We start from the raw sequence: 52,670 nt of genomic DNA, 5'->3' as shown, positions 1-52,670 counted from the left end.
ATGGGCGTGCGCCGTTGTGGCGCGAAGAAGAAAGGAGTGTTCGAATGAACTGAGCTTACTGGCGTAGCTTATGCCTGACCGACTTACCGGTGCTGGTGATGAACCGGCTGAGATTCCGAAAGGGAAACGGGACCATAGCATGTCGGGGAATGGATCGAAGTCGGGTGCCGCAACCTGACGGTTGACCAACAGGCAAGGTGTGCATGGTGAAGACTGGATTGTCTGAATCCCAGATTCCAGCGGCTATCAGGTTGGCGATGGTGAACGCGGTTGTCACACCATTCCGAGCGGAGCGAGGAGCACGTCCCAGTGAATCGCTGCCAGTCCGCTCGGCGCAGCCCCGGTAAGGGGATTAAGGAAACGAACGGGGCACCTAAACACGCCGCGACTCCTCACTCGCGCAACTGCGGGATCGCCTAAACAGGACGGCTTGTTCGGACCTGCATGGCGACGGAGCCGTCATAGTAGTCAAATGCCCGGTGTAATGGCCGGGATAGCCGCCGCGAGGCGGACGGAGCAGCGGTATAAGCGGGAGTGATCCTTGTCGAAATCCGCAGCATCCGGGCGAAGGACGGCAGTTCTGTAACCTCGATGAATCAAGGGAAAGGGATTGCTGATGCAGACCGCTACTATCCTGAGACGGATCGAGACGCTTCCGGCCCTGTCGCGGGCGGGCAAGCGGATCAATGGTCTCCACCGCCTCATGCGGTCCCGCTGCTTATATGAGCGGGCCTATGACAGAGTATCCCGGAATCGGGGTGCCATGACGCCGGGAGTAGACGGCCAGACCTTCGACGGCATGACGCTGGCAAGGCTTGATCGTTTGGTCGAACGCGTGGCGGATGGCCGTTACCGCCCTCGTCCAGTGCGGCGGGTCTATATCCCCAAGGGCAATGGTAAAATGCGCCCATTGGGCATCCCTACGGCGGATGATCGCATCGTTCAGGAGGCGGCGAGAATGATCCTCGCGGCGATCTATGAGCCTGTGTTCTCGAAACATAGTCATGGGTTCCGCGCGGGTCGCTCCTGCCACACGGCTCTCGAAGAGATCCGCAAAACCTGGACGGGTGCGAAATGGCTGATCGAAGTGGATGTTCGCGGGTTCTTCGACAACATCGACCATGACATCCTGCTCGGCCTCTTGGCCCGGCGCATCGATGATCCTGTGTTCATCGATCTGATCGGAACAATGCTCAAGGCAGGGTGCATGGACGAATGGAAGTTCGAACGGACCTATAGCGGCACTCCACAGGGCGGGGTCATCTCGCCCTTGCTTGCCAACATCTATCTCCATGAGCTTGACTTGTTCATGGAGGAAATGCGGGCGGGCTTCGACAAGGGCGTCAAACGGCGGGCCAATCCTGCCTATGCTGCTCAGGGCCAGCAGATCGCCGCACTTCGTAAGAAGATCGACGCAATCCGTGCCGGTGGCGCGGACGAGGCAGAAGTCCGGGCCTGTCTGGCTCGGATCGAAACCATCAATCGGGATCGACGGAAAATATCATCCGTCGATCAAATGGACCCCAACTTCCGCCGCCTGCGCTATTGCCGCTATGCCGACGACTTCCTTGTCGGTGTGATCGGCAGCAAGGCGGACGCCGTCCGGATCATGGCCGATATACAGCACTTCCTCGCTGAGCGGCTCAATCTGGCGGTATCACCGGAGAAAACCGGGGTTCGCGATGCGTCGAAGGGATCGCCGTTCCTTGGCTTCCATGTATGCGCCTTCACGTTGCGCTCCGCCGGCACGATGGCGGGACGGCAGAAGGTCGGCGGTGGGATGCGTCGCGTCCTTCGTCGGCCAACGCGGGGGAATATCAAGCTGTGGGTGCCACGGGATCGGGTCTATGGGTTCTGCAGGCGGAAAAAGCTCGGCAACCTCGACAAGAGGAATGGCCGAGCACGTCCGCAGTTCCTCGACTCCAGTGTCGCGGAGATTATCGTTGCCTATAACTCGGAGTTTTGTGGCTTCGCCAACTATTATGCGATCGCCGATGGCGTAAAAGCGTCGCTCGACAAACTTGAGCTGGTCATGTTCAGGAGCTTGTTGGCGACGATATCCTGTCGACGGCGTACGAGTAGAAGGCAGGTCATGAAATCCCTGAAAATGGGGGCGGACTATGGTGTCACCACCATGGTCCGGGGCAAACCGCGCGTCCACAAGGTGTGGAAGCTGAAACATCTGATCGTGAAGACGTGGGGCAATCCCATCGTCGATACCATCACGGTCGGCTCGCGCATTGCGCAGAGTTCGAACGACCTCGTTACCCGCCTCACCGCTGAAGAATGCCAAGCATGCGGCGATACCGATGGACCGTTCGAGATGCATCATCCCAACCGCCTGAAAGACAAACGGGGCGACCAACTGACACTGTGGAAACAATCGGCGCGGCGGCGCAGGACCATCGTTCTGTGCCGCAAATGTCACGTCGCACACCATGGTGGTCGGATGCCCGACAGAATGGAGAGCCGTGTGCATTGAAAGGTGCAAGCACGGTTCGGGGGGAGGCGCTGGGGCGTCCTCGAAAGAGGCGTCTCGCGCCCACCCTACGGAAACCCGGTGACGGGGTTCCGCGACGCGGCGCGACTGCGGCGCGGAGTAGAGCGCGGGCCGAAGGCAGGCCCCGCCTATTTCTTGATCGTCCCTACACTGCATCCCTGCGGCACCTGTGCCCTGCGGACGGCAAGCTGACGCATCCGCTCATAGTCCACGCCCCAAAGACCTGCCCGCTGCGCGGCGGCCTTTTGCATCAAATCGACATAGGCTCCGCCCGAAAACACACGGTAATCGACGGCATATCCCTGCGCGACCATGGTTGCCCCGACACTGGCTTTATTCGCGGGAAATCGACAGGCCAGGTTAAGACGCCCGTAACTCTTGGGATCGGTCCGACACTGGTTCTCCCGGCGCAACGCATAGTCGAACATCGACATCGAACAGTCCATGCCACCATCGCGCAACGCGAGATTGCGCAACGCTTCGCTCGAAATGGCTTTGAGCTGTGGCAAGTCATCATCGGGCGCATCGATTCCGACGATCCGCACCCGCCCGCTTGGAAAATCGACCGTATCGCCATCGATGATTCTTGGCTGCGGCGATGTCAGCCGTGTTTGCGACGCTTCGACCAGCGCCTCCTTGTTCTGGCTGATCGAATAGACCGCGACGATGACGAACGTGATGCCCATCATCCATTTCTGATGCCGTGGGACTTTCGCAAAGAGGTTCATACCTGCCGGATCTCGCGCAGGAGGTCGTTCCAGTCGCCAGCATGGGGCGGCGGCTTGACGACGAGCTGGCGGCCATTGGCCGTCAGGTGCGGGGTGGCGCGCTCGATCGCGCGCGCCGCCTCGCTCCCATGCTGGCTGTAGATGACGACGGTGTGGACGCTCTCCGGGATGGCGACGGCCTGATAGCGCTCGATCCCCAGGACCGGCCATACGAACTGGCCGGCGCCGAGCAGGTTCATCACGCTCGCGGCGTCCTCGACGCCTTCGGCGAGGCGCAGGATGCCATCCATCGGGATGCCGCCCCAACGGACCGCGCCGACGCCGGGATTGCCGAGCATCCGCTTGGGCTCATCCATGTCGGCCTTCCAGCGGCCATCGGGGGTCAGGAAGGTCCGGTGGATCGCGACGACGCCGGCATCTTCCTCGATCGGCACGATCAGCGCCGGCGCGAACGCCTTGGCGGCGCCGGCCCCACATTGGCAGCGTGGATCGAAGCGGGCGTTGATCCCGTCGGGGATGATTGAGCGCCCTTCGCGCAGATAGCGATCGGCGAGCGTGCCGGCGAAGGGCTCGGCGTGACGCCAGACCGAAAGCGCGACCTTGTTGAGATCGGCCTTGCCCTCTTGGCGTTGGCCTGGGTCGTGATCGGGGGGCGCGAGGATCTTACCCGAGCGCAGCGCCGTCATGATCGCGTCGGCGGTGCAGCCCGCGAAGCAATGGAACAGCACGGCACGTTCGCCGACGCGGACCGACAGGCTCGCGGTGCTGTCGGCGTGCGCCGGGCAGCGGCACATCGCCGAACTGCCGTGCCATTTTCCTCCGAGCTGGCGGACGATGCGGTCCGCCTGATCCTCGATCGAGACTGGATCTCGTCGTGCCATCTCTGGACACCTCCGTTGCAGGACGCATACTTGGTATCGCGAGGGGGCGAACAGCGCCAGCGAAAACCAGTGAAATCGCTTTTACAGGGTCGGAATGGAATTAGAACTTATACTAGAGCGCGAGCTGACGACGCTGCGCCCGCCAGGGGGCAGCATCACCGATGTTCATGTCTGCCAGCATGACTCCGGCAAGTGGCACATCGACGTGCGACTAAGCTGGCGCGGCACGTCATTGTTCCATGTGGGTCTCTACGACAAGAAGCGTATCCGCTTGTATCGAAAGGTTGCTTCGGCAATTCGCCATGTAGTGCTCGGCTACGGCTATGATGGCGTAATACACGTCCATCCCATTCCGGGACTGCAAGACGAAGCGGCATTTTAGCGCGGCGGGACGAAAACTCCAAAATGAACCTTTGTCGCTTTCTGGGTAGGCAAAGGCCCTAGAGCGATTTAGCCTGTCTTCACCCGAGGAGTGAAAACATGGCAAATCGCTTGTTTACGTCTCTCGCTGCAACCGGCCTGATTGTCGGTTCGTTCGCTGCGGCGCCGGCTCGTGCTGAAAATACATGGGCGTGCGAAGTGCTGCTGTGCGCGAGCAATCCTGGCGGGTGGATGCAGTTCACAGAGTGCGTCCCGCCGATCCGCAAGCTCATCTCGCATCTCGCGCTGGGCGGGGGTTTCCCGACCTGTAGCGCGGGCGGGGTCAGCAAGGCTGACTATACCAAGCCGAAGCACGGCCGACCTGGCTATGTCGACATGACGATGCAGGACGGCAGCCGGACCCGCTATACGGTGCCGACCGAAGCGGAGGTTGCGCAGGCGGAAGCCACGGCGCAGCCGGGGCCGGTCCCCGGAGCAAGGACATTGGAGCGGTAATGCTCCCCGCCGCGGTCATCATGGGTCTCGCGGCGCAATGCGCTCCTAATGTGGCGCCCGCGACCATCGCGGCGATCGTGCAAACCGAAAGCCAGGGATTCGAGCTGGCGATCAACGTCAACGGCCTCGGCCGCAAGGTCGCACAGCCGAGCAGCGTCGCGCAGGCGGTCGAGGTCGCGCGCTTCTATGTCGGCAAGGGCTATTCGGTCGATCTTGGCCTTGGCCAGATCAATTCCCGGAACATGAAGGCTCTTGGGCTGACCTGGGACAATGTGTTCGATCCGTGCACGAACATCGCCGCTGCCGGCGCGGTTCTCTCCGGCAACTATCATAGCGTCCGCGCCGGGCTTCATCCCCAGCGGGCGCTTCGTATCGCCCTGTCCATGTATAACACCGGGTCGCAGTCGCGTGGCTTCTCCAACGGCTATGTCGGGAAGGTGGTCGGCAACGCCGGCATTGCCGACAATATTCAGCCCTTCGCCGTCCGCGTCAGCGCGTTCACCGGCGCACCCAATACCGGCGGAGGATCGAGCGCGGCAGCGCAGCTCGCCGCGCTGGTCGAGGAAAACACGTCCGATGCGGGGCAGCCCAAGGCTGCGCCACCCCCACCGCCGCCATCGTGGGACGTGTTTGCGAAGGCGGAATATGAGCGAGCGCGGCTCGCCGGAGAAGGAGAAAACCGATGAATCTCGTGTCATTCGGTGGGCCGGCGCGCGCCCTCCGAACCCGCGTATCCAGCTACGTCGACGCGATGACGCCGCGTCAGCGCAAGGTCTCGCGGCTATCCTCGATGCTCGGCCTGGTGGCGCTGACATCGCTATTCTCGGCCGAGCCGGCCTTCGCGCAGGCCAATTTGGAGAGCTTCGGCAACGCCGTCCTCGGCCTCCTGACGAACGGCCTGCTGCGCACGGTCGCGATCCTCGCGCTGATCGCTGCCGGCTTCGGGTGGCTCACGGGCCGGGTCAACACCGGGGCGCTCGTCACCGTCATCATCGGCATCGCGATCATCTTCTCGGCGCCGTGGATCGTCGATCAGCTCAACACGGGCGGCTGATCCTTATGCGGGCGGGGTGCGCATAACGCCCCGTCCGCACCTGTTTCGTGTGGAGTGCGTAGCGTGGATGAAGAACGGGAAGTGATGGCGCGTAATACGCTGTTCCTGGCGGTGACGCGGCCCGCGCTGTTCGCGGGCATCCCGATCGAGGCAGCGGTGGTGATCCTGCTCGCCTCCGTGATTACCCTGATCGGCACGACCAATCCGATCTATGGCGGCGTCGTTGCCGTGGTCATGTTCGGCATCTCGCGCCTTGTGGTGCGCCACGACGTCAATGCCTTCCGGCTGATCTTCCTGTGGGGCCGCACCAAGGCAGCTAACCGAAACCGCGTCTTTTGGGGCGGGTCGAGCTACACGCCGCTCCCCCTGAAGGGCATCAAGCGAAAGGGGTTCGGCCGCAATGGCTAGGGCCAATCGCCTGTCCGATCAGGTGCCGATGAAGGTCGCGCTCAAGGAAGTGATGCCGACCAAGTTCCTGCCCTATGCGCGGCATGTCACCGACGAAGTGGTGATGCTCGATTCCGGCGCGATCATGCTGACGTTCGAGCTGCAGGGCCGTGCATTCGAGACGGCCGACGTGCGCGACCTGAACGATTGGCACACCAAGCTCAACGGGATGCTGCGCAACCTGCACGACGATCGTCTGTCGATCTGGACGCATCTCGTCCGCGCGCGCGTCGAGCAATATCCTGGCGGCAACTTCCGCTCCCGCTTCGCGCGGGATCTCGACGCCGCCTACTTCGCGCGGATGAACAAGGAGCGGCTGTTCATCAACCGCTTCTTCGTGACGCTGGTGCTGCGCCCTTCGGTCCACGGCGCCGACAAGCTCGTCCAGCTCTTCCGGAACAAGGCCAAGGCGGAAGCGGAGGCCGATGCGGTCGACGCCGATCTGCTTGAGGCGCTGGAGGACAAGGCGCGCGATTTCGAGAAACTGATGGATCGCTGCTCGCCGCGCCGGTTGGCGATCTACGGGCACAATGGCCTCAAATTCTCCGAGACGATGGAGGTCGCGGAAATGGTGATGACGGGGCGGCATCGCCGTGTCCCGATCATCCGGGGGCACCTTGGCAGTGCCCTCTACCGCCAGCGCGTTGTCTTTGGCGGCGAGACCGTGGAGGTCCGCGACGCCGATCGGAGCGCCTTCGGCGGCATCTTCGGCATTAGGGAGTATCCGGCGACCACGACGCCGACGCAGTTCCAATCGCTGCTGGCGGTCGATTTCGCGTTCGTGCTGACGCAATCCTTCACCTTCCTCGGCCGCGCTGCAGCGTCGGAACGGTTCCGGCTGCGGCAAAAGCAGATGGAGAATGCCGACGATCGGGCTGTCAGCCAGATGCTCGATCTCGTCGACGCAGCGGACGATCTCATGTCCAACCGCTTCGTCCTGGGCGACCATCATTTCACGCTCGCGGTCTATTCGGACAGCCTCAAGGGGCTGCGCGACAATATGTCGATCGCGCGCGCCGCGCTTGCCGACACCGGCATGGTCGCGGCCCGGGAAGGGGCGGCGCTGGAAGCCGCCTATTGGAGCCAGCTCGTCGGCAATTTTGCGTGGCGCGCGAGGCCGGCGCCGATCACGTCGCTCAACTTCGCGGCCTTCTCGCCCTTCCACACCTATCCCGCCGGCCTCGCGACGGGCAATCATTGGGGCGACGCAATCGCGCTGATGAAGACCAGCGCGCGCAGCCCCTACTTCTTCAGCTTCCACAAGCGCGACCTGGGCCACACGCTCGTCATCGGCCCCTCGGGGGGCGGCAAGACGGTCATCGTCAATTTCCTCATGGCACAGGCCGAAAAGACGGGCGCGCGTCAGATTTTCATCGACAAGGATCGCGGCGCGCAGATCTTCGTGCTGGCCTCGGGCGGCACCTATCTGACGCTCGAGAACGGCAAGCCGACCGGCTTTGCGCCCTTGAAGGCGCTGGAGAATACGGCGGAGGACCGGGCCTGGCTGTCGCTGTGGGTGCGCCAGCTCGTCCGCGCCGAAAGCCGCCCGATCACGGTGCAGGAAGAGCGCATGATCGATGAGGGGATCGCCGCGGTGATGCGGCTCCCGCGCGAGCATCGCTCGCTCGACGCGCTGCGCTCGATGCTCGGCATGGCGGATGCGGGTGGCATCGGCGCCCGCCTCGAAAAATGGACGTCGCGCGGAGCGATGGGGTGGGTGTTCGACAACGCGGATGACGAAATGACGCTCGAAGCCCGGTTCATCGGGTTCGACATGACGGACTTCCTCGACAATGCCGAGGTCCGCACCCCGCTGATGCTCTACCTGTTTCACCGCATCGACAAGATGCTGACCGGCGAGCGGACGATCATTGCCGTCGACGAGTTCTGGAAGGCGCTGGGCGACGATGCGTTCCGGAGCTTCGCGCAGGATGGCTTGAAGACATACCGCAAGCGCAACGCGCTGATGGTGTTCGCTACGCAGTCGCCGGCGGACGCGCTCAAGAGCGACATCGCGCATTCGATCCTCGAACAGGTCGCGACCCAGGTGATGCTCCCCAATCCCAAGGGCGCGCGCCGCGACTATGTGGAGGGTTTCTCCCTCACGGACGCCGAATATCAGCTCATCCGCGAGGAATTGTCGCCGGAGTCGCGCAAGTTCCTCGTCAAGCAAAGCCATGACAGCGTGGTTGTCGAGCTGGACCTTACCGGCCTCGATGACGAGCTGGCAGTGCTGTCCGGTCGTGCCGAAACGACGTCGATCGCGGTCGAGGCCGCTGCCGAGTTCGGTCCCGACCCGGCCAACTGGCTCCCCGTCTTCCACCAACGTCGTCGTCCAAGCTGAAGGAGAAGGGACATGCGTAGAATAAGGTTGATCGCACTCGCGCTGTCAGGATCGGCGCTCATAGTGGCCGGCTCGGCGCACGCGCAGGGCATTCCGGTCCACGATGTCAGCTCGATCTTCCAACAAATCGAGCAGGTGCGGCAAGGCGTTCAGGTTATCCAGCAGGGCGCCGATCAGATCCGCGAAGCGCAGCGGCTATATCAAGACCTCAACAAGATGACCGATATCGGCAATGTCGCTCAGCAGCTCAAGAACGACGTGCTGCGGACCAGCAACGTGTCGTCCAGCGGCCTTGACGGCTACACCAGTGGCGATCTCAACGTCATCGGTGGCCTGCGCGGCAAGGCCAACGACGTTTATCAGGATCTCATCGGGCGCGGATCGCAAACGATGACGGCCGAACAACGTGCCGCCTATGAACAGGGTTCGCGCGAAGCGGCCGTGACGACGGGCCTCGCCGGCAATGTCGGCGACGCAGTGACGAGCCGGCGCCAGGGCCTCGAAGAGCTGCGCGGTCGGCTGAACAGTTCGACCTCGGCCGCTGAGCGAGCGGATATGTCGGCCCGGCTCCAGCTTGAGCAGGCGCAGATCATGAACGATCAGATGGCGCTGCAAGCGATCGAAATTCAGCGGCGCGCCAAGTCGGAAGCCGATTACCAACGGTCGCTCGCTTCCAACAGGTCGGAAATCGACAAGCTGCGGACTGAGGCAGGGGTCAATCCATGACCAAGGGCCTCTTGCTCCTCCCCTTCCTAGTGGCGCTGGCGGCATGTGGAACAAAGGAATCGGGCTCAGATCAGGGCGATCTCCGGTCCGACATGCCGCTGCGCACCGCGAAGTATTACATGGATAATAAGGACGATTTGGCCGCCACTGACGCGATTTGCAATAATTGGAAGGCTTCTCAGCGCCCGCCTCTGTCGTGGCCTGCTGTAGTCGTGAACAACTGCAACAACGTGGATACTGCCAAGACCCTGCTTCAGAACGAAGCTGAGAGGGAAAAGCTGCGCAAGGAAGCGGGTATCTGATTGAGTTAAGCCATCCAGGATCGTGCAATGGGCTTCAATATCTATACGGCAATGTTCAACCAACTCGACGCCGCCTTGGCGGGAGTGATCGCGGCTTATGCTGGCGTCGTTGGTTGGATTTCCGGCCCGCTCCGGGTGGGAGTGACGATCTACATCATCCTCCTCGGCTTCGCGATCTTGCGTGGTGCTGTTGAATACCCGTTCCGTGAGTTCGTCTATCGTGGAATGAAGCTTGCCGCTCTCGTGTTCGCGGTAACGACGCTTTACGGCGCGTCGGTTGGCCTGCTCGCCATGAACGGCTTGCCTAGAGAGGTCGCGAACGCCGTTGGCGCGCAGGACGTCAACGGACTTGGCGGGTTCTTCGACGGAATACTCAAAGGCGCCGTGCGGGCGATCGCCAACATCAAAGAGATTGTCCAAACTCACACCACGGAGGAAGGCACCAACCTTGTCGGTATCCCTAATAACTGGGATGAGATCATCGTCAGCGAAATCATCAATGTCGTGATAATGGTCGCGGCGCTTCTTGCTTCGGCGCTCGGGTTCGCAATCTGCGCATTTGCCCTGTTCGCCTTGTCGCTGTTGGCTGCGGTCGGGCCTCTCTTTGTCGCTGCGCTGCTCTTCGACTCTACCCGCCCGTTCTTCTTTCAGTGGCTTGGTAGCGTCGTCAATTACGTCATCCTCGTCGCTTTTGCGCTGCTTGTGACGGTGTTCATTGCCAATGCGGCCGATGCCTTCATCGACGCCATCACGCAGGATGACTCCCTGATCCTGGCTGCAGTCAAAGCGCTCGGGTTCTACGCCTTGGGTTTCTTTTTCTTCCTGCAGATACCGGGAATGGCTGCGGGCTTGGGCGGCGGCGGCGCTTCACTCGCGTCGCAATTTGCGAATGCCGCGACTGGCGGCATCGCGCCGATGATCGGCCGCGCATGGTCGAACGCGCCTCAACGGGCGGTGAATCGCTGGCAAGCAAATCGCGCGCGTCGCGCGGAGTCGCGAGCTGCTGGCGGCACCCTTTACAACAACAGCTAATCGGAGACCCGGCATGAAGCTCGGTTCGGCCCTGGCCATTCTCGCTCTCGCATCACTCACCCCCTCGGTCCCGGCGGTCGCTGCAAAGGACGAAAAGCTCCCACGCTGCAATGGAAGGCAGAAGCGCCCGGCGAACCCCTACGGGACCATCCTGCCGACAATACCGGCTCGTAATGCCCCTGCGGCCGCTGCTGCACCTCCTGGCGTAGGTGTGCCACGTGGCACACCTACGCCCCAATCGGCGCCAGCACCGACGACGAACCTCTTTCCGCCTGAGAGCGCGACGCCAGCGCCGGCAGGGCCGGATACGTCGCAAGCCGGCAAGGTGCCGGCGATCGGCGCCCTTAGCCCGAGCGCCGGGCCGACGGCGGCACTCCCAACCACATTTGCGAGCTGCTGACATGGCCATCGGCGTCAAGGACAAGGAAGAAGATCTGAAGGCGTATTTCGCGGAAGCGGAAAGCTGGGATCGCGATCGGTTCGTTGCTGAAAAGCGGTCCAAACGTATCGCATGGATAGTCGCGGGGGCAGCGCTTGCGTTCGCCGCGATCTGCGCGGCGGCCGTGCTGGCGCTCTCGCCGCTCAAGACGGTCGTTCCCTACGTCGTCACCGTCGATCGCTCGACGGGTGCCACCGAAGTCACGCAAGAGCTGCGCGGCGATAAGACGATCACCTATGACGAGGCGATCCGGAAGTATTTCCTCGCCGACTATGTGCGCGCTCGCGAAGGATGGATTCCTCAGGCGCGGGAGGAGTTTTTCCGCAAAGTCCTGGCGCTGTCGGCGCGTGAGGAACAGGCTCGCTGGACGGCCTTCTACAAGAAGGACAATCCGGACTCCCCGCAAAATCAGTTCACCGCCAACGACGCCGTGTTTGTAGCGATCCGCTCGGTCGCGTTCATCTCGCCCAACGTCGCGCAGGTCCGGTTCATCAAGCGATTGCAGCGCGATCAGCAGGTGATTGAGACGCCGGCGATCGCGACCATCACTTTCGACGTGCTGTCGAAGCCGGAGACGGAATCGGGCCGCTACGCCAATCCCCTCGGATTTCAGGTGAAGACATATCGAGCCGACGTGGAGGTTCCGACACGATGAAGACCATCCTGCTACTCGCTGCGGCGATCGGCGCCGTGTCGGCCGCGCCGGCGCTGGCGCAGACCCCCATGCAGCGCGGCCCTGACGCTCGCATCCGCGAGGTCAACTATACCGACGGCAACGTGATCCAAATCCGGAGCGCTTTCCGCACCGCAACGCAGATCGAGTTTGCCCCCGGCGAGGTCATCAAGTTCGTCGCAATGGGCGACACGGTGTCCTGGGAGGTCGCTCCGGCGGAGAATTCGTTGTTCGTCAAACCGCGTGAGCGTGCCGGCGCGACGAACCTGATCGTGGTGACGGATTTCCAGGGGACCAAGCGCAACTATACATTCGAATTGTCGACGGTTGCGGCAGCACGCGCGCCGGGCACCTTCTTCAAGGTGCGGCTCCGCTACCCTGAATATGAGGCTGCGCAGGCCCGTCTAGCGGAACAGCGCGCGCAGCTCGCCGCGGTCCTCGCGGCGCAGAACGGCGCGATCAAGGCGGCGCTCGACATCGGCGTTCTCGAAGGGACGCGCAATCTCAACTACAAGGTGCAGGGCTCGACGGAGCTGCAACCGTCGGAAGTCAGCGACAACGGGCAGTTCACCGTCATGCGCTTCCCGAACCAGCGCGAGATCCCTGCGGTGTTTACCGTCAATCCAGATGGCAGCGAGGCGACTGCTCCGTTCGACGTTCGTGACGAATTTGTCGTCCTCCACGGCGTCTACAAGGAAATTCGGCTCCGCCGGGGGAAGGTGGTGCTGTGCATCTATAACGAAAGCCCGAGCTTCTACGGTCGTGATCCGAAGACGGACACGGCGTCGGAAGCGGTCGAGCGCACGACGGAGAACTGACGTGTCCGATAAGAGATTCGACGTCGATGCGACGCCCGACGTGAACGAGATCGATCGGACCCCGGCGGCTGATCGCCCGAACCGCATTCCTTCGCTCAACGCCGTGCAGTGGGACAACAAAAAGATGGTGGTGGGCGCCGCCCTGGCCGGGGCCATCGTCTTCGGCGTGCTGTCGCTCGTCACAGGCTCAGGGAGCGGCGATAAGGCCCTGGAGGCCAGAAAGGCGCCTCCCCCGGCTGCAGAGGCGCCCTACGACCCTAATTCGGTCATTGCGCCCACGTTGGCGACCGCCCCGCGTGATCCGAACGCGCCGGTGCCGCTCGCCGGTGAACAGGTGCCGGCCATCGGCCCCGATGGTCAGCCGATCACGCCTTACGGGGCCGCTGGAGGGCAACAGAGCGGCCGAGTGAACGAAGCGGAGCAACGTGCCAAGGAAGCGCGCGACCTGCGGGATACGGCCCGGCGCTCCACGCTGATCGCCTATAATGGCAACCAGGGTGTCAGTCCGGCGCTGGGCGACGTTGCCAGCGCCGGCGCCGGCGCCGGCAATGCAGGGGGCGACGGGGATAGCAGTCCACCCCGGACAACGAACCTCGACACTCTCAAACAAACCTCAGCGATCGGGACCGCCACGGCGCGCATGATCGGCGACCGGAATTATCTCGTCACCGCGGGCGCTATCATCCCCTGCACGCTGCAGACGGCGATGGACAGCACCGTGCCGGGATATGCGACGTGCATGATTCCTCGGGATATCTATTCCGACAATGGCCGTGTTGTTCTGCTCGAGAAAGGCACGCGCGTCTTCGGCGAATATCAGGGCGGATTGCAGCGCGGCCAGAATCGGCTCTTTGCCATGTGGACCCGCGCCGTCACGCCTCGCGGCGTGGCAATCGACATAGGCTCGCCGGCATCTGATTCGCTCGGCCGCGCCGGCATCACCGGCAAGATCGATCGCTTTTTCTGGCAGCGGTTCGGCGCCGCAATGTTGTTTAGCGTCCTTGATACGGGCGGCCAGATCGCGGGCCAGGCGGTCAGCCCGCAAGGCTCCACGGTGTTCCGCACCCCCAGCGACACGACCTCGCAAGTGCTGCGGGACACGCAGCAAATTCGGCCGATCGTGCGGGTCAACCAAGGGACCGAGCTGGCCATCACCGTCGCCAAGGATTTCGACTTTTCGCAAGTCTATGGGCTGGGCCTCAAATGAACGCCCCCTTTCGCAACACTGCCATCCTCGATCATGCGGTGCGGCCATTGCGCCGGTATCTCGATGACGATGGCGTCACCGAAGTGGTCATCAACGAGCCGGCAATCATTGGTGTCGAGCGGCATGGCGGGTGGACCTGGGAACGCGAGGACGCTCTGACGCTCGATGCGTTGAACGAGCTGGCGCGCGCCTCGGCCGCCTTCACCTCGCAAGACGTCACGCGCGAAAATCCGATCTGCTCGACCATCTTTCCCACTGGCGAGCGTGTCCAGCTCGTGCTTCCGCCCGTGGTGCCCGACGGCACCGTGTCGATCACGGTCCGCAAGCCGTCGACCAAAACGATGACGATGGAGGATTTCAAGGCGAGCGGCCTGTTCGCGGAGACGAAGGTCGCGAGCAAGCGGGTTAGCACCGTCGAAGAAAGATTGCTCGGCCTCCTCCATGCTGGCCATCACGTCGAGTTTTTCGAGCTGGCGGTGCGCAGCCGGCTCAACATCCTCATCTCTGGCGCCACGGGCTCCGGGAAGACGACGTTCTCCAAGGGTCTTATCAAGCTCATCCCGGAAAACGAGCGGCTGCTGACGATCGAGGACACGCGCGAGCTGGTGGTGCCCCACAAGAACGTCGTCCACATGATCTACAGCAAGGACGGCACCGGCACCGCCAAGGTGACGGCCAAGGAGCTGCTGGAGAGCGCGCTTCGCATGAGGCCCGATCGCATCCTGCTCCAAGAGCTGCGCGACGGGACAGCCTTCTTCTATCTGCGCAACGTCAACAGCGGACATCCCGGCTCGATCACGACAATCCACGCGGACTCGGCCGAGCTGGCGTTCGAGCAACTGACCTTGCTCGTGAAAGAGAGCGAAGGCGGCGCGGACCTGGCCCGCGACGACATCCGCTCCCTGCTCAAGATCCTCGTCGATGTCGTCGTTCAGATGAAGAAGGTCGACGGCAAGTTCCGAATGACCGAGATCTACTATGATCCGGCAGGGCGCCATGCCGCCTAAAAGGCGCGCCATGCTCGCGATCGGCTTCCCGATCGCGATCGCCCTCGCCTTCATGATCGCGAGCGTCGTAGCGTGGATATATCTCGGCCTTCCGAGTTCGAAGTTCGATCCGCTCAAGATGCCGGAGTTCTTTTGGTATTACCGGCGCGACCCGGTGGTGCTGAAGGCATTGGGGGCCGGCATGGTCGTCGGCCTGGTTGTCACCGGCCTCATGGTGTGGTGGCTCGCGAGGCGGAAACCGCCGCTGCACGGCGCCGCTCGGTTCGCGAAAGAAGGCGAGATCCGCCGCGCCGGCTTTCGTGCCGAAAACGGCATCGTCCTGGGAAAGAAGGGCGGGAAGTTCCTGACATTCGGGGGCAGCGAGCATTGCATTGTCGAGGCCCCTACCCGCTCGGGCAAGGGCGTCGGCATTGTCATCCCGAACCTCCTGTCGTGGCAGGAATCGGTCGTCGTCCTCGACGTGAAGCGGGAGAATTGGGACGCTACGGCGGGGTTCCGTCTGACATACGGACAGGCGGTTTACCTGTTCAACCCGACCGATCCGGAAGGCCGAACCGCCCGCTACAACCCGCTCGGCTATATCGACCGCACCGATCCCGACCAGGTGGTGATCGAGCTGCAGAAGATAGCGACGATGCTATTCGTCCCGCCCGAACGGGGAGAGCCGTTCTGGACCGACTCGGCGCGGACCGCCTTCGTCGGCGTCGGGGCCTATCTTGCGATCGCCGATCAGCCGTTCACCGTAGGCGCGATCTACCGCCTAATGACGACGGGGGACACGCGCGGGTTCTTCCGGCGCGTCCTCGACGATCGCTCGCTCGATCTATCGCAGGGCTGTCGCAACGCGCTCGCTGATTTCACGTCGGGGGCGGACAACACGTTTGCTGGCATCGTCCAGACCGTCACCTCCAAGCTGAGCCTGTGGCTCAACCCGCGCGTCGACGCCGCGACGGAAGAGTGTGATTTTGACCTGCGCGAGCTGCGCACCAAGCCGATGTCGATCTACCTGGGTGTATCGCCCGACGAGCTGGATCGTGTGGCGCCGCTCTACAATCTGCTTTTCCAGCAGCTCGTCGACCTGAACGTGCGCGATCTGCCGGATGCGGAAACACCGCTCAAAGTCCTCGTCATCCTCGACGAGTTCGCGCGGATCGGGCGGGCACAGGTGATCGCCAGCGCCTTCTCCTACGTCGCCGGCTACGGCATCCGGCTCTTGCCGGTGATCCAGTCTCGTTCGCAGCTTCGCGCTGTCTATGGCGAGCATGTCGCCAACGAAATTGTCGCCAACTGCGGTGTCGAGGTTGCATTCACGCCCAAGGAGCTGCGGGTCGCCAACGAGCTGTCTGAGCGGATCGGCTATATCGGGCAGGAGTCCGTCACCAAGTCCCTGACGATCAATGGCATCCTCGCTAACCGCTCCAAATCGATGTCGGACCAGCGCCGCGCGCTCCTACTCCCTCAAGAGTTGATGCAATTCCCGGAAGATGAATTGCTCCTCTTGCGGGGTGGCATTCCCCCGATTCACGGGGACAAGATTCGCTATTATTCTGATGGGCTCTTTCGCGCCCGCGTTCATCCGGCTCCGGACGTTCCCCAGATCCCGCGCACGCTGCGCGATGACGAAGACCTGCCGGAATGCACGATGCCGACTTTCGACCAGCTCACGGACCCCGATCCGTTCTCGTTCGCGATGGATTGCGTCGTCACCCAGGATCATCCCGACATGCTCATCGACGTGTCTGCCGAGCAACGTGGAAACGAGGTCATAGGTGTAATCGAACAGGAGCGATGACATGGCTGAAATTGTCGAATCTGCCGGCGCCGGCAACGAAAGCGAAAGTCGCCGCAAGCGGCAGATGGAAGTGCCGCCCGATCTGGATTCCCGGTTCCTCCGGGTTGGCAACAAGCTCTATCGAAGCGCCCATGATCGGGAGCCAGTTGCGACCATCACGCCTGATCGCATCAAGGCAAAGGATCGGGACTCCCTTCCAGACCTGATCCGCCTCGCCAAGGAAAACGGGTGGACGTCGATCAAGGTGAGCGGGGACGCCGAATTTCAGCGTGCCGCCTACCTCGCGGCCTCGGCGCAAGGCATCAAGGTCGACGGCTATAGGCCGGACGAGAAGACTCGGGCTGCGGCCGAACGCGAGCAAGCGCGTCAGGCCGGCACCCCCAACAACCAGGCGCGATCAACGCGCACGGCAAACCAGGCTCGCGATACCAAGGAACAGCCGGAGCCTCGCACCGACCTGGCCGAGCGTTTTCGCCGGCAGTCGGACGTGCAGAACGCCAAAGACCCGGAGCTGCGCAAGGCGCAAAGCCATGTCGCCCTAGCGATGGCGGTCGCGGCTGAGCGCTTCCCTGACGATCACGCCAGACGGCGCGAGTTCGTTGCGGAACGCAAGGAAGAGGTTGCCGCCCGTATCGGCCGCGGCGAGGCCATCGCCGGAATCGAGGTCAAGGCACGGCAGGACCAGCGCGTGCGCGAGATGGCGCAGGATCAAATTTTGCAGAAGTCTCGGAGCCGGTGACGCACACGATACGGCTGCACTATTTTAGCATCGCATTCTTCCGGGCCGAAGCTACCATCGTGACATGGGGCTGACTTTTAATTCGCTATTGGACGACTACGGCATCGACCCGCGTGACGTGCGATTGCTGCGTCACCAAACGATCAAATATGCAGGGAAGACGCCTTATACCCTTTGGCGGGACAACCATGACGGTTTCCTCCTTTATCAGTCGATACAAAGCGTCCAAAATAGGCCAAAGCTGACGGGGCGATATTGGGCCAGCTTCGTCGTTACCCCGGCAGCATCGACTTTGTTCGTGGGGCTCTATGAGGTCGAAAGGATAGGGCCGTGCGACCCTACCATCATCGACCCCCTTCGCGGGGTGCCCGTGACCCAAGGAGGCGCCCGCGAACTCGATCTATACCGACAAACCGTCGTAGGCATCTCAATAGAGGACGCGGGCCGCGTCTATATTGGGGTGACTACACGAAAGTGACGCAACTGCACGGTAAGGGCGAACGGATAGCGAACGTCACGCGGCGAGCAAGGAGCTGACGGCGCGCAGCGGCCGCAAGGCATCCGGATCTGGGCGATCTTCGACATTCCAGCTATAGTCCCCTGTCAGCGAGATGTGCTCCCAGCCCAACGGTGCGATGTGGCGTGCGATCTCGTCGGGCGTACCGATGTCAGCCAACGCCATTTCGAGATAGCGGGTGTTCCACAGGATGATGGCGGCGACGAGCAGATTGAGGCCCGATGCCCGATAAGTCTGGTTCTCGAAGCGCCGATCACGCAGCTCGCCGAGTTGGTTGAAGAAGAGCGCGCGGGCGAGCGCATTGCGGGCTTCACCCTTATTGAGGCCCGCCTGGGTGCGCCGGCGCAGGTCAATGTCGCGCAGCCAGTCGAGCATGAAGATCGAGCGTTCGAGGCGGCCAAGCTCGCGCAACGCGAGGGCCAGTCCATTCTGTCGGGGATAGGCGGACAGCCGGCGGAGCATCGCCGAAGCGGTGACGGTGCCGGTGCGGATCGATGTGGCGAACCGCAGCAGTTCGTCCCAATGCGCGGCGACATGACCCAATGCGATCGGCTCGGCCGTCATGCCAGTGAGCAGCTGGCCAGATTCCTGGCCAGGCAGGAGGTGCAAGCGACGCTCCCTGATATCGCGGAGGCGCGGCGCGAAGCGGTAGCCGAAGAAGGGGTTCTCGTGACGGCGGTGCAAAAAGTGCCGCTAAGCAAGCTATTGAAACATAGCGATAAAAGCCGCGAGAAAATTGTAACCCATTGATATCATTGACCGGTGAGGTTTCTCGACCTTCAGCCGGCGGTGTGTAGGGTCTTTCCTGGGAGGGCCGAGTCGTGGATGCGCCGTTTCGACAATATCTTGGTTGCGAACGGTTTCCGGAGAATTTAACCGAACCCGAAGTCGCGCATTTCTTCTCGCTTTCCGAGGACGATCGGCGAACCGTCCGCCGCCGCCGGCGACCGTTAAACCGGTTGGGCGTGGCGCTGCAGGTTGGTTTTCTGCGCCTCACGGGAGCACCACTCAATTCCGTGGAGATGATTTCGCCGCAAGTGCTGGCTCATCTCGGTGCCGAGCTTGGGATTGCACCGCCCCGGCTTGCCTCAATCCGCGCGCTTTACCGCCGCCACCGCACGCTGTTCGAGCATCAGGACGCGGCGAAACAGGCACTGGGTTTGCGCGACCTCACCGAGCACGGGGAACGCGCGTTGAATGGCTTTCTGCGGCGCGAGGCCGGCGACAAATTCCTCGTGGACGAGTTGGAACAAGCCGCGCGCGCATGGCTCCGTGATCACCACTATGTCCAGTTGCCAACGCGACGGCTGAGGAGTTCTGCATCAGGCGCCCGGCGCCATTACGATGGCGGTCTGTTGGCCGGCGCGGTAGCCGCAGTGGGGATAGAACAGACGAAGGTCTGGCCGCTTGAGCTGTCGGAGACGATGCCAAATGGCAAGACGCGGTTGGAATGGCTTCGAGACAGTCCCGCGTCCCGTAAAACCAAAGGCCTCGCCGACCATATCGCGAAGATCGATTTTCTGAAGAAACTTGGGGCCGACAGGCTCCATCTTGGCTTGGCAGCCGGAATGCTGAACGCCCAGGCGAGATCAATGCTCTACCGCAAGCCTGCGACGCTCAAGCGGATGCGTGGTGAGCGCAAGACCATTGAAATAGCCTGCTTTCTGCGCTTGCAACTGCTGCGTCTCACGGATGGCGGTCTGGGGATGATCGACTACCGGATCGCCGATCTCTGGCGTCAGGCCCGAACCCGCGCCGAGGCGGCGGTCGAGGACGAACTGCGCCGACATCAAGCGTTGGTCTTGCAATTGGCAAGCCTTGTCGACGATGAGAATACCTCCGCTTCCGTCGCGCGCGACCAGATGCGCACCATGTTGGCGCCGTTCCTGCCGGCCAGCGCACACGGTCCATCCACGAAGGTTGGCCGGGTCCGGCGGGAACTGGCGACAGCAGGCAGAGGCGCGAGTGAGTTGTTGGGCGCGGCTTCGTCGATCAGCTTGGACCTGCCGTCGACGCACCCGCTTTCGCAGGCATTGACGACACTGGACCGGGTGGCGGGTTCGGAAATGGGACGATTGCCGGAAGGCACCGCCAATCCATTCGGTCGGACGTGGGCGTTCCTCATCGATCAACCGGACCGCGAGGCCGCCTTTGGCGGCTATAGGGCGGCGACGCTCATGCTGCTCAAACGCTCGCTGCGCAATGGGCAGGCCAGCGTCGACCACAGCCTGGAACACCGTGCTCCTGAGGACCGCCTGATCCCAAAGGCGCAATGGCAAAAGGAACGAGCACGGTTCGTGCGAAACCTCGCCGTGTCAGCCAAGCCGGAAGCGAACATCCGCTGGATCAAGGATGAACTCACGACGGCCCTGAAAGCCATCGATGCGGCGGTGTCGAGAGGCGATATCCGGATTGAAAACGACCGATTGGTCGTTCCAAAACTCAAGGCGGCTCCCGAAGACGAAAGGCTCAAGGCCATTCGCCGCGAACTGTTCGCCGGTGTCGGAAAGATCCAGTTGCCGGATCTGCTGATCGCCATCGATGCCGCCACGCGCTTTTCCTGGGCGCTGTTGGGCAGGTCACCCGCAAGCGAGCATGAACTCATAATCCTCTACGCGGCCCTGATCGCCTTGGGCTCAGATCTGACCGCCGCCGACATGGCGCGCATGACGCTCAATATTGAAGCCGACGCAGTCGGCGAGATGATGCGCCGCATCGAGGCGAATGGTCGATTGCCGGCGGCCAACCGCTTGGTGCTTGATCATTTCAGGACGCTTCCGGTCACCAGGCTGTGGGGAGGCGGAATTCAGGCATCGGCCGACATGATGAGCCTTGATGCAACCCGCCATCTCTGGACAGCCCGCCATGATCCGCGACGGCGCACGCCGGCTGTCGGAACCTACACCCATGTGCTCGACCAATGGGTGATCCTGCATGACCAGGCCGTCGTCCTGAACCGACGGCAAGCCGGGGCCGCTATCGAAGGGGCTCTTCGCCACGAAGCCGTCGATCTCCACCGTGTCGCGGTGGATACGCATGGCCACACACATTTCGGTATGGCGCTGGCCAATCTGGTGGGGTTTGATCTCGCGCCGAGGCTGGCCGGCATGAACAAGCGCAAGCTCTATCTCCCGCGTGGCCTCGATGTACCTGCCAGCCTGCGGCCAATTGTGAGCGAGACCGTCTCAACCAGCGCCATCACTCGGGGATGGGACCCGCTCCTCCGAATTGCGGCATCGACCAAGAGTGGTTGGTGTTCCGCGACCTACGTTTTGGACCGCTTTGGCAGCGCCGCGCGGGGCGATGAGGCGTTTCAGGCAGGGGATGCCTTCGGCAGGCTGTTACTGACCCGCTTCCTGGGCGCTTATCTCGGCGATCCGGCGTTCCGTGGGATGAATGACGCTTTGCTCAGCCAAGGCGAGTCGGTCCACACCCTGCAGCGCGCGATCTATTCCGGGCCGATCGGCGCACGGCATGGCCGCACGCCCGAACAAATGGCCGCGATATCATCAGGCCTGACACTGCTTACCAACGTTATCATGACGTGGAACGCGACCCGGATCGGTGAGGTTCGAGCGCGAATGCCGGACACCTTTCCGGATCATCACATCATGCACATCGCCCCCAATGCGCACGAGCATATCAACACCAAAGGCGTCATCACCATTGACGTCTCGCCACACCGGGATCGGCTCCTGGGCGGGAAACCGCCAGCGGCCGGGATCAGGAGCGTAACATGAAAAACCTCCAGAATGAGGGATATCAATCACTTACCGCGAGCGACGCGCTATTATATCAGCAATTTCAATGGGTTGCTTAGCGACACTTTTTGCACTGCCGTCACGAGAACCCCAAGAAAGGCATGAGGCCGAACACATGGTCCGATGCCCCGCCTGTATCGGTGTAGTGCTCCTCAATCGTCAGGCCGGTCTGATGATACAGCAAGCCATCCAGCACATAAGGCGCTTCGCCGGCAGTCGCCGCGATCACCCTGCTCGCGAAGGGATCATATCGATCCGAGACATGGGTGTAGAAGGCGACGCCCGGTTCGTTGCCGCTGCGTGCGTTGATGTCGCCGATCGCGGCCCCACGACCGCCAGCGTGAAATTGCTGTCCGTCGCTCGACGAAGTGGTGCCGTCTCCCCACAGCGCGGCGAGTGGCATGGCGCGATGGGCGTCGATCAGCCTTCCCAGCGCTTCGCCATAAGCGGCCTCGCTAATATGCCAGTCGTGAAGATGGGCGAGCTGACGCAGACTTGCGCCCCGGCAGGTTTCCGCCATCCGCGTGAGGCCGAGATTGATGCCGTCGGCGAGGATGACGGTAAGCAGGGCATTGCGATCGTCGGCTTCCCTACCCGAACGCCGGTGGATGAAGCATTCGCTGAACCCGGTCCAGGCATCGACCTCAAGCAGAAGATCGGTGATCTTCACGCGCGGCAGTCGATCATAGGCGGCGCGACGGGCAATCTCGGTGGCGGGCGGCGTTGCCGCCTTCAGCGGCGAGATGATGAGGCCGTTTTCGTCAAGCCTCACCTGGGGCAGCTCGCCCTGACGCGCGAGGATCGTCACCTGTTCGATCGCCGTGTCGAGCCTGGTGCGCCTTTCCTCGATATGGCGCTCGAAATCCGTTTCGATGGCTAGCGGCAAAGGCCCCTTCTCGTGAAGCGCCGCAAAGGTCGCCGGCGGGATGAGATAGCTGTCGAAATCGCGAAACTGCCGGCTTCCCGCGACCCAAATGTCTCCCGCTCGCAGCCGTTCACGTAGCTGCGACAGGGCGCATAGTTCATAGGCGGCACGATCGACGATGCCATCGCGCAGGACGAACGGCCGCCATGCGGACGGCACAAAGCGCAGCGGCACGCGATCAGGCAAGCGCCTTTTGCCGGTCTGGTAGAGCTCCGCGATGATGGCCAGCGCTGACAGGAGCCCCTGCACCGCACCGGCGCCGCGAAATTCAAAGGTGTTGAGAAAGGCACCGGCAAAGAGCTTCACAGTGCGATGCCGCTCGATCAATTCGGCCGTGCGATCGACGGTTTCCGGTCGCCCGAGCACTTCGGCCTGCTCGACGGCCACGGCGAAGCGCTGCCAGTCCAGCGCCTCGATCTGCGCCAGAAAATCCACGCCCTTGGTGCGCGCGTCGATGAGGAGCCGGCAAGATCCCGTGAGCGTCCGGAGATGGCCTTGCAGCTCGCGCACCGTCTTTAGGGCTTTGTCGCGAGTCCGGTTCTCGGCGCGGCGCGCCATGCTCCCCAACAGCTTGTCGAACATCGTCAGGGCCGCGTCGGTCAGGCTTTCCTCAAGGCGGATGCCGGTTGCCGCCAGTGTTGCATGTCTCCGTAGGGCATTGAGTTCGCCAAGGTGCTGGGGCGTGATGCGGCTGCCTTCGTCCGCCAGCCTGTCAAAAGTCAAAGCCGGGATCATGTCGGCACGGGCGCGATCGAGGCCCAGCGCGCGGACATAGGCGAGCCGTTCGATCAGGCGCAGGATGTTGCGCGCTGCCGGCGACTGTGGCGCATTGCGTAGCCAGGATAGCCATGTGGTGGCCTGCCCCGACCGTCGCGCCAGCAAATCGTCCAGGCCCTGTAGTGTGTCGGGCAGCAGGCCATTTGTGAGCACTTCATAGGTAAGCTGTTCAGCTTGCTGGCGAGCCCGTCGCAGTACCGCTTCGAGAATCGACGAAGAAGGCAGGAGGATCTGCCGACGGCGGAGTTCATCGACGATGACCCCTGCCATCTGGCCGGGATGGATGATGGTCTGCGCGATCGGGATCGAGAAGGCGACAACTTCACGGAAGGCGTCGCGGTCGAAGATCCTGAACCCGTGCGATCGTCGGATTTCAACGAGATGCTCGCGACGGGTCTGGTCCCGATGAGCATAGGCCGCAAAGGCTTCAGGCGCGATGTCGAGTTGCTGCGCTACATAGGCGAGCACAGGAGCGGGCGGGACTTCGCCCGCTTCCAGCGCACGGCCAGGCCATCTCATAGTGAGCAGGAGCATCGCGAAACCGAGCCGGGTGGCATCGCCGCGACGGCGGCCGACAATTTCCACGTCGTCGCTGGTCAGCGTATAGTGCCGCGCAATCTCGCGCTCATCGAGCGGCGCGCTATAATGCCCCGCCCAGATTTCCGGGCTCACCAGTCGCCGTCTCGCCACGCATCATCTCCTTCGCTTTGCGAGTCCGTCAGACGGTCCTCTGGCGGTCAGCATGAATATGTCCGTCAACTCTGGACCCGCGATGGCGATTCGGACAAGAATGCAAATTGATGGGAAAACGGACAGATTGGGACCGGTCGTGGCACTGATCGGCTATGCGCGGGTATCGACCGGCGATCAGAAGCTGGCGCTTCAGCATGACGCGCTGAATGTGGCCGGATGCGAGCGCATCTTCGACGACCATGCGTCCGGCGCCAAGACCGATCGGCCTGGCCTGGCCGAGGCGCTCGCCTATCTGCGTACCGGCGACACGCTGGTGGTCTGGAAACTCGATCGTCTTGGGCGCTCAATGAGCCATCTGATCGAGAAAGTCGGCGAGCTTGCGGCGCGCGGCATCGGATTCCGCTCGCTCACCGAAAACATCGACACTACCACTTCGGGCGGGATGCTGGTGTTCAACATCTTTGGCTCGCTTGCCCAATTCGAGCGAGATCTAATCCGGGAACGCACCCATGCTGGCCTCAAGGCCGCGCGCGATCGGGGTAACAAGGGTGGTCGCCGCCCTGTCGTCACCCCCGACAAGCTACGCAAGGCGCGGGCGCATATCGCAGCGGGCCTAACTGTTCGCGAAGCCGCCGCGCGCCTCAAGATCGGGAAGACAGCTCTCTACAAGGCACTGGAACAAAAAACGCCATGAACTTGGGAATTACCTGCATGCTGTCGGAACATCGAGCGTTGCTCCGCAAACTGCTATTGCCGCTACTCTGTGCCCTCAGCGGATGCGCCACGGTCCAAGAGGCCGCAGATGCGCTAGAATATGCATGTGGAGACCTTGCCGTTGTCGGACGCATAGTGACGATTAGCTCAAAGGCCAGTCCCGGCTCCGATGGTCTGCCAAATTGGCGGAGCCAGTATAACCTTCAAGTACGGATCAAACGAGTGATCCAAGGTAAGGAAAACAGGCATATAGTTCCCGCATCAGCAATCGCTCATGCGCAGATACGCGATGATCGGGACTTTCTGGCTGTTCTTCGTCCCGATGGGGAAGGTGGCTACACCCTCATGACAGCCAACCTGTGGGCATATCGTCCGAAAATAAGCGGACCGTGTTCGTAGCGGAAATCTGCCCGCCACATGTGTTCGCTATCCGTTCGCCCTTAGCGTGCAGTTACGTCACTTTCGTGTAGTCACCCCATATTGATGGGAGCATGAGAAAGTTGGGGGTCATGCCGCCTTCCGTTCGTCCCTCCACCTCTGAAAGTCATTGGCCAACGTGCCATCAAGGGTACGGACGCGGAGTTGCACAAGCAGATGCACCCCTCTGGGCGTCCACTGCATCTGTTGCTTCTTTGCGAAGCGCTTTGCGACGACCTGGTTGACGGTCGATTCCACGAAGGCGGTCGAGACTGCTTCGCCATATCGTCGTCGCTCGCCATAGTTCGGGATCATGCTGGCATTGGCGCTGATATAGCTTTCGAACTCCCGCAAATGCTTGAGGAGATTGCGAGCTTGCGGCGAGACCTGTGGGTGGCTCATCGGCTCGTCGGTGACATCCGGATCTGTCGCACCAAGCATTCTGGTCTCGACGTCGCCGATTAGGTCGAGAGCACGGCGCCAGTTGCCGTGCCAGAGGAAGTGCCGAACTCGCTCGAGAGTGGCGACGGCCACGTCTTTATCCGTCTCGGATGGGGGCGGCAATCCGCGCGCGATCTGCTGCATGACCGTCACCCGCATGGCGATGTGGAAATAGTCGAGGACATGCTCGGCGTTCGGCCGCATGTCCCATTGAAGATTGCGGACGTTCCTGCCACCATCGGACATGAAGGTGATCTCACGGTCCATCCCGACGCCTTGCTCCAGCAGCAATTCATGAAGGCGACGACGCGGCCTGTCGTCATGTCCGACCACGAAGCCGAACCGGCGCGTTGGCTCGCTAATTTCGCCATCCTCGCCCGGATCGACGACGGACTTACCCACGATCACCTCGAAATTGTTCGGCCGATCGTACCATGATCGTACATAGCCTCCATCGATCCCGACAGTGACAGGCGGTCCTGGCAGCGGACCATCGGTCCAGTCCGCCTCGCAGCCTTCGATGAAACAGCGTCGCTCGGTGCCAAGCTCGGCTTCCAAACGCTCCGCGACGCGTAGGGTGTCCTGCCGGATCGTCGTCGCGTTGATCGCGTCACCGATCGGAAGGACGTCGGCAAGGCGTTCCGCGGTGATGCCGTAGGACGCGAGCGAAGCCCAGCGCGCCTCTAGCTCGAGAAGGTCCGGCGTGACGCGTTCGGGCAGCGCCGCCACGATCGGCGCCGCGATACCCGCTGTGGGTTTACATGTACATCGCCGGAACCTGGTACTTGGCACGGCGATCTTTCCGAACGGCGTGCGCACCATGATCGAACGATGATCCTTGATTTGCCTTGCTGATCCGCAGCACGGACAAGCGCGCTGGCGGCGACACCAGTCGAGCGCCTGGGTCTGAACCACAGCGAGCTGCAGCGCGGCCAGCAGTCGCTTGCTCTCCGCGATCCTGAGACCGAGATCATCGATCGTAAGCGTGTCGTCGTCGCGTTCGATGACGGCGATGGATATGCCGCTGGTTGGCCTGTCGTCCGTTGCTGCGGTGAGGGTGATGGTGAAGCGCATGAGCTCATTCCTCCATGAAGAAGGGAACTCATTGGCCGGCACATCGGTGCCGCCGTCCGAAACCGACCGGTTACGGTCACCTACAGCTAACCCTGTCCATAAAATAGCCTTACCATCTTGCGGACACACCAATTTTACTGGACACCCCTTCCGGACAATCGAGGCCGGATCCATGTCACGCACCTTTGCCTATCTGCGCGTTTCGACCGTCGACCAGACGACCGACAACCAGTTGCACGAGATTGAGGCCGCTGGCTTTGCAGCGCAGCCGCGGCGGATCGTCGCCGAAACCATCTCCGGGTCGGTTGCGGCGAAAGAACGCAAGGGTTTTGCCCGGTTGCTTGACCGGCTAGAGGATGGCGACGTCCTCGTCGTCACCAAGCTCGACCGGCTCGGCCGCAACGCGATGGATGTGGCGAGCACCGTCGCCGATCTCGATCGCATGGGCGTTCGCGTCCACTGCCTGGCGCTGGGCGGCGTCGATCTCACCTCGTCGACAGGCAAGCTCACGATGGGCGTTATCAACGCGGTCGCCGAATTCGAGCGCGACCTGCTGATCGAACGCACCCAGGCCGGGCTACGCCGCGCGCGGGCGGAGGGCAAGGCCATCGGACGGCCTGCGAGCCTTACAACAGACGAGCGCGCCGAGGTCGAGCGCCGCCTTGAAAGCGGCGAAACCGTGTCCGCGCTCAGCAAGGCGTTCTCGACAAGCCGGCAGACGATCATGCGGGTACGCGATGACAGACGCGCTCAAGCCGAGCTTGCCTGAGCATCAGTCCACAGACATTGGCCGGTCCTTGCCGACAAACTCAGCCTTCAACGCGAGATTGATGGCGCGGCGATCGATGGAATCTGGATCGTAGCGCAGCAGCGGATCATCTGGACCGTCGAACCCGGCGCGGTCAGCTGGCGTCCACTCTTCGCCGTCATCTTCCTCGCCGTCGCTGGTATCGTTTTCATCCAGAAAGTCATCCAGGCCATTTCCCTGATCGAAGCGCAATTCATCGAGACGTTCGAGCAATCGCTCATATCCACCCGGTCCGCCGATATCCTCAGGCGGACCGGCGCGAGCACCATCGGTGCAGACCGGCCAGGGCTTGTCTGCGCTCGGTTGTTCACGCGCTTCGACGCGGATCTCGTGCTCCCAGAAATCGCCGAAGTCGTATTCGTACATCATGCGTTGCCGCACTCGCAGCGACAGGTCGGCAAGTGTCAGTTCCCTCAGAATTTTCCCGTCCTCGACAAGGTGGTGACGCTCACCCGTCCTTTGCGTGCCGAAACGGCGCCCATGCACCTTGAAAGCATGGAGATGATAATCTTCCCAACCAAACGCGATCTGGATTACCCGGTGCAGACCAAAAAGCGTCAGATCGCTGCGAACCAGCAAGCGTCGCCAAATCATCGGCGATATATCCCGGAGGCCGACCTTCAGACGGTAAGCGACAAGCGGAGCCGGTTTCGACATGCTCCTAAAGCTACCGGATCAGCACCGTCACCCCCAGCTTTTTTATGCCCCCCATATTGATTGGGGACCGGGAACGCGCGCATGGGTGCAGAAGGCGCGGGAGAAGCCGAAACCCATCTTGGAGGTCACGCGGGTCTTTCAGGAAGAGGAGTTTCCAGGCTACACCGCTTTCATCTCGAACCTCTCGGCAGTCGACACGCTTCCGTCGAACTGGCTCGCTGCACTGCGTGCCGCGCGCGGAATTTACCTGCTGACGTGCCCCCGAACCAAAGAGCAGTATGTAGGGTCTGCATATGGCGAGGATGGGTTCCTCGGGCGCTGGACTGGTTATGCGCGCGACGGCCACGGCGGGAACATCGGGCTAAAAAGCCGCGAGCTATCGGACTATCAAGTATCCATTTTGGAGGTTTGCGGGTCGGGGTTGATGATCGATGAGATCGTGTGCGTAGAGGCCCTTTGGAAGGCGAAATTGCAAAGCCGGGAAATGGGCCTCAATAGGAATTAGGAGCAATATCGGCTGCTTGATTGCGCGCGGCGTCGGACGGTGATCCGAGCCGATCCCACGCCTCCTGATATTCTGCGAGCGCGTAGGACTTAGGCTGAAGCCAGTAAGAGACCGTGCCAGCTTGGTTGACTCCGCGATGTGCCGCGGCCTTCACTTCTTCCAAGGTCAAGACGAAGCATGTTGGCGCGGCAGTGTTTGCGTTGATGGTTATGACCCACCAATGCGAGCAAAGTCGATCGAGAGATCCACCTAGCGGCACTGGCGCTCGCTTCGACAACGCCTTGGATTGGATCGGCAACACGCGCAGCTCGTCGTCGCTTGCGGCATAAAGATCAGCTCCGCGTGCGTTTCTGACCGTCGGCATCACATGCCACCCCCGCCGCGATAGCTCGCGCGCGACATGGTAGAGGCCGGCGTTTCCTGTAAGCTGGTGGCGCATTTCAGCGGCGTCTTGTTGGTGGCGGAGGTGTGCCACGTGGCACACCCTGATTTGGGGCCGGACCGCTCATCGTTCGCTCCTGCGCTTCCTTCACGCGAGTTTCCGCCTCGCGTAGCATCCGGTCGGGTATCGTTTCGATGTCCGCCCGCTCTTGGATGAACTGGCGCACGTCGCTTGCCAGCTTCCGGTCCTCGCGATCAGAGCTGCGATCGAGCCGTTCGGCCGCTGACTCATAGCGCCGCTTAGTGTCCTGCCAACGCTCGCGCGTCTTCGAAACGAACGGGGGCTGCTGGGCCTTCCCGAGCGCGATCTGCATCGCCTCGCGAGCTTGCCGTAGATCGGCCTCGGTCGGTTGACGGGATGCGCCACTGCGAATCCGCGCACGCAATTGCGTCAGCGCCATGCTGGTGCCCGCCCTCCCCTGACCGCGCGTATAGCGAGGCGTAGCCTCCGCCTCGACACCGCGGCTCCGCAACGCCTCGGCGAACGCCTCCCGAAAGTGAAACAGATCCTCGCGCCTCGGATCGAACCGTTTGCGGTTCAGGCCCTCGGCCTGGACTGTCAGATGGACATGCGGGCGAGGCGTGTCCGTGTGAAGCGCCATTACATAGTCGTGGTTGTCCCCGATCATGCGCTCGGCCGTCTCACGGACGGCCTGCTTCACCGTCTCGGGGTCGGTGCCCGCCGGCATGGAAAATACCATCGCCACTGCCGAGACGGTCGTGCCCTGGCGCCAGTAGAGCGGGTCGGACCACTCCTCGGCGACGCGGTGCGCCTCTTCCTTCGTTGTGATCTGTTCGCCGTCGCGCGTCTCGAGCGGAATGTCGCCGTGACGGCCGATGTAGTCGAGATGGGCACCGAGATGCTTGGCGCCCTTCTTGCGGCCCGTCACCTTGACCAGCACCTCCGGAGTCCGGCGCACGACACGCGCCAGCGTGGCCTTGATGTCACCCCGTAAGGTCGACGTCGCCGGCGACCTTGTGGCGAACGGGCCGGTGCCGTTGACCAGGTGGCGAGCGTATCTGATGTTCGGGTCGCTAACGAGACGCGGCTTGAAGCTAGGCTTCATCGCCTCCCATAACTCGTCCTCGCGATCCCCGAACGGCATCAGTCAGAGACCTCCCAAAAGGCGGTCTCTCCGCGCAGCACGTCCGCCAGCGCCGCAATTTGCTCGTTGATCTCTTCGCGCATGTCGGCGATCCGGCGCAGCTCGCGGTCGATCTGCAAGCCGCTGTCCGCCATCATCGCGGCATTGCCCGCCTTCATCGCTTGGTTGAGGTTGCGGCCGATGCGCTGAAGCTGCATCCGAATTGGTGCTACGGCATCGCGCAGGCCGTCGTCGACGCCACTTTTTAGCGCGATGTGGCGGCGCACTAACGCCTTGATCCAACCCGCGCGATCAATTCCGCGCTCGGCCGCTCGATGATCGAGGACCGCCGTCTCGGCATCGGTGAAGCGAAGCGACACGCGGTTCCCGGCGCTGTCGGCCCGGGGCGCAATGCGCGGAGCGTCCGCGACGTGTTTCAGGGACTGTTGCAGCACGGTTCGCAAGAGCGCGCTGCGCCCTCCCCTCCCCTCTGCCACGGCATCGAACGCGGCCAGCAGCTCGCGATCGACGCGGGCAGTCAGCATCGCTGGTTCTTTGGTGGGGGATGAAGGCTGCGGCGCGATCGACATAGCCCCAACGGGGATAATGTAATACAACAAGCGCCGCAACACCTATCCTGCCATCAAACATCCCCCACCTAAATCTGCCTCCACGTGTGCCACGTGGCACACCCCAATTCTTTAGAAGCGATGAAGACGCGGAAAGGAAGGATAGGGTTCAGGGCGCGAGCGACGGCCACTGCCGCCGCTCTCACTCACACCGGCGCGATCAGCGCCAGCTCACGATGCGCGGTTCCGCCTCACCCTCGAAGTGCACCAGCGCCTCGACTACCATCGCGCGCTTTCCCTCGATCTCGATGGTTGGCCGCTCCACGCGCTGCTTGCCACCTTTCGGCTTCGTCGTAGCGCGAGGGGCAGGGGCCTGTGCAGGTGCGGGAGGATCGATCGATATGGCAGGAACCACCGGCGTCTCGTCCAGCGCACGATCGGCCTCCGCATCCCGGATCGTGTCCGTCGTGGGCTCCGGAGCGGGGGTCTCTTCCGGGCTCTGTGTATCGTCATCGCCGCTATCGGAGGTCGCATCGACTTCCGGCGAAGGGGCTGGGTCAGCCTTGGGTGCCGACTTCTTCGCGCCAACCTCGCGCGCGAACCGCTCGCACGCCAACACGGTCATGTCCTCGGCCGCCGTGTTCGCAACAAAGGCTCGTGTCGCCGCATCGTCCGTCTTGGCGGCCTGGGTGAGCGCGACGGCGCTCCGCATCGATATGTCGGCGAACAGCAGCGCAATATAGTCCGGTGCCTTAGCGAGACCCTGATACCGGGTGAGCAACGTCCGGTTGCGCCCCGTTGCGCGCGCCAGCTCGGCCAGGGAGCGCCCCTTCGCGACCTGTCCCGTGACAAACCGGATCATGTCGGCCGTCGACAGATCCTCGCGCTGATCGTTCTCGATGAACTGATCGATGCGGACCCGTTCGATATCATCGGTCTTGCTGACGATCGCGCGGACCGGCACGCCAAGCTTCTGGCACGCACGCCAGCGCCGCTCGCCGAACATGATCCGGTAGCGCCCGTCGTCATCCCTTGGAGCGACGGTGATTGGCTGGAGCTGGCCGCGCTCCTTGATCGTCTCGGCCATTTCGTCGATCTTGGCCGGGTCGATCTCGCTGCGGACGTTCTCTGGATCGGGATACAGCAGCTCGGGGTCGATGAGCTGGACGCGATCGGCGTCCGCGACAGCCGCCTTCTCGCTGAAAACGTCGAAACCGGAAAAGTCTGTCATACGTGGCTCCCGATCCGGGCCATCGCTTCCTCGAGGAACGCGCGCATTGCGGGAAGCGAATTGCGCACGTCCTTATCGAAGCGCCACACCGGCACATGCTCTTGGATGGCCTGGCTGTAGTGCGCGCGTTCCGGAAGGACGGCGGTGAACAGATTGCGGCCGATCTTGCTCTTGATCGCGGCGAGCATGTCCATCTGATGCCGATCGTTGGCACGCACGCGATTGGGGACCAAGCCGACGACGTGGATCGGCGTGCGCCGCTTCCCATTGACCGTCGCGATCGAGTCCGAGACCTGCTTGGTTGCGGCAGGGCCGAATGGCCCCAGCTCGACGGGGACGATCAGGTGGTTGCACACCAGCAGCGCCGCGAAATTGATCCATGACCAAGAGGGCGGCGTGTCGATGACGCAGTAATCGAAATGCGGATCGAGCGCCGGAAAGTTGACATTGATGTTCGAAAGCGCGCGCGGGTAGTCCGCGTCATACTCGCCGCCCATGCGGTTCGAGTAGATCGCGAGCCGGGGAAAACTGGCGGGCGGGGTGTAGCCCGGTTCAAAGAGCGGCTTGCACGTGCCAAGGCTCTCGAAGTCGGCGAGCGCATCGGTCGCATTGCACTGGCGATCAAGGTCGAGAAACAGCACGCGATGGCCGGCATCGGCTAGATGCCATGCCACATGGCACGCGATCATCGTCTTGCCGGCGCCGCCCTTCTCGACGTTGATGGCGATAGTCTTCACGCGCTACCAGCCTCGATCGGAGTTGTTGTTCCAGTGGTCGTAACCGCGATAGTTCGAATCCGTCCGCGTGTTACGACGCGCCTCCTCATCCGGAGTGTCGCCACTCCAAATGCGCGGGCTCTTGCCGCCCCCGCCCCGGAGGACGGCCCAAGCGATCAGGACGAACAATCCGATCGTCAGTAGATTACCCAACATGGCCTTCGCCTCCGTCGCCTTGATGAAAGGCGCAACCTGTAATATACGATACCGCTAATGCCGTCAATATGCGGTATCGGTAATTACTAGGGCATTGGATGACGTCTAGCAATATCCGTTCTGTCGGTCGCCCTCCAATGGGGGATCAGACGCTTGCGCGGTTTCCAAAAGGCACGCTGGGGCGCATCAAATCGGTTCTTCGGGATGGCGAAAGTCAAGCCGACTTCATGCGCGAAGCGGTCGAGCTGGAGCTACGCCGGCGAGAGGGGCCGCCGGTAGGCGGCCCCGACCGCGCCTAGTCGCGATCATCCGAGCCCTTGGCGAGAACCGCAAAGCCGTCGGCGATCAGTTCCACCGTGTAGCGCTTGCCCTCGGCAGTGTCGTAAGAGTTCTGCCGGACGCGGCCCGTGATATGCACCAGGTCGCCCTTCTGAGCCTTCGCGGCGCGCTCGATCAGCTTGCCGAACAGAGTCACCTCGTTCCAGTGGGTATCCGTCACCCATTCGCCATTGTCCTGGCGGTTGTAGTTGGCGGCGACGTTCACCTTCGTCACCTTGTCATGCTCCGTGATCTTGCCGACGCGGCCGATGATCCGAAATTCAGCGATGTTCTGCATGGTCCTGTCCTTTCGATCGATCAGGCTCATTCCTGATGGGAATTGAAAGGGAGTGCAGTCGCCGCGATCAAGCGAAAAAACGGAGGGTCCGCGCAGCGGAAACCGTAGGCGCAGCCGGTTATTTGCTTGATCGTAGAAGGCGGCCAGCGCCCATTTTCCCATCGATTCAGGAAGAGCCGATCGAAGGGGCAGACGTGAATGTCGCGCGGGGGATCTCGGCGCCGTGGCTCAGTCGTGGCGCGGCAAAGGGATGGTCGACCAGTTCGACACGGCCGCGGGGGAAGGGAAGGGGGAACGCCGATGAAGAGGGCATTCGATCCAGATCGCGCGCTCTTTGGCTTGAAGACCTGGCGCTACGGCCGCGCTCAAGGTGAAAAAACAGCTCAACCAAGCACGAACGTGGCCATTTGAGCGCTACAGAAGCCGCATGCTCCCCTCGGGAGCACCGCGACGCGGAGCGGCGCGTCCGACGGATCGGTTAAGTGTTGTCATTGCGATTTGGCGCATCGGGTTGGGTTAGAGCATCCTCGCCGTCAGGCGTTAGAGCGTTGGCCGGCTAGGCCAACTCCATCTGTCCCTAGATTATATGAATCTAGGAGCGGTTGACCATTTTTTTGAGACTCTTGTTTCTCGATCGCGATGGCAAGGCTGTCCAACACGCGCCGCAAGCCTTCGTCCTCGATGTCCTCGGCAACCATCTGGCGAGGGGTGCGCCAGAGCCGCATGGTTTCGATCTCTTCGATGCGATCGACCTCACGCTGCACCACGTCATCGGGCAGCGGCACGGGCCGAAGAAAGCGCGGAAGGAACCGTGCGAGCCGGTTGGGGAAGCTCATGCGATAGACGTTCGACGTCTGCGCGTTGCGCGCCTTGGGGCGGTCGGCGGGTGGATCGATCGGAACGCATCGCCGCTGCTTCTCGATCAACCCCATCTTGGCGAGGATCGACAGGCCGCGCCCGACACTCGCGCGAGACAGGCCGCTCGCGGCCTCGATCCATTCCCAGGTTGGGAAAACCTTGCCGGCGCAGGTTCGGGCAAGCGTCGTAAGCTGCTCGAACACGCGGATCGCCGCTGGCGTTATCAGCGTGACGAGCCGTTCGTCCTCGGAGAGCTGGCGACCCTCGGCGCGCGCGAGCCGCCGCACGGCGTTCTTGCGCTTCAGCAGCTCCACGGCCTTCTTATAGAGCCGGTCGGTTTCGCCCTTCGCGTAGCTGTAGAAAAAGTCATCCTCGAACGTGCCGGCACGCCGGCTGTTCGGATGCACATGCGCGCGCGTCGGGTTTGGTGCGCCCGATCGCGATCTCGGCCGCGCGCGCTCAATGCGGTCGAGCGCCATGAAGCTCGCCTGCGCGAGTGAAACTGCTCCCATCGTCCGTCCCCTTCATCGGGGCCGGGACCAGGCAAAACTTGGGCGTGGCGCGAAGCGCGCTCCCTTGAACCGAAGCTCAGGAACGGGTATGAGGGGGGTGTCTTATGTCCCGATCGATGCCGCCAAGCATCGCTCATCACATTCCAGGGTGCCCGGCCTCGTGCCGGGCATTCGTTTATGTGGTCACGGCCGCTCCCTAATTCGTCGTCCGCCAGTTGCGCACGACATCGGTATTTTTTGCCGGAAGCGACGCGCCAGCGAAACAACTACAATTCGTGCTTTCGCGGACTAATGCAGGAAAAAGTTCGTGCTATCGCGGACCCGGGTCATGCGCGTTCGTGCTTTCGCGGACCTGACTTCGTGCTTTCGGGGACCGGCACTCGTGCTTTCGCGGACCAAACAAGGCCGCGATGAAGAATCGATTCGCAGCGCGCGCTTAGGCGGACATCAACGCCGGCTTCGGCGTAATTGTCACAGTCGTTGCGGTGGTATTCCGGCCTTTGCCCGCAACTGTCGCACTGGATGCAGTATCGCCCATGATGATGTGAAAGTCGGGGATGGCATTTGCGTCGGTAATGCCCTTCATTACGTGCCGGAAGTGCTTCAAGGAATTTTGGTAGCCGAGTTGAAGCCGCAAATCGTCCAGCCCGACTTGGACTGCACCACCCTTGCAGGTCGAAAGCGCGACCTCATAAAGCCGGCGCTCGACAGGTCCGAGCTGGAAATAGGAGGGCGAATATTCCAGCACGCGACGATCGCGCAGGATCGCACGGTAAAGCCAGTCGCACAGGCGAACCTTGACGCCCTTCAATCGCTTATCGCCGTTTTTGCTCTTGGTGTAGTGGAGCTGCGCTTCCGACAGCCAAGAGAAGAAGCCAGCTTGGCCCTCGCCACCCGCTTCGATGTTGGTCTTGATCTGCGTGCCCTGGAGTCGTTCCAGCGCATCGGACAGTCGCGAGTAGGAGCGCGCCGAGCCGTTGACGCCGGTCACGCGGAAAAGATCGTGAGCGGTAAAATAGAAGTCTTGGGCAACAGCCTCGCCGGCATCAAGTTTGGAGACCAGCAAGCTCGCTATATAGAGCAATACTTCCTTGTCGTAGATGGTAGCGACCCCGCGAGGGCCGGGACCGATCTCGATCGACACCGCGTCGGTCTTGTAGATCAGCGAACGCTTCCACGCCGTCTTGGACAAAGCGAAAAACGGATACGCCATCAACGACTGCTCGCCGCGGACCTCGGTCAGCAATGGGCTGTCGAGAATGAACAGGTCGCCTTGGCTCAGGTCACGCTCGGTCATGCCGCAATTTCCCGGGTCCGCGAAAGCACGAACGGCGGGGAAGGATGGTCCGCGAAAGCACGAAACGGACCGTCGTCCCCACGGAAGGCAGAGGGCAGAGTCAGCGATCGGTGCCAATCTTCGTGCTTTCGCGGACCGACGTGGTGACAGGCAGTGTCGGCAGTAACTCGTCTCGCAAACGATCGATTTTGAAGCGGCACCATATGAGAATGTGTAGCAGCCGCGCAGCGCGTATCAAAACACTTTCTCGATTGCGCCGTGTCGTGATAGGCGCGGAAGATGAGTTTTGAGAACGATTCATGCTGATCGGCTATGCGCGCGTCTCGACGCCCGAACAGGATCTGACGCCCCAGCTCGACGCGCTGCGCGAAGCGGGGTGCGAGCGGACCTTCACCGACAAAGCGAGCGGCGCCAAGGCGGACCGCGCCGGTCTTGCCGAAGCTCTGTCGCATGCACGTGCCGGAGACGTGCTGGTGGTATGGAAGCTCGATCGTCTCGGCCGAACGATGAAGGGGCTGATCGATCTGGCGGCGGACCTTGCTGATCGCGGCATCGGCTTCCGTTCGCTCACGGACGGCATCGACACTGGCGGCACTGCCGGCAAGCTCGTCTTTCACATCATGGCCGCAATGGCCGAAATGGAACGCGACCTCATCCGCGAGCGCACGACGGCCGCCTTGATCGTGGCGCGGCGCGAGGGAAGGGTAGGCGGCCGAAAGACGGTGATGACGCCCAAGCGGCTCGAGGCGGCCCGCAAGCTCTTGGCCTCGGGGATGACGGTGCGCGAGATCGCGCCGACGATCGGCGTCTCGGTGCCAACCCTCTACCGCCATTTCCCGGCGCCGGTGCAGGAAGCTATCAGCGCGGAAGGGGAAGGCCCTGGCGCGTGAACGTCTGGCTATTCACCGGCGCAGACGGGTTATCCGCTCTGACGATCGACGGGGAGGGGGCAAACCTCCCCGCCGAGCTGGGGCCGTGGACCAAGGTTCGGGCGATCGAATTGCACAATGATGGCCCCGACGAACAAGAGGCTATCGCCCTTATCGGCGAACATGGATTTTGCTGTTTCAACTAGGCCGCGATCTGATCCCATTCCCGCCATGATCCTTGCCTAACAATTATGCCATGACGATCATTCGGCACGCTATCTTCCCCGATGATATAGCGATGGTGCTAAGCATCTGGCGCGAGTTTATAGACAACTCGCCTGTCAATCTCGACTATCAGAACAATGATGCTGAGTTCGCCAGCCTACCCGGCAAGTATGCAGCGCCCAATGGGTGCGTGTTGCTCGCGGACCGCGCGGGCGATGTCGAGGGCTGCATCGCAATGCGCCAGGTTACTGCCGAAATATGCGAAATGAAGCGATTGTATGTTCGCCCCCAAGCACGCGGAAGTCACTTGGGTCGCGAGCTAGTAGAACGACTGATCGCCGAGGCTCGTGCCGTTGGCTACCGGGAAATGCGGCTCGACGTGCAGGCAAAGTCCGTCCCCGCTCGCAAACTGTATGAAAAAATCGGCTTCGTCGCGGCCGAGCCGATCTCATTCAATCCGGTGTCTGGAGCATCCTTCTTAGGTCTTCACCTATAACAACCCCTCGGCTTGGGTAGCCTGATTGGGCACCCGGCTTCGCTGTGCGGAATCTAAATGCGCGGCCGCGCCTCCGGTCCGCATCGATGCGCCGAATGGTGGATATGCTGTGTTCCCTTTCCGTTCCTTTGGGCGTTACAAGGGGGCGAAGGGAATCACCATGCTGCCACTGATGCAGCCGGTGCCGATCGCCGAGGTGCCGAAGGGGATTCTTCTACGCATCGTCGGCGCTGCGGGCGCCGGCTTTCCAAGCCCCGCCCAAGATTGGCAGGACGATGCGATAAGCCTGATCGAGCTGCTGCGTCTCGATCGAGCGGCGAGCTTCGTGTTCCGGATCAGCGGTAGCAGCATGATCGAGGCCGGAATCTACGATAACGACGTCGTAGTAGTCGATCGCGACACGCGCCCTGCAGAAGGGCATATCGTGATCGCGATCGTCGATGGCGGCTTCGTCTGCCGCCAGCTCGTCCAGCGCCGGGGCGCTCCGTTCCTCGAGGCGCGCAACAGTCAGCAATGCTATGAGCCGACCTCGGCCGAAGGCGTGGAAATATGGGGCGTCGTGCGGACCGGCGTTCGCGACTACCGGCGGTAGGCGGCATGTCCTGGGCGATCGTCGACGTTGCCAACTTCTATGTCAGCGCGGAGCGTCTGTTCGATCCGAGTCTGCGGGGCGTGCCGGTCATCGTCCTGTCGAACAACGACGGGTGTGCGGTTGCGAGGAGCGAGGAAGCGAAGGCACTCCACGTCCGTATGGGCGAGCCGGTTTTCAAGATTCGGGACCGGATCAAGCGCCACGGCATCCAGCTCCGATCGAGCAATTATGAGCTGTATGCGGATCTCAACCGCCGCTTCAATGCCGTCATCGCCGATCATTCCGACATGGTGGAAGTCTACTCGATCGACGAAAGTTTCTTCCGCTTGCCGGTGCTGCCGAGTGGCCTCGGCAACGTCGCGGCCGCGCACGCGGTCCGCGAGGATATAGCCCGATCGGTCGGCCTCCCGACCCGGATCGGCCTGGGTCCGACCCGCACACTGTCGAAAGTTGCGAATGCTTTGGCAAAGGCGACGGAGAAGGTGTGGGGAGGGGTGGTCGACCTTCACGACGTCGAGCTACGCCGGCGTCTGTTCGACCATTGGCCGGTCGGGGAAGTATGGGGCATCGGGGGCGCGCTGGAAGCGCGCCTTCGGCCCCTCGGCGTAAGGACAACGGCGGACCTGGCTGCGCTGCCGCCTGCGGTGGCGCGCGACGTGGGAACGGTGGTGCTGGAACGGCTTGTGCGCGAGCTGGGCGGCGTCGAGTGCGCCGACTTCAAGGTGGCGCCCGAACCGCTCAAGGCGACCGCGGTGACGCGCCAGTTCGGCGAGCCCGTCACCGATCTTGCCGAGCTGCGCGAGGCCATGGCGCGGCGCGCGGCGCGCGCGACCGATAAGATACGAGCGCAAGGGCTCGCCGCAAGCCGGCTGATCGCCTTCGCACATGGTTCGCGCTATCGGCCGAATCCGCCTTCGGCATCGCGATCGGCGCGGCTCTCTCCTCCGACCAACGACCCTCGCGTCATCGTCGGGATCGCGGGAAGGATGATGGAGGCGATGTTTCAGCCGGGGGGCGTCTATACCAAGTGCGGCGTGCTGCTGGAGGATCTAGCGCCGGAAGGGGAAGGGCAAGCGGACCTGTTCGCTGCCGCTGATCCCAAGGCACCCGCGCTGCTCGCCGCAATGGATAGCCTTAACACCCGCTTTGGTCGAAACACTATCGTGCTGGCCGCGCAAGGGTGTGGTGCGCGGTCGTTCGACACCAAGCGATCACAGAAGAGTCCGGCATGGACGACGCGGATCGGAGACATTCCGATTGCGCGCTAATGTCGCAATCGCGCGCGGTGAGTAGTGAATCGATCCGATCTGACTTCTTTTAAACCGGTTGCCGTTCACTGAGCGACGTCACTACGTAGAACTACGATGGAGGTTCGGCGTGGAAAACGTATCAGCTCTGTCGCTGATGCAAACGGCATTGGCGATCTATGATCGAAATGACGAGGGGGCGACAATCGCCGCCTGTCATCTTCAAGCCGCGATCGACGCGGCGACCGGGGCGAAACCCCTCAAACCCGGCGACGAGATCGATCCTGAGCTGTTGGCGGCGTTTGATGCCCGCATTGGGCGCGGAGGGAAACGCCCTCGCTAGTCGCCGTCAGCGGGTCTCGGCGGCGTCGGTTCGCCACGCGCCGCCTGTTCGCGGTGCGCAGCGTAGCGGCCAGCAAGGTCCAGATGGATCGCCTTAATCGCCGGGTCGGTTGCGGCGGCGGCCAAGTCAAGTTCCTGCTGCGCCCTGCGGGCATAATAAGTTTCGTCGTCGTCTTCCGCCAAAGTCGGTCCTCGTGGTTGGTCGTTGATCTATACCATATCCGCGTCAAATGGTTGAGATAGATCGGCAACGCATCGACGTGGCCTGTCAGCGACCTCGATCTTTGTCGCGCGGGGCCGGCGCTGGCGCAGGCCCTGCGCGACCGATTTCAGCGTCCAGCGTGCCACCCGACTTGATCCGATCGGCGACAAGCTGCCGCGTCGACTCCCCGATCGTGCCAACCATGCGCGCGCTGTCACCCCGTTCGCGAGCCGTCTGCATGGCGGCATCGACGATGGCCTGGGCGGGCGCAAGGCGAGGGTCCGCGTTATTCTTTTCCGCGCTGTTCTTCAGGAACAGCTCGGCAAGGCGCTCTTGCCCGGGTGCGGCGCCGGGGGGCAGGATCGGTCGCTCCAGCGCGCGGACCGCGCGCTGAAGCTGCGCCGTCTGCTGGCCGTTGATCTGCACGCCAAGCGCGGCCCCGATCTCACGCACGCGCTCCAACGGGGTCTGCTCACGACTGACCACGGCATCGACCTGTCGGATGCCAAGATAGGTGAGAAGATGCGCTTGGTAGATCGGTCCTTTGGGGTGGCGGACATAGGCCAGCTCGGTGCGGGCGTTCGCGATCGTCGCGGACGGCGCACCTTGCTTTATCAACCCGCGCAGGCGTTCGGTCGCCTGCTGGCGGGCAGCGGGCAGATAGCGCTCCAGCTCTTCGCGCGCCTTGGCGAGCGTAACCCGGTAGCGCTGCCCTTCGGGCGGCGCGCGCTTGGGGAGCATCGCGATCCCGGCGGGGCCGATACGCGCCTCGGGCGCAAGGTCGCGCCGGACCGCTGCGGCGGCCAGCACCGCCGCCATGCCGCGATGGTCTCCCGTCAGGAATCCGTGACGGGATGCCTCCATCCACTTATCCTTATCGATCGCGGCGATGCGGATCGGAAAGCCCGCCTCGCGCGCGATCTGCGCCGCGTGATGCCGCATGGCGCGGCCATTGCCTTCGCGGAAGGGGTGAATGGCGTTGATCTCGTTGATGTGGTTGCCAAGGCGATCGAAAAACTCGTCTCGAGGAACGCCGCGAAAGCCATTCTTCGCGCCCATATCCGCGAACAGCTTGTCGAGTTCGCGCGCGAGATAGGGGACAGCCGCGAAGCTCGATCCGCCCTTGGCGATATTCACGGTGCGGTCCTGGCCCGCCCAATCGTAGAGGTCTTGGAACAGGTGGTTGTGAAGGGCACGATAGCCCTCGGCCGTGGCCGGAAAAGAAAGGCGCGCGGCCTGTGCGCCGCGCGCCTGCGTTAGTCGACGCTCCGCCTCGGTAAGCGTCTTATCGTCGGTGATCCCCAGCTTGTTCCGAAGCGTCTCGGTTCCCGGGTAAGTGTAAGGATCGCCCGCCAAGGTTAGGCTGCGATCTGGCGCGTTCCGGGCTTGTAGAGGTCGAGAATGATCGACGACATCAAGTCGGGCGGCACGCCTTCGTCGAGCATCATCGCGAACATCGCATCCTCGTCGGCGGTCGGCGTCATATCCTCGATCGCGAGATTGGCCCGCGCTTCGGCGACATCCTCGCGCCACAATGCGACCTGCTCTGCAGAGCCGCGCTCAAATTCCATCTGGCGGATGCGCCCACGTAGCGTTTCAAGATCGATCTGTGCCATCGCGTCATCCTTTCCACCTGGGACATTAACCCTTCCAACGCGATTTCTCAACAAATCACTCGTCTTCATCGGCACTCATTTCGTCATGTGCCGCGCCCGTTCGGGCGCGGCTTATTGCGAACAAGTATCAGTATTCACTTGCTAACATGATCGTCAGCACGCGCTTGGTCTGCTGCTCGTCCCAAGGTGCCTCGCTGCCATAGGTCAAGCTGGTGTCGTAATAATCCACCTTCCAGAAAACCGTCTCGGCAATGGCCTTGTCGTCGCTGGGCCGGTCTTGCGTCCAAACACCGCTCGCGAGCCGGTAGACCGCCCCGAAGTCGTGTTCACCATAGGGGTCATTGTCGCCGTCGAAACGCGAGAAGCCTGCAATTGCTGCCAGTGCTGCGAAGCGGTCGGCATCGGGGAGGGCGTGAAAGCCCATGGTGACATTGGCGATCGACGCGACGCCGGGGCTGCTCCGCGCCGCGTCGTTCAGTCGGCGAATGGTGTCGAGTTGTTCGGGGGTCTGCATGACTGATCCTCCTTCTGGCATGGGCCGCAAGGCCGCTCGGCCTCACGGCCCTGCCGTTCCGGCGAGGAACGGGATGGGGAGGGGGAGCGAGAATCTACCGCTGGCGCGGGCGAGCCGCCCTAGCGCGGCCGGCGGCATGCGCCGGGTGCTGCGCTTGGCGGATTACACGGGCGGTCGATTGTCGTTCGGGAACGAAAGGGCAGCGCCCTTGGTGTTCCCCTCGGCCGACGCAGCTCGCTTGCGAGGCTGCGGCGATCGGCGGGGGTTTTCGCGCGTCCAGCGCGGCCGTCACCCTGCCGCGATCGTAATCGCGTCGATCGCCACGTCTCCCCGGTATCGCGAAACATCAACCCGCGGTGACGCGGAGCCTCGTCCAGCTCGCCGGCGCTGCGCCGTCGGCGAGCATGATCGCGCCGGGCCTGCGGGGCAGGGCCGGCGCGATGGTCGCCCCGGTGTTAGGTGGTGTCGCCGAGCGGGCGCGGAGCGTCCAGCCTCCGCGCCCGCTCGGCCCGCAACCTCTCGACGAGCTTCAAATCTCGATGCGTCTGGATCAGCCGCTCCAGCGCCTCGATCGGCAAGCACGCGGGATCGAGGCGGGGGCCGCGCTCGCGCGCCCGATCTCGGCCGAGCGCGAGCAACCGTCGCCGGTTTCGGACCTCCATCAACAGCACGCCTAGCTCCGCCTTGGTAAACGCGCGCTCAAGGCCGTAGAGGTAGCCCGAGAAACTGTGGCGCGCTGCCGCCAACAGTCCTTCGGCCCGCTCAAGATCGTCGTCATGGCGACATTCGCGGATGCGCTCGGCCGTCAACGCGCGCGCGCTCTCCCGGACACGGTGGTAATGGTCGCCACTGGCCATCTCGATCGCCAGCAGGTGCCCGACTTGCCGCACCCAGGATGCCATGCTGACCCACGCATAGGGCTTCGCGCTGGCCTTTTCGGGGCGACGATATTGGTGGTCGGCATGGTGCCGGGGTGGGCGCTTGTCGCCGTAGAAAAGGTCGGGCTGGCGGGCGCTCATGGCCGGTCGCCCCGGATGCGGCGGATGTGGAGCGTGGCTTTCTTAAGATGATATTCGACGCCGGTGACGCTCAAGCCATAGCGCACCGCCAATTCAGGCCGCGTGATGCCCTCTACGCGGTTCAGCAGGAATATCTCGCGGGTGCGCGGAGGAAGGCGGGCAAGGCTTGCTTCGACGCGGCGCAACAGATCGACCGCCTCAAGCTGCGCGAGGGAATCAGGCCCACTTAGATCGAGGCTGTCGATTGGCGTATGCCGATCGGCGTGCTGCCGCGTCCGTGCGCGCCAACGCTCGATCACGAGGTTGGCGGCCGTCCGCATCAGGAACGCTTCGGGACGATCGGCCCTTCGGCCAACGGTCCTGCAAAAGCACTCCTGCACCATGTCCTCGGCTTCATCGGCGAAACCCTTGTGGCGGAAGTAGCGCCGCAGCTTCGGCGCTTGGCGATCAAAGACGCTCTCGATAGGCAGTCCGATCGAAGGGGTAGGGGTTGTTCCCATAGATTTTCCTCCGGCATGGGCCGAAAGGCCGCTCGGCCTCACGGCCCTGCCTGTCCGGCGAGGACGGGATGGGGAGGGGGAGCGAGAATCTGTCGCTGGCGCGGGCGAGCCGCCCTAGCGCGGCCGGCGTCGCGCGCCGGGTGCCGCGCTTGGGGGATTACACGGGCGACTGATTGTCGTTCGGGAACGAAAGGGCAGCGCCCTTGGCGTTCCCCCGGCCACCACGACAAAAGGGCCTAGTGGCAACGAACTGCCACGCTCCGCCAAGCGGCGGAACTTCTGCAGGCGGCCTAAGGCCGCTCGCGCTGCGCCTCGGCAGCATCGCGAAGCATCGCCCCCCAACAGGCGATAAGGAGCCCTTCTTCGGCCGAAGTCTCCTTGGTCACTGTCGCATAGATGCCCAAGAGATTGGCCACCTCGTCGAGCGGGGGTCCGCCTTGGCGCGCCAGCAATGTCGCCATGACTGCCAAGGCGCCGCCGATCGCGCGGACGAGCGCCGGATCGGCGCGAAGCTCCGGGGTGTCGGCGTCATCATCCGGCAGCTCGTCCCCCGCTCCTGTCGCGGTGCCGCGCTCGGCGACGTCGATCGCCATCTGCAGATGGACGGCCGCGATACTATCGCCGGCCTCGTCGAGCATTGAAATGGCTTCGCGCATGAGGGCGATGGCGGGTCGCCGCGACGAAGCCGGATCGTTCATGCAAAGCCTTTGCGGTGCAGCAGAGCGGGGGCGGGGGTCGGGCTCGCCTGCATGTCGGGTTCGCCGGCCCTGCTCACGACAATGGCGTTCTTGCCCGAATGCTTGGCACGATACATGGCCTGGTCCGCGCCCTGCATCAATTCGGCGATGTCGCGGGGAACATGGGGCGGTATCAGCAGCGCCCCCATGCTGCACGTCACTGGATGCCGCGAGCCGGCCAGGACGGCTGTCAGGCGGGCATGGATGTCGGCTGCAAAGCCTTGGGCCTCGGCGATCGACGGCACGCGCATAAGCAGGGAAAATTCATCGCCGCCGATGCGACCGATAAGATCTTCCCGGCGCATGATCGAGGAAGCGCCCTTGGCGAACGTGGTGAGAACTTCGTCGCCGGCAAGATGGCCCTCCGTGCTGTTCACGGCTTTGAAATCATCGAGGTCGAGGATGGCGAGCAGAAGAGTGTGATTGGTATGCGCCGCATCTTTGATGGCCGTGGCGCACCGTCGCTCGAAGACTTGCTTGTTCAATGTGCCCGTCATGCGATCACGATGGGCGTGAAACTGTTCGCGGTCGTAGGAACGGCGGAAGCTGGTGATCGCCGATGCGAGGAAGATGAATGTCGAGATACGGACGATGACCCGCATAACAAGGATCTCGGGAGTGACGGGCGAAGAAGCCCGCAGTCCGGCCATCACGGCGAGAAAGGCTGTGAGAACCGCGACGAAGTGGCCCTCTCGCGCTCCCAGGCCCCATGCCGCACCGCAGATGATCGGCATGTAGAGCGGTGCGAAGCCAACGTCGGGCACCAGGTGGTCAAGCGCAGCGACAGCCCCGGTCGAGGTGACGATCGCGAGCCAAGTCTTTTCTCTCGACAGAGCTTCAAGATACCCGGCCAATCGACCGACGGGTAAATGGCTGTTCATGCACGGTTTCCAGCTTCGGCAAATTCCCATCCTAACAACGGTTCGTAAAATGATACTTAAAACCCGTCGCCTTATAACCATCTCGCGGGCGATTTATGAAGGGTGAAACGCACCCATCCCGGATGCTTACGTGCTATCGTTGCTGCGAATATCCGCCGATACCGGAAAGCCCTTGGCCTCAGCCAACAGAACTTTGCTTATGACATCGAAATGGATCGAACCTATTTCGGCGGCATCGAGCGCGGAGAGCGTAATGTCGCCATCGACAATATTGAAAGGATAGCGGCGGGTCTGAAGATCAGCCCCTATTTGCTGCTGATCGATCCTGGCCCCTCCGATAAAGGGGCGGAGAACCTTTCGGAATAAACCAACATGGAAACGCCCGCCCGCTTGGGCGGTCCGCATGGTCGATTTTCTGCTTTCGTTCTCGCCTCGGCTGACTCATAGAATCGTCATGCCGATCATGGCCGAACATCGCTGGCTATATCCGATCGACTGGCCCGAGCTGTCGAGGCTGATCCGCTTTGGCCGCGCCAAAGGGCGCTGCGAGCATTGCCGGCGTCCGCACGGTGCAAGGGTGTTCCACCTGGGCGACGGCCGATGGTGGGACGCCGATCGCCGGCACTGGCGCGATGGGCGCGGACGCCGGGTGCGCGCGCCGGATCGTGATCTCGCGACGATCGTCCGCGTCACGCGGGTCTATATCGCCTGCGCGCACCTCAACCATGATCCAACCGACAACGGCCCGCGCAACCTCGCGGCTCTGTGCCAGCGGTGCCACATGATCCACGATGCCGCCGAGCATCGCCGGCGGCGCTGGCTCAACGCCTACCGGCGCCGCGCCTTGGGCGATCTGCTGGCGCGGCTCGATGCCGCGTCGGCGGGGTCGGGTGTGCCACGTGGCACACCTGCAGCGGCTCTAGCGGCCAGCTAGAGCCGCATATCGTCAGTTCTTGGTCGAGACGCCGAGCTTGCGACGGCGGGGCTTCGGCGCTGCGGCCTCCGGCTCTGGTGGCGGGGGAGGCGGCGAGGCCGGCTTGCGGCCGAGCCCGATCTTCTTCGCCATCGTCCGGCGCTGCTCGCTATAGGCGGGCGCGACCATCGGGTAATCGGGCTTGAGCTTGTAGCGGGCGCGATATTCGTCGGGGGTGAGGCCGTTCGTGGACAGGTGGCGGCGGAGCGTCCGATAGGGCTTTCCGTCGATCATGGAGATGATGCGATCGGGGGAGGCGAGGGACTTTCTGGCGGTCACGGCGGGGACATGCTGTTCGCCGGCCTCGGCCGGTGCGTCCTCCGACGGCGCGCCGGTGCCGGCGCGGAGCTGGGCGAGCGCGGCGTGGACGGCGTTCAGGAACGCCGGCACCGCCTCTGCATCGGCCCGGGTGTTGGGGTTTCCGAGCCATGCGGCGGTCAGCTCGGTCGCCAGCTCGATCGTGCTGATGCCGTTCTCGGTCTGCTCGCTCATTCTGTCCCGCCCCGTTTTCAGGATGAAATGCCATCCTGCTATTGGTTGTTAAGCCCGGAAGGCGTATATCGGAGTCGGTCTCGTATCGACGTCAGTCCGATGCACCATCCTGAGCCCGTCGAGCTGCTACTCGGCGGGCTCAAACTTTATGGCATCGAAAAAAAGGGACGGGAACCCTGCTAGGCCCCCGCCCCCCGTCAGGGTCGAATTACTTCTTCCCTAACGTGACGATCGCGACGACCAGCGAAATGCCGGCCAACACGACCATGATGGTCTCGAATGTTGTCAATCCAATACACCTCCTTTGACCGGCGAGATTGCGGGGGAGCTGCTACATCCGTCCGCTGCCGATCGAGGTCATTCTAACCGATCCACTTTGGTGCTGTCCGTATTCATGACACGCTCTCCGATCACATTCTCGTGAAGTCGCCACGGCGCCGCCCGGCCTTGGTCGGGCGGCGCCGCGCGGTTCCGCCAGGAACAGCACGGCGCGCCCGCCATGCGAATGCGTGGCGGGCGCGCTGGCGACGGGGCTGCCGCTGGAAGGTTGGTGGAGGAAAAGGGGGTCCGATTAACACCGGACCCCCCGCTCGGCGGTTAGGCCATTTCGTCGTCGGCCATTTCGTCCTCGTCCATGGCCTCGATGTCGTCGCCATACATATCCGGATCGACGTCCTCGGGGTTGCGCTCGGGCTGGTCGAAAGCACCGATCTTCATGGGCGCGGGAAGCCAATTGGCAGGCAGGCGCTCCGACACGTTGACGGCAAGGTCGGCCTTCTTCTTGATCGTCGCGCAGTTCTCAGCGCTGGGGGCACCGCATTCCTCGCGCAACAGGTCGATCATCGCAGCACGGCGCATCTTGTCGAACAGGCCGATAGGGGCGGACCAACGGGCGGCAATGTCCACGCCGCTCGCTCGCGCGATCTGCTCGAATTGGTGGTGGCGCATACCGGGGGAGCCACCCGAAAACACCGTGCCGTCCACCGTCATCGCGACAAGCCCGGCGAGCAACGCCATCTTGTCCTCGGTCCCCATGCTGCGGATCGCCTCGAAGCGACCTTCGGCGGGAATGGAAGCGAAGCGGGTTGCCATCGTTTCCTCGACAGGGCGAACATCGCTGGTCGCCATAAGCTCGTCGGGAACATCGGTTGCGACCGTCTTGGCCTGAACCTCAATCGCCATCTGATAGCTGTGCGCGCCGTGGAGCAACTGGCCCGCGAGACTGTCCAGCATGATGTCGAGCGCCAGCATAGGGTCGGCCGCGACCGCCTCCTGCACGATCTGCGTCTTGATGCGCGACAGGTCCGCGAACAGGCTGTTGCTGTAGAGCGGCGTCGGACCGTCACTCGACGCCTTGGGCTTCGGCTCTGCCTTCGCGCGATAGAAGCTCTTGCCGAGCGAACCATCGTGCGAAATCCACAGCGCCACACCGCCGACCGCCACCTGCTCGGCGTTAAAGGCGCGCAAGCCCTCGTTGATCGCGTCCCGCTCGTCGGACAGTGGGTCGATGCGGTCGCTATCCTCGCCCTCGGCTTCGGCGATGGCCTCGATTTCGGCATCGATCGCAGCAAGCCGTTCGGCTTCGGCCTCGCTCGGCTCGCGCGTGGCCGGATACATGCTGCCCTTCATGTAAAGGTCATAGGGCCGGTCCAGTTGCGCGCGGACCTCATGCCAACCGATCGCCCGATATTCGTCCGCGATGGCGTCCAGCTTTTCCTCTGCCAATTCCTGCACAAGCTCGGGCTGGTCGGCAAAGCCTTCGGCCCCTTGGCTGAACAGGTCCACCGTGATCGTCCCGCCCTTGGCCTCGTAGGCTTCGCGGCTGACGAAGATGAACGCGCCGCTGGTGGTGTCCACCTTCTCCGTGGTGAGCATCCGCCGGATCGTGTGGGCGTGGCCGTTCGCCGCCTTGCAGACCTTGATCTGCTGCTCGTGGTCGTCGGTGAGGGTGAGCGCACGTGCCGCCTCAAGCGACAACTGGTCCTTGGCGATAAGGTCGATCAGCGACGGTGCGAGCGCGGAAAGACGGAGCATCTTATAGACGAAGCTGACCGCCTGACCGAACCGGGCCGCGATTTCCTCCGCGTCCATGCCGGTATCGCGCAGCGCGGCAAAGGCCCGGATGCTGTCTGCCGGGTGCATGTCCTCGCGCTGGAAATTCTCCGCGAGCGACAGTTCGATGGCCTCTTCCTTGGTGCGAAGCTCGACGGCGAAGGTATCGCTGTTCTTGATCCGCTTGCGCTTGGCGAGTTCCTTGAGGCCCCGATAGCGCCGCCCTCCGGCGAACACATAGAACAGCCCGTCTTCCTCATAGGCGACGAGGTTCTGCAACAGGCCGTGCGCGTCGATGTCGTCGGCCATGCTCTCGATGGCGGAAGGCTTCACGCGGCGCTGATTGAGGGGCGAAAGGCGAAGCTGCGACAGCTTGGGGGTGATGATAGCCATGATGAAAACTCCTGATCTGTGATGATGTCGATGGGGGAGGGGTCAGCCTTCGAGGGCTGCGAGTTCGTCAAATTCGGCGGATGCGCGCTTCGCGCCGTCGCCCGCGTAGGTCGCGCCGGTGCGCGGGTAGAAGAAAACCCGCTCGCCCTTGGCGTAGGGAATGCCGTCCGCGCTGGTCCCGTCCACCTTGGCCCGTTTCCAGTAGGGATCGCCTTTGTATCGGGTGTAAGCCATTGTCCTTTCTCCTTCTTTCGAGGCGCAGCCGGTTGCCGCTGCAACCGGGTCTGCCTCTCCGGCGAGGAGCGGGATGGGGAGGGAGGAGGAAAATCGATGGCCTGGCGCGGGCAGGCCGCCCTAGCGCGGCCGACGCCCCAACGGGCGTCGGGTGCCGCGCTTGGCGGACCACACGGGGCTGTCTATTTTCCTTCGGGAACGAAAGGGCAGCAGCCCTTGGCGTTCCCTTGACGCTCATGGCCTCCGGGGGAGGGCATTGGCGCTCAGCAAACTGAAATCCGCGCGTCGGCGCGTCCGTAGGTGTGCCACGTGGCACACCTCACGCGAGGATCGTGACCCTTTGGGAGTGCGCCGTTGTGGCGCGAAGAAGAAAGGAGTGTTCGAATGAACTGAGCTTACTGGCGTAGCTTATGCCTGACCGACTTACCGGTGCTGGTGATGAACCGGCTGAGATTCCGAAAGGGAAACGGGACCATAGCATGTCGGGGAATGGATCGAAGTCGGGTGCCGCAACCTGACGGTTGACCAACAGGCAAGGTGTGCATGGTGAAGACTGGATTGTCTGAATCCCAGATTCCAGCGGCTATCAGGTTGGCGATGGTGAACGCGGTTGTCACACCATTCCGAGCGGAGCGAGGAGCACGTCCCAGTGAATCGCTGCCAGTCCGCTCGGCGCAGCCCCGGTAAGGGGATTAAGGAAACGAACGGGGCACCTAAACACGCCGCGACTCCTCACTCGCGCAACTGCGGGATCGCCTAAACAGGACGGCTTGTTCGGACCTGCATGGCGACGGAGCCGTCATAGTAGTCAAATGCCCGGTGTAATGGCCGGGATAGCCGCCGCGAGGCGGACGGAGCAGCGGTATAAGCGGGAGTGATCCTTGTCGAAATCCGCAGCATCCGGGCGAAGGACGGCAGTTCTGTAACCTCGATGAATCAAGGGAAAGGGATTGCTGATGCAGACCGCTACTATCCTGAGACGGATCGAGACGCTTCCGGCCCTGTCGCGGGCGGGCAAGCGGATCAATGGTCTCCACCGCCTCATGCGGTCCCGCTGCTTATATGAGCGGGCCTATGACAGAGTATCCCGGAATCGGGGTGCCATGACGCCGGGAGTAGACGGCCAGACCTTCGACGGCATGACGCTGGCAAGGCTTGATCGTTTGGTCGAACGCGTGGCGGATGGCCGTTACCGCCCTCGTCCAGTGCGGCGGGTCTATATCCCCAAGGGCAATGGTAAAATGCGCCCATTGGGCATCCCTACGGCGGATGATCGCATCGTTCAGGAGGCGGCGAGAATGATCCTCGCGGCGATCTATGAGCCTGTGTTCTCGAAACATAGTCATGGGTTCCGCGCGGGTCGCTCCTGCCACACGGCTCTCGAAGAGATCCGCAAAACCTGGACGGGTGCGAAATGGCTGATCGAAGTGGATGTTCGCGGGTTCTTCGACAACATCGACCATGACATCCTGCTCGGCCTCTTGGCCCGGCGCATCGATGATCCTGTGTTCATCGATCTGATCGGAACAATGCTCAAGGCAGGGTGCATGGACGAATGGAAGTTCGAACGGACCTATAGCGGCACTCCACAGGGCGGGGTCATCTCGCCCTTGCTTGCCAACATCTATCTCCATGAGCTTGACTTGTTCATGGAGGAAATGCGGGCGGGCTTCGACAAGGGCGTCAAACGGCGGGCCAATCCTGCCTATGCTGCTCAGGGCCAGCAGATCGCCGCACTTCGTAAGAAGATCGACGCAATCCGTGCCGGTGGCGCGGACGAGGCAGAAGTCCGGGCCTGTCTGGCTCGGATCGAAACCATCAATCGGGATCGACGGAAAATATCATCCGTCGATCAAATGGACCCCAACTTCCGCCGCCTGCGCTATTGCCGCTATGCCGACGACTTCCTTGTCGGTGTGATCGGCAGCAAGGCGGACGCCGTCCGGATCATGGCCGATATACAGCACTTCCTCGCTGAGCGGCTCAATCTGGCGGTATCACCGGAGAAAACCGGGGTTCGCGATGCGTCGAAGGGATCGCCGTTCCTTGGCTTCCATGTATGCGCCTTCACGTTGCGCTCCGCCGGCACGATGGCGGGACGGCAGAAGGTCGGCGGTGGGATGCGTCGCGTCCTTCGTCGGCCAACGCGGGGGAATATCAAGCTGTGGGTGCCACGGGATCGGGTCTATGGGTTCTGCAGGCGGAAAAAGCTCGGCAACCTCGACAAGAGGAATGGCCGAGCACGTCCGCAGTTCCTCGACTCCAGTGTCGCGGAGATTATCGTTGCCTATAACTCGGAGTTTTGTGGCTTCGCCAACTATTATGCGATCGCCGATGGCGTAAAAGCGTCGCTCGACAAACTTGAGCTGGTCATGTTCAGGAGCTTGTTGGCGACGATATCCTGTCGACGGCGTACGAGTAGAAGGCAGGTCATGAAATCCCTGAAAATGGGGGCGGACTATGGTGTCACCACCATGGTCCGGGGCAAACCGCGCGTCCACAAGGTGTGGAAGCTGAAACATCTGATCGTGAAGACGTGGGGCAATCCCATCGTCGATACCATCACGGTCGGCTCGCGCATTGCGCAGAGTTCGAACGACCTCGTTACCCGCCTCACCGCTGAAGAATGCCAAGCATGCGGCGATACCGATGGACCGTTCGAGATGCATCATCCCAACCGCCTGAAAGACAAACGGGGCGACCAACTGACACTGTGGAAACAATCGGCGCGGCGGCGCAGGACCATCGTTCTGTGCCGCAAATGTCACGTCGCACACCATGGTGGTCGGATGCCCGACAGAATGGAGAGCCGTGTGCATTGAAAGGTGCAAGCACGGTTCGGGGGGAGGCGCTGGGGCGTCCTCGAAAGAGGCGTCTCGCGCCCACCCTAC

The 52,670-nt window shown here is 62.6% G+C and carries 53 protein-coding genes and 2 pseudogenes; 30 read left to right on the top strand and 25 right to left on the bottom strand.

Annotated elements, in window-relative coordinates:
* Positions 1-763 precede the first annotated feature (763 nt).
* Entirely contained in the window at positions 764-2,482 is a 1,719-nt protein-coding gene (locus WFP78_RS21125) for a reverse transcriptase/maturase family protein (protein WP_419723013.1), read from the top strand.
* A gap of 146 nt (positions 2,483-2,628) precedes the next feature.
* On the opposite strand, the gene WFP78_RS21120 is transcribed toward WFP78_RS21125, so the two are convergent.
* The gene (locus WFP78_RS21120) at positions 2,629-3,189 is read right to left on the bottom strand and encodes a thermonuclease family protein (RefSeq protein ID WP_336966417.1); all 561 of its coding nucleotides are present in this window, start codon (positions 3,187-3,189) and stop codon (positions 2,629-2,631) included.
* A gap of 35 nt (positions 3,190-3,224) precedes the next feature.
* Positions 3,225-4,109, bottom strand: coding sequence for a DUF7146 domain-containing protein (locus WFP78_RS21115; protein WP_336966416.1), 885 nt, complete (start codon positions 4,107-4,109; stop codon positions 3,225-3,227).
* Positions 4,110-4,203: 94 nt separating this feature from the next.
* Between WFP78_RS21115 and WFP78_RS21110 the strand changes: the two genes are divergently transcribed.
* From WFP78_RS21110 to WFP78_RS21040, 15 genes are all read left to right on the top strand, one after another.
* Entirely contained in the window at positions 4,204-4,491 is a 288-nt protein-coding gene (locus WFP78_RS21110) for a hypothetical protein (RefSeq protein ID WP_336966415.1), read from the top strand.
* A 98-nt stretch (positions 4,492-4,589) separates the two neighbouring features.
* Positions 4,590-4,985: a hypothetical protein gene (locus WFP78_RS21105; RefSeq protein ID WP_336966414.1), complete on the top strand. Its 396-nt coding sequence runs from the start codon at positions 4,590-4,592 to the stop codon at positions 4,983-4,985.
* A complete protein-coding gene (locus tag WFP78_RS21100; protein ID WP_336966413.1) occupies positions 4,985-5,671 on the top strand; it encodes a lytic transglycosylase domain-containing protein in 687 nt (228 codons plus the stop codon). The genes WFP78_RS21105 and WFP78_RS21100 overlap by 1 nt, the downstream gene beginning before the upstream one ends.
* Positions 5,668-6,039: a TrbC/VirB2 family protein gene (locus tag WFP78_RS21095; protein ID WP_336966412.1), complete on the top strand. Its 372-nt coding sequence runs from the start codon at positions 5,668-5,670 to the stop codon at positions 6,037-6,039. Before WFP78_RS21100 ends, WFP78_RS21095 begins: the two co-directional genes overlap by 4 nt.
* A gap of 63 nt (positions 6,040-6,102) precedes the next feature.
* Positions 6,103-6,447, top strand: coding sequence for a VirB3 family type IV secretion system protein (locus WFP78_RS21090; RefSeq protein ID WP_336966411.1), 345 nt, complete (start codon positions 6,103-6,105; stop codon positions 6,445-6,447).
* A complete protein-coding gene (locus WFP78_RS21085) occupies positions 6,440-8,830 on the top strand; it encodes a VirB4 family type IV secretion/conjugal transfer ATPase (protein ID WP_336966410.1) in 2,391 nt (796 codons plus the stop codon). The genes WFP78_RS21090 and WFP78_RS21085 overlap by 8 nt, the downstream gene beginning before the upstream one ends.
* A gap of 27 nt (positions 8,831-8,857) precedes the next feature.
* The gene (locus WFP78_RS21080) at positions 8,858-9,556 is read left to right on the top strand and encodes a type IV secretion system protein (protein ID WP_336966409.1); all 699 of its coding nucleotides are present in this window, start codon (positions 8,858-8,860) and stop codon (positions 9,554-9,556) included.
* Entirely contained in the window at positions 9,553-9,858 is a 306-nt protein-coding gene (locus WFP78_RS21075; RefSeq protein ID WP_336966408.1) for a hypothetical protein, read from the top strand. The genes WFP78_RS21080 and WFP78_RS21075 overlap by 4 nt, the downstream gene beginning before the upstream one ends.
* 27 nt (positions 9,859-9,885) lie before the next feature.
* On the top strand, positions 9,886-10,890 hold the full coding sequence (locus WFP78_RS21070) for a TrbL/VirB6 family protein (protein WP_336966407.1): 1,005 nt from the start codon (positions 9,886-9,888) through the stop codon (positions 10,888-10,890).
* A 401-nt stretch (positions 10,891-11,291) separates the two neighbouring features.
* Entirely contained in the window at positions 11,292-11,984 is a 693-nt protein-coding gene (locus WFP78_RS21065; RefSeq protein WP_336966406.1) for a VirB8 family type IV secretion system protein, read from the top strand.
* On the top strand, positions 11,981-12,820 hold the full coding sequence (locus WFP78_RS21060; RefSeq protein WP_336966405.1) for a TrbG/VirB9 family P-type conjugative transfer protein: 840 nt from the start codon (positions 11,981-11,983) through the stop codon (positions 12,818-12,820). Before WFP78_RS21065 ends, WFP78_RS21060 begins: the two co-directional genes overlap by 4 nt.
* A gap of 1 nt (position 12,821) precedes the next feature.
* Positions 12,822-14,027, top strand: coding sequence for a type IV secretion system protein VirB10 (gene virB10 / locus WFP78_RS21055; RefSeq protein WP_336966404.1), 1,206 nt, complete (start codon positions 12,822-12,824; stop codon positions 14,025-14,027).
* Positions 14,024-15,034, top strand: a complete 1,011-nt coding sequence (gene virB11 / locus WFP78_RS21050; RefSeq protein WP_336966403.1) for a P-type DNA transfer ATPase VirB11 — start codon at positions 14,024-14,026, stop codon at positions 15,032-15,034. The genes virB10 and virB11 overlap by 4 nt, the downstream gene beginning before the upstream one ends.
* Positions 15,024-16,826, top strand: a complete 1,803-nt coding sequence (locus WFP78_RS21045; protein WP_419723016.1) for a type IV secretory system conjugative DNA transfer family protein — start codon at positions 15,024-15,026, stop codon at positions 16,824-16,826. Before virB11 ends, WFP78_RS21045 begins: the two co-directional genes overlap by 11 nt.
* A 1-nt stretch (position 16,827) precedes the next feature.
* Positions 16,828-17,565 (top strand): LPD7 domain-containing protein, encoded by a 738-nt coding sequence (locus WFP78_RS21040; protein ID WP_336966401.1) that lies wholly within the window; start codon positions 16,828-16,830, stop codon positions 17,563-17,565.
* Between the two features lie 514 nt (positions 17,566-18,079).
* On the opposite strand, the pseudogene WFP78_RS21035 reads toward WFP78_RS21040, so the two are convergent.
* A pseudogene (locus WFP78_RS21035) lies at positions 18,080-18,736 on the bottom strand (Tn3 family transposase); the annotation flags it as partial.
* 167 nt (positions 18,737-18,903) lie between these two features.
* Here WFP78_RS21035 and WFP78_RS21030 point away from each other — a divergent pair.
* Complete coding sequence (locus tag WFP78_RS21030; RefSeq protein ID WP_046194694.1) at positions 18,904-21,822, top strand: Tn3 family transposase; 2,919 nt, start codon at positions 18,904-18,906, stop codon at positions 21,820-21,822.
* A gap of 106 nt (positions 21,823-21,928) precedes the next feature.
* On the opposite strand, the pseudogene WFP78_RS21025 reads toward WFP78_RS21030, so the two are convergent.
* A pseudogene (locus tag WFP78_RS21025) lies at positions 21,929-24,235 on the bottom strand (Tn3 family transposase); the annotation flags it as partial.
* A 139-nt stretch (positions 24,236-24,374) separates the two neighbouring features.
* On the opposite strand from WFP78_RS21025, the gene WFP78_RS21020 reads away from it, so the two are divergent.
* Positions 24,375-24,932: a recombinase family protein gene (locus WFP78_RS21020; protein ID WP_031290454.1), complete on the top strand. Its 558-nt coding sequence runs from the start codon at positions 24,375-24,377 to the stop codon at positions 24,930-24,932.
* 527 nt (positions 24,933-25,459) lie between these two features.
* On the opposite strand, the gene WFP78_RS21015 is transcribed toward WFP78_RS21020, so the two are convergent.
* Positions 25,460-26,884 carry an ISKra4 family transposase gene (locus WFP78_RS21015; protein WP_066488601.1) on the bottom strand — a complete coding sequence of 475 codons (1,425 nt, stop codon included), beginning with the start codon at positions 26,882-26,884 and terminating at the stop codon, positions 25,460-25,462.
* Between WFP78_RS21015 and WFP78_RS21010 the strand changes: the two genes are divergently transcribed.
* Positions 26,883-27,653 (top strand): recombinase family protein, encoded by a 771-nt coding sequence (locus WFP78_RS21010; protein ID WP_233204015.1) that lies wholly within the window; start codon positions 26,883-26,885, stop codon positions 27,651-27,653. The genes WFP78_RS21015 and WFP78_RS21010 overlap by 2 nt on opposite strands.
* Positions 27,654-27,656: 3 nt before the next feature.
* On the opposite strand, the gene WFP78_RS21005 is transcribed toward WFP78_RS21010, so the two are convergent.
* Positions 27,657-28,349 (bottom strand): plasmid pRiA4b ORF-3 family protein, encoded by a 693-nt coding sequence (locus WFP78_RS21005; RefSeq protein WP_066969391.1) that lies wholly within the window; start codon positions 28,347-28,349, stop codon positions 27,657-27,659.
* Positions 28,350-28,434: 85 nt separating this feature from the next.
* Between WFP78_RS21005 and WFP78_RS21000 the strand changes: the two genes are divergently transcribed.
* On the top strand, positions 28,435-28,854 hold the full coding sequence (locus WFP78_RS21000; protein WP_336966400.1) for a GIY-YIG nuclease family protein: 420 nt from the start codon (positions 28,435-28,437) through the stop codon (positions 28,852-28,854).
* Here WFP78_RS21000 and WFP78_RS20995 read toward each other — a convergent pair.
* The 5 genes from WFP78_RS20995 to WFP78_RS20975 form a co-directional block, all read right to left on the bottom strand.
* Positions 28,841-29,218 carry a hypothetical protein gene (locus WFP78_RS20995; RefSeq protein ID WP_336966418.1) on the bottom strand — a complete coding sequence of 126 codons (378 nt, stop codon included), beginning with the start codon at positions 29,216-29,218 and terminating at the stop codon, positions 28,841-28,843. The two genes, WFP78_RS21000 and WFP78_RS20995, sit on opposite strands and share 14 nt — an antisense overlap.
* A 76-nt stretch (positions 29,219-29,294) precedes the next feature.
* Positions 29,295-30,401 (bottom strand): relaxase/mobilization nuclease domain-containing protein, encoded by a 1,107-nt coding sequence (locus tag WFP78_RS20990; protein ID WP_336966399.1) that lies wholly within the window; start codon positions 30,399-30,401, stop codon positions 29,295-29,297.
* Positions 30,401-30,925 (bottom strand): hypothetical protein, encoded by a 525-nt coding sequence (locus WFP78_RS20985; protein WP_336966398.1) that lies wholly within the window; start codon positions 30,923-30,925, stop codon positions 30,401-30,403. The genes WFP78_RS20990 and WFP78_RS20985 overlap by 1 nt, the downstream gene beginning before the upstream one ends.
* Positions 30,926-31,169: 244 nt before the next feature.
* Positions 31,170-32,180, bottom strand: a complete 1,011-nt coding sequence (locus WFP78_RS20980) for a ParB/RepB/Spo0J family partition protein (protein ID WP_336966397.1) — start codon at positions 32,178-32,180, stop codon at positions 31,170-31,172.
* Positions 32,177-32,917: a ParA family protein gene (locus tag WFP78_RS20975; RefSeq protein ID WP_336966396.1), complete on the bottom strand. Its 741-nt coding sequence runs from the start codon at positions 32,915-32,917 to the stop codon at positions 32,177-32,179. Before WFP78_RS20975 ends, WFP78_RS20980 begins: the two co-directional genes overlap by 4 nt.
* A gap of 293 nt (positions 32,918-33,210) precedes the next feature.
* Between WFP78_RS20975 and WFP78_RS23490 the strand changes: the two genes are divergently transcribed.
* Positions 33,211-33,411, top strand: a complete 201-nt coding sequence (locus WFP78_RS23490) for a YlcI/YnfO family protein (protein ID WP_419723014.1) — start codon at positions 33,211-33,213, stop codon at positions 33,409-33,411.
* On the opposite strand, the gene WFP78_RS20970 is transcribed toward WFP78_RS23490, so the two are convergent.
* The 3 genes from WFP78_RS20970 to WFP78_RS20960 all read right to left on the bottom strand — a co-directional run bounded on the left by WFP78_RS20970 (position 33,408) and on the right by WFP78_RS20960 (position 36,395).
* Positions 33,408-33,728, bottom strand: a complete 321-nt coding sequence (locus WFP78_RS20970) for a single-stranded DNA-binding protein (protein WP_336966395.1) — start codon at positions 33,726-33,728, stop codon at positions 33,408-33,410. The genes WFP78_RS23490 and WFP78_RS20970 overlap by 4 nt on opposite strands.
* A gap of 533 nt (positions 33,729-34,261) precedes the next feature.
* Positions 34,262-35,065 (bottom strand): RNA replicase, encoded by an 804-nt coding sequence (locus WFP78_RS20965; protein WP_336966394.1) that lies wholly within the window; start codon positions 35,063-35,065, stop codon positions 34,262-34,264.
* Positions 35,066-35,534: 469 nt separating this feature from the next.
* Positions 35,535-36,395: a replication initiator protein A gene (locus tag WFP78_RS20960; protein WP_069710376.1), complete on the bottom strand. Its 861-nt coding sequence runs from the start codon at positions 36,393-36,395 to the stop codon at positions 35,535-35,537.
* A 299-nt stretch (positions 36,396-36,694) separates the two neighbouring features.
* Here WFP78_RS20960 and WFP78_RS20955 point away from each other — a divergent pair, with 299 nt between their 5' ends.
* The 6 genes from WFP78_RS20955 (at position 36,695) to WFP78_RS20930 (ending at position 40,167) form a co-directional block, all read left to right on the top strand.
* Positions 36,695-37,285, top strand: coding sequence for a recombinase family protein (locus WFP78_RS20955; RefSeq protein WP_336966393.1), 591 nt, complete (start codon positions 36,695-36,697; stop codon positions 37,283-37,285).
* Positions 37,282-37,470 carry a hypothetical protein gene (locus WFP78_RS20950; protein ID WP_069710378.1) on the top strand — a complete coding sequence of 63 codons (189 nt, stop codon included), beginning with the start codon at positions 37,282-37,284 and terminating at the stop codon, positions 37,468-37,470. Before WFP78_RS20955 ends, WFP78_RS20950 begins: the two co-directional genes overlap by 4 nt.
* Positions 37,471-37,520: 50 nt before the next feature.
* Positions 37,521-37,985 carry a GNAT family N-acetyltransferase gene (locus WFP78_RS20945; RefSeq protein WP_336966392.1) on the top strand — a complete coding sequence of 155 codons (465 nt, stop codon included), beginning with the start codon at positions 37,521-37,523 and terminating at the stop codon, positions 37,983-37,985.
* A 160-nt stretch (positions 37,986-38,145) separates the two neighbouring features.
* Positions 38,146-38,577 carry a LexA family protein gene (locus WFP78_RS20940; RefSeq protein WP_336966391.1) on the top strand — a complete coding sequence of 144 codons (432 nt, stop codon included), beginning with the start codon at positions 38,146-38,148 and terminating at the stop codon, positions 38,575-38,577.
* Positions 38,535-39,845 (top strand): Y-family DNA polymerase, encoded by a 1,311-nt coding sequence (locus WFP78_RS20935; RefSeq protein ID WP_473829059.1) that lies wholly within the window; start codon positions 38,535-38,537, stop codon positions 39,843-39,845. Before WFP78_RS20940 ends, WFP78_RS20935 begins: the two co-directional genes overlap by 43 nt.
* A gap of 109 nt (positions 39,846-39,954) precedes the next feature.
* Positions 39,955-40,167: a hypothetical protein gene (locus WFP78_RS20930; protein WP_336966389.1), complete on the top strand. Its 213-nt coding sequence runs from the start codon at positions 39,955-39,957 to the stop codon at positions 40,165-40,167.
* Here WFP78_RS20930 and WFP78_RS20925 read toward each other — a convergent pair.
* The 8 genes from WFP78_RS20925 to WFP78_RS20890 form a co-directional block, all read right to left on the bottom strand.
* Complete coding sequence (locus tag WFP78_RS20925; protein WP_336966388.1) at positions 40,164-40,349, bottom strand: hypothetical protein; 186 nt, start codon at positions 40,347-40,349, stop codon at positions 40,164-40,166. The genes WFP78_RS20930 and WFP78_RS20925 overlap by 4 nt on opposite strands.
* 85 nt (positions 40,350-40,434) lie before the next feature.
* Complete coding sequence (locus WFP78_RS20920) at positions 40,435-41,724, bottom strand: Fic/DOC family protein (protein ID WP_336966387.1); 1,290 nt, start codon at positions 41,722-41,724, stop codon at positions 40,435-40,437.
* A 2-nt stretch (positions 41,725-41,726) separates the two neighbouring features.
* Complete coding sequence (locus tag WFP78_RS20915; protein ID WP_336966386.1) at positions 41,727-41,984, bottom strand: hypothetical protein; 258 nt, start codon at positions 41,982-41,984, stop codon at positions 41,727-41,729.
* A gap of 127 nt (positions 41,985-42,111) precedes the next feature.
* On the bottom strand, positions 42,112-42,498 hold the full coding sequence (locus WFP78_RS20910; RefSeq protein ID WP_336966385.1) for a DUF3768 domain-containing protein: 387 nt from the start codon (positions 42,496-42,498) through the stop codon (positions 42,112-42,114).
* A gap of 455 nt (positions 42,499-42,953) precedes the next feature.
* The gene (locus WFP78_RS20905) at positions 42,954-43,517 is read right to left on the bottom strand and encodes a hypothetical protein (RefSeq protein WP_336966384.1); all 564 of its coding nucleotides are present in this window, start codon (positions 43,515-43,517) and stop codon (positions 42,954-42,956) included.
* Positions 43,514-44,059, bottom strand: a complete 546-nt coding sequence (locus WFP78_RS20900; protein ID WP_336966383.1) for an RNA polymerase sigma factor — start codon at positions 44,057-44,059, stop codon at positions 43,514-43,516. Before WFP78_RS20900 ends, WFP78_RS20905 begins: the two co-directional genes overlap by 4 nt.
* A 248-nt stretch (positions 44,060-44,307) precedes the next feature.
* Positions 44,308-44,715, bottom strand: coding sequence for a hypothetical protein (locus WFP78_RS20895; RefSeq protein WP_336966382.1), 408 nt, complete (start codon positions 44,713-44,715; stop codon positions 44,308-44,310).
* Positions 44,712-45,635: a GGDEF domain-containing protein gene (locus tag WFP78_RS20890; protein ID WP_336966381.1), complete on the bottom strand. Its 924-nt coding sequence runs from the start codon at positions 45,633-45,635 to the stop codon at positions 44,712-44,714. The genes WFP78_RS20895 and WFP78_RS20890 overlap by 4 nt, the downstream gene beginning before the upstream one ends.
* Before the next feature lie 102 nt (positions 45,636-45,737).
* Here WFP78_RS20890 and WFP78_RS20885 point away from each other — a divergent pair, with 102 nt between their 5' ends.
* Positions 45,738-46,001: a helix-turn-helix domain-containing protein gene (locus tag WFP78_RS20885; protein WP_336966380.1), complete on the top strand. Its 264-nt coding sequence runs from the start codon at positions 45,738-45,740 to the stop codon at positions 45,999-46,001.
* An 88-nt stretch (positions 46,002-46,089) separates the two neighbouring features.
* Positions 46,090-46,569, top strand: coding sequence for a hypothetical protein (locus tag WFP78_RS20880; RefSeq protein ID WP_419723015.1), 480 nt, complete (start codon positions 46,090-46,092; stop codon positions 46,567-46,569).
* A gap of 12 nt (positions 46,570-46,581) precedes the next feature.
* On the opposite strand, the gene WFP78_RS20875 is transcribed toward WFP78_RS20880, so the two are convergent.
* The 3 genes from WFP78_RS20875 to WFP78_RS20865 all read right to left on the bottom strand — a co-directional run bounded on the left by WFP78_RS20875 (position 46,582) and on the right by WFP78_RS20865 (position 49,779).
* Complete coding sequence (locus WFP78_RS20875) at positions 46,582-47,100, bottom strand: Ros/MucR family transcriptional regulator (RefSeq protein ID WP_336966378.1); 519 nt, start codon at positions 47,098-47,100, stop codon at positions 46,582-46,584.
* Between the two features lie 597 nt (positions 47,101-47,697).
* A complete protein-coding gene (locus tag WFP78_RS20870; RefSeq protein WP_336966377.1) occupies positions 47,698-49,545 on the bottom strand; it encodes a ParB/RepB/Spo0J family partition protein in 1,848 nt (615 codons plus the stop codon).
* A 42-nt stretch (positions 49,546-49,587) separates the two neighbouring features.
* Entirely contained in the window at positions 49,588-49,779 is a 192-nt protein-coding gene (locus WFP78_RS20865; protein WP_336966376.1) for a hypothetical protein, read from the bottom strand.
* 1,103 nt (positions 49,780-50,882) lie between these two features.
* Between WFP78_RS20865 and WFP78_RS20860 the strand changes: the two genes are divergently transcribed.
* On the top strand, positions 50,883-52,601 hold the full coding sequence (locus WFP78_RS20860; RefSeq protein WP_419723013.1) for a reverse transcriptase/maturase family protein: 1,719 nt from the start codon (positions 50,883-50,885) through the stop codon (positions 52,599-52,601).
* Positions 52,602-52,670 lie beyond the last annotated feature (69 nt).

This window comes from Sphingobium aquiterrae (assembly GCF_037154135.1).
In the GTDB taxonomy this organism is placed as follows: Bacteria; Pseudomonadota; Alphaproteobacteria; order Sphingomonadales; family Sphingomonadaceae; genus Sphingobium; species Sphingobium aquiterrae.
The sequence above is the reverse complement of the archived record's forward strand: the minus strand, read 5'-3'. Positions and strand labels throughout refer to the sequence as shown.

Coding starts and splice junctions, on each gene's coding strand:
- WFP78_RS21065 (WP_336966406.1), top strand. CDS start 11,292: ATGGCCATCGGCGTCAAGGACAAGGAAGAAGATCTGAAGGCGTATTTC.
- WFP78_RS20860 (WP_419723013.1), top strand. CDS start 50,883: ATGACGCCGGGAGTAGACGGCCAGACCTTCGACGGCATGACGCTGGCA.
- WFP78_RS20995 (WP_336966418.1), bottom strand. CDS start 29,218: ATGCCGACGGTCAGAAACGCACGCGGAGCTGATCTTTATGCCGCAAGC.
- WFP78_RS20865 (WP_336966376.1), bottom strand. CDS start 49,779: ATGGCTTACACCCGATACAAAGGCGATCCCTACTGGAAACGGGCCAAG.
- WFP78_RS21040 (WP_336966401.1), top strand. CDS start 16,828: ATGGCTGAAATTGTCGAATCTGCCGGCGCCGGCAACGAAAGCGAAAGT.
- WFP78_RS21045 (WP_419723016.1), top strand. CDS start 15,024: ATGCCGCCTAAAAGGCGCGCCATGCTCGCGATCGGCTTCCCGATCGCG.
- WFP78_RS20965 (WP_336966394.1), bottom strand. CDS start 35,065: ATGGCGCTCGACCGCATTGAGCGCGCGCGGCCGAGATCGCGATCGGGC.
- WFP78_RS21005 (WP_066969391.1), bottom strand. CDS start 28,349: ATGTCGAAACCGGCTCCGCTTGTCGCTTACCGTCTGAAGGTCGGCCTC.
- WFP78_RS20935 (WP_473829059.1), top strand. CDS start 38,535: ATGGGGCGTCGTGCGGACCGGCGTTCGCGACTACCGGCGGTAGGCGGC.
- WFP78_RS20875 (WP_336966378.1), bottom strand. CDS start 47,100: ATGAGCGAGCAGACCGAGAACGGCATCAGCACGATCGAGCTGGCGACC.
- WFP78_RS20905 (WP_336966384.1), bottom strand. CDS start 43,517: ATGAGCGCCCGCCAGCCCGACCTTTTCTACGGCGACAAGCGCCCACCC.
- WFP78_RS20910 (WP_336966385.1), bottom strand. CDS start 42,498: ATGCAGACCCCCGAACAACTCGACACCATTCGCCGACTGAACGACGCG.
- WFP78_RS21110 (WP_336966415.1), top strand. CDS start 4,204: ATGGAATTAGAACTTATACTAGAGCGCGAGCTGACGACGCTGCGCCCG.
- WFP78_RS20870 (WP_336966377.1), bottom strand. CDS start 49,545: ATGGCTATCATCACCCCCAAGCTGTCGCAGCTTCGCCTTTCGCCCCTC.
- WFP78_RS20955 (WP_336966393.1), top strand. CDS start 36,695: ATGCTGATCGGCTATGCGCGCGTCTCGACGCCCGAACAGGATCTGACG.
- WFP78_RS21085 (WP_336966410.1), top strand. CDS start 6,440: ATGGCTAGGGCCAATCGCCTGTCCGATCAGGTGCCGATGAAGGTCGCG.
- WFP78_RS20970 (WP_336966395.1), bottom strand. CDS start 33,728: ATGCAGAACATCGCTGAATTTCGGATCATCGGCCGCGTCGGCAAGATC.
- WFP78_RS20890 (WP_336966381.1), bottom strand. CDS start 45,635: ATGAACAGCCATTTACCCGTCGGTCGATTGGCCGGGTATCTTGAAGCT.
- WFP78_RS21075 (WP_336966408.1), top strand. CDS start 9,553: ATGACCAAGGGCCTCTTGCTCCTCCCCTTCCTAGTGGCGCTGGCGGCA.
- WFP78_RS21100 (WP_336966413.1), top strand. CDS start 4,985: ATGCTCCCCGCCGCGGTCATCATGGGTCTCGCGGCGCAATGCGCTCCT.
- WFP78_RS20985 (WP_336966398.1), bottom strand. CDS start 30,925: ATGCTGACTGCCCGCGTCGATCGCGAGCTGCTGGCCGCGTTCGATGCC.
- WFP78_RS20880 (WP_419723015.1), top strand. CDS start 46,090: ATGCCGATCATGGCCGAACATCGCTGGCTATATCCGATCGACTGGCCC.
- WFP78_RS20915 (WP_336966386.1), bottom strand. CDS start 41,984: ATGGCACAGATCGATCTTGAAACGCTACGTGGGCGCATCCGCCAGATG.
- virB11 (WP_336966403.1), top strand. CDS start 14,024: ATGAACGCCCCCTTTCGCAACACTGCCATCCTCGATCATGCGGTGCGG.
- WFP78_RS20945 (WP_336966392.1), top strand. CDS start 37,521: ATGACGATCATTCGGCACGCTATCTTCCCCGATGATATAGCGATGGTG.
- WFP78_RS21125 (WP_419723013.1), top strand. CDS start 764: ATGACGCCGGGAGTAGACGGCCAGACCTTCGACGGCATGACGCTGGCA.
- WFP78_RS20895 (WP_336966382.1), bottom strand. CDS start 44,715: ATGAACGATCCGGCTTCGTCGCGGCGACCCGCCATCGCCCTCATGCGC.
- WFP78_RS21120 (WP_336966417.1), bottom strand. CDS start 3,189: ATGATGGGCATCACGTTCGTCATCGTCGCGGTCTATTCGATCAGCCAG.
- WFP78_RS20940 (WP_336966391.1), top strand. CDS start 38,146: ATGCTGCCACTGATGCAGCCGGTGCCGATCGCCGAGGTGCCGAAGGGG.
- WFP78_RS21115 (WP_336966416.1), bottom strand. CDS start 4,109: ATGGCACGACGAGATCCAGTCTCGATCGAGGATCAGGCGGACCGCATC.
- WFP78_RS21015 (WP_066488601.1), bottom strand. CDS start 26,884: ATGCGCTTCACCATCACCCTCACCGCAGCAACGGACGACAGGCCAACC.
- WFP78_RS21010 (WP_233204015.1), top strand. CDS start 26,883: ATGAGCTCATTCCTCCATGAAGAAGGGAACTCATTGGCCGGCACATCG.
- WFP78_RS23490 (WP_419723014.1), top strand. CDS start 33,211: ATGACGTCTAGCAATATCCGTTCTGTCGGTCGCCCTCCAATGGGGGAT.
- WFP78_RS20980 (WP_336966397.1), bottom strand. CDS start 32,180: ATGACAGACTTTTCCGGTTTCGACGTTTTCAGCGAGAAGGCGGCTGTC.
- WFP78_RS20960 (WP_069710376.1), bottom strand. CDS start 36,395: ATGACCGAGCGTGACCTGAGCCAAGGCGACCTGTTCATTCTCGACAGC.
- WFP78_RS21105 (WP_336966414.1), top strand. CDS start 4,590: ATGGCAAATCGCTTGTTTACGTCTCTCGCTGCAACCGGCCTGATTGTC.
- WFP78_RS20990 (WP_336966399.1), bottom strand. CDS start 30,401: ATGCCGTTCGGGGATCGCGAGGACGAGTTATGGGAGGCGATGAAGCCT.
- WFP78_RS21095 (WP_336966412.1), top strand. CDS start 5,668: ATGAATCTCGTGTCATTCGGTGGGCCGGCGCGCGCCCTCCGAACCCGC.
- WFP78_RS21060 (WP_336966405.1), top strand. CDS start 11,981: ATGAAGACCATCCTGCTACTCGCTGCGGCGATCGGCGCCGTGTCGGCC.
- WFP78_RS21070 (WP_336966407.1), top strand. CDS start 9,886: ATGGGCTTCAATATCTATACGGCAATGTTCAACCAACTCGACGCCGCC.